The organism is Pseudomonas sp. NPDC089392, from assembly GCF_044749595.1.
GTDB lineage: Bacteria > Pseudomonadota > Gammaproteobacteria > Pseudomonadales > Pseudomonadaceae > Aquipseudomonas.
Map to the genome: position 1 here is coordinate 1 of NZ_JBIVIF010000024.1, position 54655 is coordinate 54655.

At 61.6% G+C, this 54655-nt stretch carries 58 protein-coding genes, 3 tRNA genes and 1 pseudogene (1 of these 62 cut by a window edge); 34 read left to right on the forward strand and 28 right to left on the reverse strand.

Annotation, left to right across the window (positions count from 1 at the left end; genetic code table 11):
- Window positions 1-830 precede the first annotated feature (830 nt).
- Window positions 831-1127: a hypothetical protein gene (locus tag ACIP1G_RS19495; protein ID WP_400740050.1), complete on the forward strand. Its 297-nt coding sequence runs from the start codon at window positions 831-833 to the stop codon at window positions 1125-1127.
- Between the two features lie 166 nt (window positions 1128-1293).
- Window positions 1294-1551, forward strand: coding sequence for a hypothetical protein (locus ACIP1G_RS19500; protein WP_400740052.1), 258 nt, complete (start codon window positions 1294-1296; stop codon window positions 1549-1551).
- 88 nt (window positions 1552-1639) lie between these two features.
- Here the strand turns inward: ACIP1G_RS19500 and ACIP1G_RS19505 are convergent, their stop codons facing one another.
- The 3 genes from ACIP1G_RS19505 to adhP form a co-directional block, all read right to left on the reverse strand.
- Window positions 1640-1876, reverse strand: coding sequence for a hypothetical protein (locus tag ACIP1G_RS19505; RefSeq protein WP_400740055.1), 237 nt, complete (start codon window positions 1874-1876; stop codon window positions 1640-1642).
- A 43-nt stretch (window positions 1877-1919) separates the two neighbouring features.
- Window positions 1920-2141 carry a DUF6434 domain-containing protein gene (locus ACIP1G_RS19510; protein ID WP_400740057.1) on the reverse strand — a complete coding sequence of 74 codons (222 nt, stop codon included), beginning with the start codon at window positions 2139-2141 and terminating at the stop codon, window positions 1920-1922.
- A gap of 91 nt (window positions 2142-2232) precedes the next feature.
- A complete protein-coding gene (gene adhP, locus ACIP1G_RS19515; RefSeq protein WP_400740059.1) occupies window positions 2233-3243 on the reverse strand; it encodes an alcohol dehydrogenase AdhP in 1011 nt (336 codons plus the stop codon).
- A gap of 1176 nt (window positions 3244-4419) precedes the next feature.
- Between adhP and ACIP1G_RS19520 the strand changes: the two genes are divergently transcribed.
- The gene (locus ACIP1G_RS19520) at window positions 4420-4617 is read left to right on the forward strand and encodes a hypothetical protein (RefSeq protein WP_400740060.1); all 198 of its coding nucleotides are present in this window, start codon (window positions 4420-4422) and stop codon (window positions 4615-4617) included.
- Window position 4618: 1 nt separating this feature from the next.
- Here the strand turns inward: ACIP1G_RS19520 and ACIP1G_RS19525 are convergent, their stop codons facing one another.
- Window positions 4619-5032, reverse strand: coding sequence for a DoxX family protein (locus ACIP1G_RS19525; RefSeq protein WP_400740062.1), 414 nt, complete (start codon window positions 5030-5032; stop codon window positions 4619-4621).
- 104 nt (window positions 5033-5136) lie between these two features.
- Window positions 5137-5221 (reverse strand) — tRNA-Leu (locus ACIP1G_RS19530).
- 105 nt (window positions 5222-5326) lie between these two features.
- Here ACIP1G_RS19530 and ACIP1G_RS19535 point away from each other — a divergent pair.
- The 4 genes from ACIP1G_RS19535 (at window position 5327) to ACIP1G_RS19550 (ending at window position 8553) form a co-directional block, all read left to right on the forward strand.
- Window positions 5327-5500, forward strand: a complete 174-nt coding sequence (locus ACIP1G_RS19535) for a hypothetical protein (protein ID WP_400740267.1) — start codon at window positions 5327-5329, stop codon at window positions 5498-5500.
- Between the two features lie 84 nt (window positions 5501-5584).
- Entirely contained in the window at window positions 5585-6745 is a 1161-nt protein-coding gene (locus tag ACIP1G_RS19540; protein ID WP_400740065.1) for a nitrogen regulation protein NR(II), read from the forward strand.
- Between the two features lie 5 nt (window positions 6746-6750).
- A complete protein-coding gene (locus tag ACIP1G_RS19545) occupies window positions 6751-8196 on the forward strand; it encodes an ATPase domain-containing protein (RefSeq protein ID WP_400740068.1) in 1446 nt (481 codons plus the stop codon).
- Between the two features lie 3 nt (window positions 8197-8199).
- Entirely contained in the window at window positions 8200-8553 is a 354-nt protein-coding gene (locus tag ACIP1G_RS19550) for a response regulator (protein ID WP_400740071.1), read from the forward strand.
- 47 nt (window positions 8554-8600) lie between these two features.
- Here ACIP1G_RS19550 and csrA read toward each other — a convergent pair whose 3' ends face one another.
- From csrA to ACIP1G_RS19590, 8 genes are all read right to left on the reverse strand, one after another.
- Window positions 8601-8798, reverse strand: coding sequence for a carbon storage regulator CsrA (gene csrA / locus ACIP1G_RS19555; RefSeq protein ID WP_004375914.1), 198 nt, complete (start codon window positions 8796-8798; stop codon window positions 8601-8603).
- 253 nt (window positions 8799-9051) lie between these two features.
- Window positions 9052-10074 carry a DNA topoisomerase IB gene (locus tag ACIP1G_RS19560; protein WP_400740074.1) on the reverse strand — a complete coding sequence of 341 codons (1023 nt, stop codon included), beginning with the start codon at window positions 10072-10074 and terminating at the stop codon, window positions 9052-9054.
- A 57-nt stretch (window positions 10075-10131) separates the two neighbouring features.
- The gene (modC, locus tag ACIP1G_RS19565) at window positions 10132-11223 is read right to left on the reverse strand and encodes a molybdenum ABC transporter ATP-binding protein (RefSeq protein WP_400740077.1); all 1092 of its coding nucleotides are present in this window, start codon (window positions 11221-11223) and stop codon (window positions 10132-10134) included.
- Window position 11224: 1 nt separating this feature from the next.
- Window positions 11225-11905: a molybdate ABC transporter permease subunit gene (gene modB, locus ACIP1G_RS19570; protein ID WP_400740079.1), complete on the reverse strand. Its 681-nt coding sequence runs from the start codon at window positions 11903-11905 to the stop codon at window positions 11225-11227.
- Window positions 11905-12663, reverse strand: a complete 759-nt coding sequence (gene modA / locus ACIP1G_RS19575; RefSeq protein ID WP_400740081.1) for a molybdate ABC transporter substrate-binding protein — start codon at window positions 12661-12663, stop codon at window positions 11905-11907. Before modA ends, modB begins: the two co-directional genes overlap by 1 nt.
- Window positions 12664-12907: 244 nt before the next feature.
- On the reverse strand, window positions 12908-13984 hold the full coding sequence (locus ACIP1G_RS19580) for an NAD(P)H-dependent flavin oxidoreductase (protein WP_400740084.1): 1077 nt from the start codon (window positions 13982-13984) through the stop codon (window positions 12908-12910).
- 38 nt (window positions 13985-14022) lie between these two features.
- On the reverse strand, window positions 14023-14193 hold the full coding sequence (locus tag ACIP1G_RS19585) for a hypothetical protein (protein WP_166674275.1): 171 nt from the start codon (window positions 14191-14193) through the stop codon (window positions 14023-14025).
- A gap of 7 nt (window positions 14194-14200) precedes the next feature.
- The gene (locus ACIP1G_RS19590; protein ID WP_264359894.1) at window positions 14201-14503 is read right to left on the reverse strand and encodes a DUF1883 domain-containing protein; all 303 of its coding nucleotides are present in this window, start codon (window positions 14501-14503) and stop codon (window positions 14201-14203) included.
- Window positions 14504-14662: 159 nt separating this feature from the next.
- Here ACIP1G_RS19590 and ACIP1G_RS19595 point away from each other — a divergent pair, with 159 nt between their 5' ends.
- The 8 genes from ACIP1G_RS19595 (at window position 14663) to ACIP1G_RS19630 (ending at window position 22184) form a co-directional block, all read left to right on the forward strand.
- Window positions 14663-15022, forward strand: a complete 360-nt coding sequence (locus ACIP1G_RS19595; RefSeq protein ID WP_400740086.1) for a hypothetical protein — start codon at window positions 14663-14665, stop codon at window positions 15020-15022.
- Between the two features lie 77 nt (window positions 15023-15099).
- Window positions 15100-15750, forward strand: a complete 651-nt coding sequence (locus ACIP1G_RS19600; protein ID WP_400740089.1) for a c-type cytochrome — start codon at window positions 15100-15102, stop codon at window positions 15748-15750.
- Window positions 15747-16661 carry a c-type cytochrome gene (locus tag ACIP1G_RS19605; RefSeq protein WP_400740092.1) on the forward strand — a complete coding sequence of 305 codons (915 nt, stop codon included), beginning with the start codon at window positions 15747-15749 and terminating at the stop codon, window positions 16659-16661. Before ACIP1G_RS19600 ends, ACIP1G_RS19605 begins: the two co-directional genes overlap by 4 nt.
- 275 nt (window positions 16662-16936) lie before the next feature.
- Window positions 16937-17776, forward strand: coding sequence for a UTP--glucose-1-phosphate uridylyltransferase GalU (galU, locus tag ACIP1G_RS19610; RefSeq protein WP_400740094.1), 840 nt, complete (start codon window positions 16937-16939; stop codon window positions 17774-17776).
- Between the two features lie 188 nt (window positions 17777-17964).
- Complete coding sequence (gene gorA / locus ACIP1G_RS19615; protein ID WP_400740096.1) at window positions 17965-19320, forward strand: glutathione-disulfide reductase; 1356 nt, start codon at window positions 17965-17967, stop codon at window positions 19318-19320.
- 254 nt (window positions 19321-19574) lie between these two features.
- Window positions 19575-20138, forward strand: a complete 564-nt coding sequence (ahpC, locus tag ACIP1G_RS19620; RefSeq protein ID WP_003250537.1) for an alkyl hydroperoxide reductase subunit C — start codon at window positions 19575-19577, stop codon at window positions 20136-20138.
- Between the two features lie 125 nt (window positions 20139-20263).
- The gene (ahpF, locus tag ACIP1G_RS19625) at window positions 20264-21826 is read left to right on the forward strand and encodes an alkyl hydroperoxide reductase subunit F (RefSeq protein ID WP_400740099.1); all 1563 of its coding nucleotides are present in this window, start codon (window positions 20264-20266) and stop codon (window positions 21824-21826) included.
- A gap of 169 nt (window positions 21827-21995) precedes the next feature.
- Window positions 21996-22184: a hypothetical protein gene (locus tag ACIP1G_RS19630; protein WP_346644076.1), complete on the forward strand. Its 189-nt coding sequence runs from the start codon at window positions 21996-21998 to the stop codon at window positions 22182-22184.
- Window positions 22185-22188: 4 nt separating this feature from the next.
- On the opposite strand, the gene ACIP1G_RS19635 is transcribed toward ACIP1G_RS19630, so the two are convergent.
- The 3 genes from ACIP1G_RS19635 to nhaR form a co-directional block, all read right to left on the reverse strand.
- Window positions 22189-22836, reverse strand: coding sequence for a YceH family protein (locus ACIP1G_RS19635; protein WP_400740102.1), 648 nt, complete (start codon window positions 22834-22836; stop codon window positions 22189-22191).
- Window positions 22837-22997: 161 nt separating this feature from the next.
- Entirely contained in the window at window positions 22998-24209 is a 1212-nt protein-coding gene (gene sstT, locus ACIP1G_RS19640) for a serine/threonine transporter SstT (RefSeq protein ID WP_400740105.1), read from the reverse strand.
- Window positions 24210-24358: 149 nt separating this feature from the next.
- Complete coding sequence (gene nhaR, locus ACIP1G_RS19645; protein ID WP_400740108.1) at window positions 24359-25252, reverse strand: transcriptional activator NhaR; 894 nt, start codon at window positions 25250-25252, stop codon at window positions 24359-24361.
- Window positions 25253-25388: 136 nt separating this feature from the next.
- Between nhaR and ACIP1G_RS19650 the strand changes: the two genes are divergently transcribed.
- Together ACIP1G_RS19650 and ACIP1G_RS19655 are read left to right on the forward strand one after the other, a co-directional pair.
- Window positions 25389-25628: a hypothetical protein gene (locus ACIP1G_RS19650; protein ID WP_400740110.1), complete on the forward strand. Its 240-nt coding sequence runs from the start codon at window positions 25389-25391 to the stop codon at window positions 25626-25628.
- Between the two features lie 28 nt (window positions 25629-25656).
- A complete protein-coding gene (locus ACIP1G_RS19655; RefSeq protein WP_400740113.1) occupies window positions 25657-26409 on the forward strand; it encodes a TerC family protein in 753 nt (250 codons plus the stop codon).
- 132 nt (window positions 26410-26541) lie between these two features.
- Here ACIP1G_RS19655 and ACIP1G_RS19660 read toward each other — a convergent pair whose 3' ends face one another.
- Entirely contained in the window at window positions 26542-26718 is a 177-nt protein-coding gene (locus ACIP1G_RS19660) for a hypothetical protein (RefSeq protein WP_400740115.1), read from the reverse strand.
- A gap of 223 nt (window positions 26719-26941) precedes the next feature.
- Here ACIP1G_RS19660 and ACIP1G_RS19665 point away from each other — a divergent pair, with 223 nt between their 5' ends.
- Window positions 26942-27619: a peptidase C39 family protein gene (locus ACIP1G_RS19665; protein WP_400740118.1), complete on the forward strand. Its 678-nt coding sequence runs from the start codon at window positions 26942-26944 to the stop codon at window positions 27617-27619.
- A 120-nt stretch (window positions 27620-27739) separates the two neighbouring features.
- Here ACIP1G_RS19665 and ACIP1G_RS19670 read toward each other — a convergent pair whose 3' ends face one another.
- Window positions 27740-29023: an NAD(P)/FAD-dependent oxidoreductase gene (locus ACIP1G_RS19670; protein WP_400740120.1), complete on the reverse strand. Its 1284-nt coding sequence runs from the start codon at window positions 29021-29023 to the stop codon at window positions 27740-27742.
- Window positions 29024-29224: 201 nt separating this feature from the next.
- Here ACIP1G_RS19670 and ACIP1G_RS19675 point away from each other — a divergent pair.
- The 8 genes from ACIP1G_RS19675 to ACIP1G_RS19710 all read left to right on the forward strand — a co-directional run bounded on the left by ACIP1G_RS19675 (window position 29225) and on the right by ACIP1G_RS19710 (window position 36718).
- Window positions 29225-29301, forward strand: a tRNA-Val gene (locus tag ACIP1G_RS19675).
- Window positions 29302-29836: 535 nt separating this feature from the next.
- Window positions 29837-29913 (forward strand) — tRNA-Val (locus ACIP1G_RS19680).
- A gap of 172 nt (window positions 29914-30085) precedes the next feature.
- On the forward strand, window positions 30086-31456 hold the full coding sequence (locus ACIP1G_RS19685; protein WP_400740123.1) for an oligosaccharide flippase family protein: 1371 nt from the start codon (window positions 30086-30088) through the stop codon (window positions 31454-31456).
- A gap of 75 nt (window positions 31457-31531) precedes the next feature.
- Window positions 31532-32512: a DUF535 family protein gene (locus ACIP1G_RS19690; protein ID WP_400740126.1), complete on the forward strand. Its 981-nt coding sequence runs from the start codon at window positions 31532-31534 to the stop codon at window positions 32510-32512.
- A gap of 227 nt (window positions 32513-32739) precedes the next feature.
- On the forward strand, window positions 32740-33882 hold the full coding sequence (locus tag ACIP1G_RS19695; protein WP_400740129.1) for a hypothetical protein: 1143 nt from the start codon (window positions 32740-32742) through the stop codon (window positions 33880-33882).
- Between the two features lie 33 nt (window positions 33883-33915).
- Window positions 33916-35031 (forward strand): glycosyltransferase 61 family protein, encoded by a 1116-nt coding sequence (locus ACIP1G_RS19700; RefSeq protein ID WP_400740132.1) that lies wholly within the window; start codon window positions 33916-33918, stop codon window positions 35029-35031.
- 125 nt (window positions 35032-35156) lie between these two features.
- On the forward strand, window positions 35157-35726 hold the full coding sequence (locus ACIP1G_RS19705; RefSeq protein WP_400740135.1) for an SPOR domain-containing protein: 570 nt from the start codon (window positions 35157-35159) through the stop codon (window positions 35724-35726).
- A gap of 566 nt (window positions 35727-36292) precedes the next feature.
- Window positions 36293-36718, forward strand: coding sequence for a GTP pyrophosphokinase (locus tag ACIP1G_RS19710; protein WP_400740138.1), 426 nt, complete (start codon window positions 36293-36295; stop codon window positions 36716-36718).
- 3 nt (window positions 36719-36721) lie between these two features.
- Here ACIP1G_RS19710 and ACIP1G_RS19715 read toward each other — a convergent pair whose 3' ends face one another.
- The 3 genes from ACIP1G_RS19715 to ACIP1G_RS19725 all read right to left on the reverse strand — a co-directional run bounded on the left by ACIP1G_RS19715 (window position 36722) and on the right by ACIP1G_RS19725 (window position 38664).
- On the reverse strand, window positions 36722-37414 hold the full coding sequence (locus ACIP1G_RS19715) for an endonuclease (protein ID WP_400740140.1): 693 nt from the start codon (window positions 37412-37414) through the stop codon (window positions 36722-36724).
- A 6-nt stretch (window positions 37415-37420) separates the two neighbouring features.
- Window positions 37421-37663: a DUF1654 domain-containing protein gene (locus ACIP1G_RS19720; protein WP_003260955.1), complete on the reverse strand. Its 243-nt coding sequence runs from the start codon at window positions 37661-37663 to the stop codon at window positions 37421-37423.
- 83 nt (window positions 37664-37746) lie between these two features.
- Complete coding sequence (locus ACIP1G_RS19725) at window positions 37747-38664, reverse strand: LysR substrate-binding domain-containing protein (RefSeq protein ID WP_400740143.1); 918 nt, start codon at window positions 38662-38664, stop codon at window positions 37747-37749.
- A 228-nt stretch (window positions 38665-38892) separates the two neighbouring features.
- On the opposite strand from ACIP1G_RS19725, the gene ACIP1G_RS19730 reads away from it, so the two are divergent.
- Both ACIP1G_RS19730 and ACIP1G_RS19735 read left to right on the forward strand, forming a co-directional pair.
- Window positions 38893-40191, forward strand: a complete 1299-nt coding sequence (locus ACIP1G_RS19730; protein ID WP_400740146.1) for a dicarboxylate/amino acid:cation symporter — start codon at window positions 38893-38895, stop codon at window positions 40189-40191.
- A gap of 11 nt (window positions 40192-40202) precedes the next feature.
- The gene (locus tag ACIP1G_RS19735; protein WP_400740148.1) at window positions 40203-41699 is read left to right on the forward strand and encodes an aspartate/glutamate racemase family protein; all 1497 of its coding nucleotides are present in this window, start codon (window positions 40203-40205) and stop codon (window positions 41697-41699) included.
- Between the two features lie 12 nt (window positions 41700-41711).
- On the opposite strand, the gene ACIP1G_RS19740 is transcribed toward ACIP1G_RS19735, so the two are convergent.
- Window positions 41712-42722, reverse strand: a complete 1011-nt coding sequence (locus ACIP1G_RS19740; RefSeq protein ID WP_400740150.1) for a LacI family DNA-binding transcriptional regulator — start codon at window positions 42720-42722, stop codon at window positions 41712-41714.
- A gap of 139 nt (window positions 42723-42861) precedes the next feature.
- Here ACIP1G_RS19740 and hisD point away from each other — a divergent pair, with 139 nt between their 5' ends.
- From hisD to ACIP1G_RS19760, 4 genes are all read left to right on the forward strand, one after another.
- On the forward strand, window positions 42862-44175 hold the full coding sequence (hisD, locus tag ACIP1G_RS19745; RefSeq protein ID WP_400740152.1) for a histidinol dehydrogenase: 1314 nt from the start codon (window positions 42862-42864) through the stop codon (window positions 44173-44175).
- 64 nt (window positions 44176-44239) lie between these two features.
- Window positions 44240-44995: an SDR family NAD(P)-dependent oxidoreductase gene (locus ACIP1G_RS19750; protein WP_400740154.1), complete on the forward strand. Its 756-nt coding sequence runs from the start codon at window positions 44240-44242 to the stop codon at window positions 44993-44995.
- A 53-nt stretch (window positions 44996-45048) separates the two neighbouring features.
- The gene (locus tag ACIP1G_RS19755) at window positions 45049-46386 is read left to right on the forward strand and encodes an MFS transporter (RefSeq protein WP_400740157.1); all 1338 of its coding nucleotides are present in this window, start codon (window positions 45049-45051) and stop codon (window positions 46384-46386) included.
- Window positions 46387-46421: 35 nt separating this feature from the next.
- Window positions 46422-47429 carry an alcohol dehydrogenase catalytic domain-containing protein gene (locus tag ACIP1G_RS19760; protein WP_400740158.1) on the forward strand — a complete coding sequence of 336 codons (1008 nt, stop codon included), beginning with the start codon at window positions 46422-46424 and terminating at the stop codon, window positions 47427-47429.
- An 89-nt stretch (window positions 47430-47518) separates the two neighbouring features.
- Here the strand turns inward: ACIP1G_RS19760 and ACIP1G_RS19765 are convergent, their stop codons facing one another.
- From ACIP1G_RS19765 to ACIP1G_RS19780, 4 genes are all read right to left on the reverse strand, one after another.
- Window positions 47519-48508 (reverse strand): Ldh family oxidoreductase, encoded by a 990-nt coding sequence (locus tag ACIP1G_RS19765; protein ID WP_400740160.1) that lies wholly within the window; start codon window positions 48506-48508, stop codon window positions 47519-47521.
- 23 nt (window positions 48509-48531) lie between these two features.
- Window positions 48532-49833 carry a C4-dicarboxylate transporter DctA gene (gene dctA / locus ACIP1G_RS19770; protein WP_400740162.1) on the reverse strand — a complete coding sequence of 434 codons (1302 nt, stop codon included), beginning with the start codon at window positions 49831-49833 and terminating at the stop codon, window positions 48532-48534.
- Between the two features lie 260 nt (window positions 49834-50093).
- Window positions 50094-51263: a UxaA family hydrolase gene (locus tag ACIP1G_RS19775; RefSeq protein WP_043199621.1), complete on the reverse strand. Its 1170-nt coding sequence runs from the start codon at window positions 51261-51263 to the stop codon at window positions 50094-50096.
- A 2-nt stretch (window positions 51264-51265) separates the two neighbouring features.
- The gene (locus tag ACIP1G_RS19780) at window positions 51266-51550 is read right to left on the reverse strand and encodes a UxaA family hydrolase (RefSeq protein ID WP_043199623.1); all 285 of its coding nucleotides are present in this window, start codon (window positions 51548-51550) and stop codon (window positions 51266-51268) included.
- A gap of 136 nt (window positions 51551-51686) precedes the next feature.
- Between ACIP1G_RS19780 and ACIP1G_RS19785 the strand changes: the two genes are divergently transcribed.
- Both ACIP1G_RS19785 and ACIP1G_RS19790 read left to right on the forward strand, forming a co-directional pair.
- A complete protein-coding gene (locus tag ACIP1G_RS19785) occupies window positions 51687-52427 on the forward strand; it encodes a GntR family transcriptional regulator (protein WP_400740166.1) in 741 nt (246 codons plus the stop codon).
- Window positions 52428-52660: 233 nt separating this feature from the next.
- Window positions 52661-53410: pseudogene (locus tag ACIP1G_RS19790) on the forward strand (TonB-dependent receptor domain-containing protein); the annotation flags it as partial.
- A gap of 150 nt (window positions 53411-53560) precedes the next feature.
- Here ACIP1G_RS19790 and ACIP1G_RS19795 read toward each other — a convergent pair.
- Together ACIP1G_RS19795 and ACIP1G_RS19800 are read right to left on the reverse strand one after the other, a co-directional pair.
- Entirely contained in the window at window positions 53561-54316 is a 756-nt protein-coding gene (locus tag ACIP1G_RS19795) for an SDR family NAD(P)-dependent oxidoreductase (RefSeq protein ID WP_400740168.1), read from the reverse strand.
- Between the two features lie 116 nt (window positions 54317-54432).
- Window positions 54433-54655, reverse strand: partial view of a GntR family transcriptional regulator gene (locus tag ACIP1G_RS19800; RefSeq protein WP_400740171.1) — the 3' end only. It continues 485 nt past the right edge of the window; the window shows 223 of its 708 coding nt (coding positions 486-708); the start codon falls outside the window, past its right edge — the gene reads right to left on this strand; the stop codon is at window positions 54433-54435.

Genomic DNA, 54655 nt, shown 5'->3' on the forward strand with positions numbered 1-54655 from the left:
TGCACCTAGCAAAATAGCAGGTTCGTACCGGATTGCAAATCCGTCTACGCCGGTTCGATTCCGACCTCGGCCTCCACCATTCGAAAGCCCCGCAGATTAACGTCTGCGGGGTTTTTCTTTGTGCGCGAGAAAATACCGAAGTCGAAGCCCGACCATTGTGTCGGGCTTTTTTGTGCCCGCCCGTCGAGCCTTTGGCACTTCATGCCAAGCCGAATTTCCCAATCATATGCGCAGATATCCTGCGCCTCAGGTGGGAGAACTGTTATGGCGATTGACCACAATGGTCCGGACGCTGCGTACCCTGGACCCGCTGAAGGAAGCGCTGATGCAGGGCAAGCTCACGGGTCTGGCCTGGAGAAAACGGCCTCTGAGCCTAAGCAGGGTATAGGTGAGGCATGGTCAGAAAAGCGGCCTGAGGATTGGAATCCTCCACCCGGCAACCCGGGGTCAGATCAAGACTCACAAGTTCCGCGTGATAATGGCACTGCTCGTACTGATGAGGCCAGGGCACCGGACCCCACAGGGACTGGTGGTGGGATCCCGCTGTCACCGGATGACGATGCTCCCATCGAAGAAGAGATGAAAGATGTGGATGCCAACAACTCTGTGTCCAGTGAGCATCCCGAGCCTCGATGAGTTCGTCATTTGCTTACTGAAAGACTTGCGACTTGGCTTCACCGGCAGGTTCGCAGCAATAGTTGAGGCTAGGTATGCAATCTACGACCCACGGCAAAGCGATTAGGGCGCCGCGCGTCGTGTCCCGATGCATACACCCATGAGCTGGGCTATCCATAAAGACTACCGGGGTCATTTGATCGGCAGGGGTCTGAATGAAGCGATTACTTTATGGCGCATTCCTCGTTTTCATGGGTGGTTACGCGTTTGCGGATATCCCACCTCTGAATGCCACTTGCCCAGGCAATGTCGAGGTGCGCGCTAATGAAGGCGGGCCAGTCTTCATCAATGGCAAGGAGGCCAAGCTCAGTGAGGTCAGCGAGAGTCACTTCAAGGCCAAAGGTAGCGGCGTAACCGTCTCGGTTTCAATTGAGCCTGACGGCTATTTGAGTGTTTCCTACACCGGAAAGGGCGGTGCAAACGGCGTCTGTGAGGTTGAGGAGCAGGACTGACTGTGTGCGGCCGGTAGCGTCGGTTCATCAAGATCGTCGGACAGCTCAGCATGGATGGAAAGCCCAGTAGCGACTTCTGTGGGGGCGTAGTACGGTCCGCCTTCAACAACCCCTGGTTCGTTGTCTCAATCCCACGGACCGGGACTCTCATGACCTGGGAGGTCGAATGGAAGTCGCTAGAAAGATCAGTCAACAAGAATTGGATAAAGCACTAGTAGCGTTTGCTCGCTACAAGATCGGAGAAATCAAAATCTTCGACTTGGAGCAGGCAATGAGTTTCGGAGTGGGCGAAGCTTTATCCCGAAGCGGGCTGGTCCGGTTCTCAATCACCAAGTTGGTGTCGGGGCGGTATCGCATTAGCGATGAAGGGGAGAACGCCATCACACGGGCTGGCCGGGAGCGCCTTGAGGTGATCCGCGCCTGACCTCAAGTCCCGCTCCGCGACGGCCGCAGTCTGCTCCTGCGGCCATCCTGGGCGATCCCGGGGGGGGCGGGTTCAGCCGCTTGAACAACTAACCTTCAGGCGGGTTTATACCGCAAATGAAATCATCCGACCCCAGCCGGTGAGACCCATACTCTACGACGTAGCCGGCACCGCGGCGCTCTGCTTCCACCTTGGCTGTCTTCTGATCGGCATAAACGTCGACAAAATGCCAAGGGTGCCGGTCTCGTAGCACGCCCCATCCGAGCACCCAGCCTGGATTGCCTGGGTCTGGCGGAAGGTTCTTGGCCAGGCTGCGTATCGTCATGCGCTACCCCTGGGTACAGGTGGTTATCCGCTATTAAACCCCTTCAGATGCCGATGATACACCGATGTATACGCAGCCATTCGTCCGCAATGTCGCCCATGGTGGACGGCGTGCCACTTTTAATCCACGCCATGAAGGCGCGGTCGAACTTGAATCCCTCCCCGCACTCACTGAGCAGAAACTGACGAACCCTCTGCGTGTTGCGATAGTGCTTGTCCAGCGGAGTTGAACGGGTGATCGGCCCGGCATGCCAGTCGAAGCTCATGGTCTGTTCCTTGACGAATGATGAGGAAAAAAGCCCGTAGATGATCATCTGCGGGCTTTGTGGTGGTTGGCAATGGCCGGTTTTCTAGCAATCAGCCTTCGAACTTGATCACCATCCGCCCTTTGATCTTGCCTTCCAGCATCTCCTCAAAGATCTGGTTGATGTCTTCAATTGGCCGCAATGTCACTTTGGGCACTACCTTGCCTTCAGCGGCAAACTGGAAGGCCTCCTGCAGATCCTGCCGTGTCCCGACCAGCGAGCCGATCACTTCGATGCCGTCCAGTACAAGGCGCGGAATGTTCAGGTTCATCGCTTCCGATGGCAGGCCGACTGCGACCAGTCGGCCGCCCGCGCGCAGGGCATCTACGGCGGAGTCGAACGCAGCTTTGGCCACGGCAGTTACAACGGCAGCATGCGCACCGCCGGTCTTTTCCTGAATGACCTTGGCTGCATCTTCAGTGCGCGGGTTGACGACCAGGTCGGCGCCCATCTCGCTGGCGAAGCGCAGCTGCTGTTCGTTGACGTCGATGGCGATCACTTTGGCGTTGAACACATTTTTGGCGTATTGCAGGGCCAGATTGCCGAGGCCGCCCAGGCCGTAGATGGCGATCCATTGGCCGGGGCGGATGTTGGAGATTTTCACCGCCTTGTAGGTTGTGACGCCAGCGCAGGTAATGCTGCTGGCGGCGGCGGAGTCGAGCCCGTCAGGTACTTTGACCGAGTAATCGGCCTTGACGATGCAGGCTTCGGCCATGCCGCCGTCCACTGTATAGCCGGAGTTTTTCACTTCGCGGCACAGGGTTTCGTTACCGCTGTTGCAATACTCGCAATGCCCGCAACCCTGGTAGAACCAGGCAACGCTGGCGCGGTCGCCCGGCTTGAGCGAGGTGACGCCGGGGCCAACTTGCTGGACCACGCCGATGCCTTCATGGCCCAGCACTACACCGGTCTTGTCACCGAAATCGCCATTTTTTACGTGCAGGTCGGTGTGGCACACCCCGCAGCATTGCATCTTCAGCAGCGCTTCGCCGTGTTCGAGGGGGCGCAGGGTTTTCTCCACCACGTCCACGCGACGGCCTGGTGCAACAACAGCAGCTTTCATAAGAGCCTCCGTGTCTATCCGAGTGAGCTTGGGTTATCGCTGGCTTAGCATAGACCTTGCCTGGGTAGGCAAAACTGCTTCAGGTCATGCTCCGGGGCGGAGGGCAGTGCTTTGCCCAAAGGTGCCTGCGTAGGCCTGACAGAGGCTCGCGGCAAAAAGAAAAGCCCGCGGCAATGATGCGGCGGGCCAGGCCGGTATAGGAGCGGGTTTACCCGCGAAGAGGCCGGGCCTGCCGGCCAATATCCCTGGCCATTTACCTTTGCAGCTGCCACCGCATTCGCGGGTGAACCCGCTCCTACATTGATCGGTGGTGCATATATATCGGTGGTTCGGCACAGTCCGTTGTAGGAGCGGGTTTACCCGCGAATGGGCCGGACCTGCAGGCCAATATCCCTGGTCGTTCACCGTTGCAGCCGCCACCGCATTCGCGGGTGAGCCCGCTCCTACATTGATCGGTGGTGCACACACCTCGGTGGCTCGGCACGGTCCGTTGTAGGAGCGGGTTGACCCGCGAATGGGCCGGACCTGCAGGCCAATATCCCTGGTCGTTCACCGTTGCAGCCGCCACCGCATTCGCGGGTAAACCCGCTCCTACACTGATCGGTGGTGCATATATATATTGGTGGTTCGGCACAGCCCGTTGTAGGAGCGGGTTTACCCGCGAAGAGGCCGGGCCTGCCGGCCAATGTCCCTGGCCATTCAGCGTCGCAGCCGCCACTGCATTCGCGGCGGTTCGACGCCTCGATAAACCCGCTACATTTTTTCGGGCCAGTTATTTCCTGCATCGGAGGCGCGCGCGACGTGGGTGCATAGCTGGAGATCGATGAAGAGCAACGGCGTTCCCTTCGATATCAAATGGAACGAACAAGGCGGACAGCGGTGACTTCACAGAAGTGACTGGCCCGAAACAGACAGTGGGAGCGGGCTTGTCCCGCGAAGCGCCGCGCGGGCGGCGATCGATCTCACAGGCGATGAAAATGTTGTGCCAACCACTTAGCGGCCCAGACGCTTATTCAGAGCACCCATAAAAAAGCCCGCCATAAAGACGGGCAAACAACGTTTGAAGGGAGAGCCTGCAGGCTAGACCCGGCCGGTTAACCCAGCATTAAGCGCCAACGCATTGACCTGCGAACGTGAACAGCCTATACAGGCCTGCCACGCACTCCTGGAGCCAGCATGCACGACGAAGAAGACCTGCACGAACCCGAGCACGATCACCTGCTTGACCACGAATTTCTCTACGAGGATATGGAGCCCGAGGCGGATGCCCAAGGCGCCGAGGATGAGGTGGAGGAAGACGAGGAAACGCTGGATGACCTCGATGACGAAGAGCGCGATCACCCAGCCTGGTTCGACGACTACGAAGGCGAATGACTCAGCGACCGTCTACCGAGAAACGCCCCGGGCCGCTCACCGCCAACAACAACAGGCCGCCCATGATGCTGAGGTTTTTCAGGAACTGGGTCATGTTGGCGCTGCGTTCAGGGTCGACCATGTTCCAGAACGGGTGGCCCAGCAGCGCCGTGCCCAGCACGAACAGCGCGAACAGGAATGCCAGCGGCCGCGTGTAGAAGCCCAGTATCAGCAGGATGCCCACCGCGAACTCCATGAGCACGGCAATCGCCGCCGCCAGCATGGGGGCAGGGGCGCCAAGTGAGGTCATGTAGCCGACCGTGCCTTCAAAACCGGTCAGCTTGGCCCAGCCAGACAAGACGAACAGGATCATCAGCAGGATGCGGGCAATCAGGATAATGATGTCGCGTTGACCATCGAACAGGGAGTAGCGCATGGCGGCATTCCAGTGGACGGGGACAAGCTCCACTTTAGCAGCTGGGCAAAACCTTGCAGCCGGATAGCAAAAAGGCGCCGTAAAGGCGCCTTTTCAAAGAAGTTTGGTGCGAGTGGCGGGACTCGAACCCGCAAGGCTCACGCCGACAGATTTTAAGTCTGCTGTGTATACCAATTCCACCACACTCGCACGCTTGAAAGGGTCGCAACGGACCAGCACGCTTCTAAGCAGAAGGGCTTCGCAATCAAGCGCGCTTTATAACCCATTGTTATAGTTGAGTCAACCGCAGCACCTATGATCAACAGAATGAAGGCGCAAGCGAACGGGCGATTGACACCTTGCTGTCATTACGCCACTGTTGCCCTTTTATTGGCCGGTGGTGGCTTCATCGTGTTGGTGGGCCTCTGGTTGCTGAAAGTGGCGATGCCGCGGCGGATCAGCCCGGTACTCGTTGAGCGTGAGCGCTGACCATCGGTTGCCGGGTGGCTGTATGCTGGCGGGTACGCTTGGCCACGCTCATTTCGTCCCTGCTGCGGTACCGGTGGAGTTTGCATGGTTTCAGCTGATTGCCTCGACCACCCCGTCATGCCCGCGCACCGCTATGAACAGCTGGTTCAGTCGGTGGTGGACTACGCCATCTACATGCTCGACCCCTCCGGCCATGTGGTGTCGTGGAATGCCGGTGCACAGCGCATCAAGGGGTACCGTGCTGATGAAGTGATCGGCCAGCATTTTTCGTTGTTCTTCACCCCTCAGGATTGTGCCGATGGTCGCCCAGAGCGCTTGCTGCACCAGGCCCTGGAGCAGGGTGTGGCGCAGGATGAAGGCTGGCGTGTACGCAAGGACGGCACCCAGTTCTGGGCTTTGGCAGCGCTGGATGTGATCCGCGACGACCACGGCCAGATCATCGGCTTGGCCAAGGTAACCCGCGACATTACCGACCGGCGCGAATCTGCCCTGCAACTGGATGCCATGCGCGCCCAGTTGTTCCAGGCGCAGAAGCTTGAGGCGCTCGGCCAGCTGACGGGGGGCCTTGCGCATGATTTCAACAATCTGCTGACCATCATCATGAGCTCGGCCAGGTTGGCGCAAGCCACCCACGACCCGGCGCGGGCCCAGCGCATGCTGCAGCACATCCTCGATGCCGGCAATCGCGGGACTGAACTGACCCAGCAGCTGCTCAGTTTTGCCCGCCACCGCAAACTGGATGTTGCCTGCGTCGCCCCGGCGAACCTTATAGCCGCGACCCGCGGTCTACTGGAGCATGCACTGCCCAGTTCGATTGAGCTGAAAGTGCTGCTGCAACCGGACCTGCCGCAGATCGAGGTGGATGCCGGGCAATTGCAGATGGTGCTGCTCAACCTGCTGTTCAACGCTCGCGATGCCATTGCCGGGCAAGGCCGCATCGGTTTGACGGTCGATATGGTCGAACTGGCCGGCGAAGTGGAAGGGCTGCGCGGCAGTTTTGTACGATTCGAAGTGGAAGACAGTGGCGAAGGCATTGCGCCAGATGTACTGCCGCGTATCTTCGAGCCGTTTTTCACCACCAAGCCCTTCGGCAAGGGTACCGGCCTTGGCCTTAGCCAGGTGTATGGCTTCGCCAAGCAGAGTGGCGGCGCTATTTGTGTCGAAAGCGAACCCGGCCGCGGAACTTGTATGCAGCTTTACTTGCCAACCTATCACGACCAGACGGACAGCCAACTCGACAGGTAGACACCATGGCACAGGCACTCAGGCGGCTGGTGACGGGGATCGAAGGGCTCGATGCGCTGCTCAAGGGTGGCCTGGTGGCTGGCGCGTCCTACATCATTCAGGGCCCGCCGGGGGCCGGCAAGACCATCCTGGCCAATCAGCTGGCCTGCGGGCACGTGCGCGGTGGTGGGCGGGTGCTGGTGGCCACCTTGCTGAGTGAGTCGCACGAGCGGCTGTTCCAGTACTTGGCCACCTTGGATTTCTTCGACCCGGCGCTGGTCGGCGATCCCATCCAGTTCGTCAGCGCTTTCGACACCCTGGAGCAGGAGGGTCTCGACGCCGTGGTGCGCTTGCTGCGCCAGGAAATCGCCCGGCAGCAGGCCAGCTTGCTGATCGTCGATGGTGTGCTTAATGCCCGGGTACGTGCGGAAACCGCGCTGGACACCAAGAAGTTCGTTTCCGAACTGCAGGGCCATGCGGCCTTTGCCGGTTGCACCGTACTGCTGTTGACCAGTGCACGGCTGGACGAGGGCAGCCCGGAGCACACCATGGTTGACGGGGTGATTGAACTGGGCGAGCAACTGCTGGGCAGCCGCGCGGTGCGCCATATCCAGTTGCGCAAGACCCGCGGCAGCGCGGCGTTGTCGGGGCGCCACGAGTGCCTGATCGATGGGGCCGGCCTGCATGTTTATCCGCGCCTGGAGGCATTGTTCAGTTACCCCAGCCAAATGGGCAGTGCAACCCTGGCACGCATCAGCAGCGGCGTGGCAAACCTGGATGAAATGCTTGACGGCGGCTTGGCCGCAGGTTCGGTCAGCTTGCTGATAGGGCCCTCGGGTATTGGCAAGACCTCGTTGGGCCTGGCTTTTCTCGGCGCCAGCACGGCGCAGGCGCCAGGGTTGCACTTCGGCTTTTACGAAACCCCCGAGCGCCTGCGTATCAAGGCTGCGTCGCTGGGTTACGATTTTGCCGCGATGGAGCAGAACGGCAGCCTGCAGCTATGTTGGCAGCCGACCACCGAAGGTTTGCTGGACCAGGTCGGTGCGCGCCTGCTCGAGCGCGTCGAAGCGCAGGGCAGCAAGCGGGTAATGATTGACAGCCTCGGCGCGTTCAGCCGCCTGGCCATCGACCCGGCACGGCTCAATGCGTTTTTCCGCGCCTTGACCAGCGAACTGCGCGCCCGCGATATCAGCGTGATGCTGACCTGGGAGATGCGCGACATCTTCGGCTCGGAAATCAGCGCCCCGGCGCCGGACTTGTCGAGCATCGTCGACAACCTGATGCTGATGCGCTTTGTCGAGTTGGACTCGCAGCTGCGGCGCATGCTGTCGATCCTCAAGGTGCGTGACAGCCACTATGACCCTGCCTTGCACGAGCTGCTGATCGGGCCGCAAGGCATTACCTTGCGCAAGGCGTTCGAAGGCGCCTGCGGTGTGCTCTCGGGAACGCCGGTGCCGCAAGGAAGCGGGTGACGGATGAATACCATCCTGATCGTCGATGACGAGTACCTGATCGCAGACATCCTCGGGTTTGCCCTGGAGGACGAAGGCTTTCTGGTGGAAAAGGCGAGCAACGGCTGCAAGGCGCTGGAAGCGCTGAAGGAAAAGCGCGTTCAGCTGGTAATCACCGACTACATGATGCCGCTGCTAAACGGTGAGGAGTTGGTGCGTGCCATGCGTGAAGACCCGGAGTTATGCGAGTTGCCGGTCATTCTCATGAGCGGCGCGCAGGCCAGCCAAGGATGCCCGGCCCTGTTCGCCGCAATATTCGACAAACCATTCGACATGGACGAGATGATCGCCAAGGTGCATCAGTTGATGAGCACCTGAGGCTGGCGGTCGAGCGCTTCCGTGCACCCCGGGGGGGGAGAGTCGGCTTAGTGCGAGTCGTCGTGCTTTTCCGGTGCCGGGCTGCCGGCCTGGATACGTTTGAAGATCTCTTCACGATGGACCTGTACATCTTTCGGTGCATCGATACCGATCCTCACCTGCATCCCTTTGACGCCCAGAATGGTGACTTTGATGTCATCGTTGATGACGATGCTTTCGCCAACCTTACGGGTGAGTATCAGCATGTAGTTCTCCTTGGTGATGTAAAAATCCGCAGGGCTAGTAGCCACGGCGGCGGGAGCTTGTCCCTCTTCCTTCTCATTAAAGACGCTTTCGGCGGATAGTAATTCCCCGACAGAAAAATTCTGTTGCGTACCTTCACTTGCAGGTGCCAAAGCAAACCGTCAGCGGTTTGTCGGCCAAGGTGCTCAGTGGCAAGAATAGGGCGCTTGGCGGCTAATGGGAAATTTCTTCGCATCATGGGTGAAATAGACAGGGTTAATGGTCGTCCTGTTCCTCAAGTGCCTGAAGAAATAGCAGCAAGGCCACTTCTTCCGGGTCGAGGCCTTTGCGTACCCGACTTTTTGGCAAGTCGGCCAGGCGGCCCAGTGCATAGTGTTCCAGTACTGCCGGGTGGATGTAGCAGCGCCTGCAGACGGCAGGTGTATTGCCCAGGCGGGTGGCCACCTGGCGAACGATGGTGGCGACTTGGCGTTTTGCCTCGGTCTCGGGCTCCCAGGCCAAAGGCCTGAGCAAGTCCAGTGCCAGGCTGCTGCCAGCCCAGGTGCGGTAGTCCTTGGCGGTGAAGTCGGCGCCGGTCAGTTGTTGCAGGAACTGGTTGACCTCGGCAGAGCCGACGCTGTGGCGCTGGCCGTCGTCATCCAGGTACTGGAACAGCGCCTGCCCCGGCAGTTCCATGCAGCGCTTGAGCAGGTTGGCCAGGCGCCGGTCGTTGAGGGTGACGTTGTGCTCGACGCCGCGCTTGCCACGGAACTGGAAGCGGATGCTGCTGCCTTTTACCTCGACGTGGCGGTTGCGCAGAGTGGTCAGGCCATAGGACTGGTTGTCACGCAGGTAGCGCTGGTTACCAATGCGGATCAGGGTGTGGTCGAGCAGGCTGACCACCAGCGCCATCACCTTTTCCCGGTCCAGGCCTGGTCGGGCGAGGTGGGCTTCCAGTTGTGCACGCAGCTTTGGCAGGGCCTGGGCAAAGGCCAGCATGCGTGCGTACTTGTGCTGGTCGCGCACTTCGCGCCATTGCGCGTGGTAGCGGTACTGCTTGCGGCCACGGGCATCGCGGCCGGTTGCCTGCAGGTGGCCCTGTGGGTCGGCGCAGATCCACACATCGGTATAGGCCGGGGGGATCACCAGTGCGGCGATGCGCGCGAGGGTGTCGCTGTCGCGTACCCGCTGGCCATCGGCATCCAGATAAATGAAGCGCCCACGCCAGCGCCGCCGGCTCAGGCCCGGCTGGCTGTCGTCAACATAGTGCAGGGTGCGCGGCAGGGGGCAGTCGAGCATTGGCGGTGGGCCTCGATCAGGTTACTGATCAATGGACAACGCCCGCGCCAATGATGCTCAGCCCAACAAGGCCACCGACTTGATCTGGGCGAACAGCACCTGGCCCGGGTGCAGGCCGAGTTGGTCTGCCGAGAAGCGGGTGATGCGCGCGAGCAAGGCATTGCCGCCGGCATCCAGGCTGACCAGCACATGCGCCGGGTTGGCCGCCGGGCGGCTTTCACGCACGCTTACCGGCAGGCGGTTGAGGATGCTTGAGGTGCTGTCGGCGGCCAGCGCCAGGCTGACGTCACGGGCCTGCACCTTGACCCGCAGGGTACTGCCCATCACATGGGCCGGGTGGGCTATGCGCAGCAAAGGTCCGCGGCTGCCGGGCAGGCGCAGGTCGAGCAGGTCGTAGTGCGGGTCGTGGCCCACCACCATGCCTTCGAACACCACACCGGCATCTTCGCCCTGGGCCAGCGACAGGTCGAGGCGGGCCAGGGTTTCGCCAATCGGGCCACTGGCAACCGCCTGGCCTTGTTCCAGCAATACCAGGTGGTCGGCCAGCCGCGCCACTTCGTCCTGGGCATGGCTGACATACACCAGCGGGATGTCCAGTTCGTCGTGCAGGCGCTCCAGGTAGGGCAGGATCTCGCGTTTGCGCGGCCCGTCGAGGGCCGCCAGCGGCTCGTCCATCAGCAACAACCGTGGGCTGCTGAGCAGGGCGCGGGCAATGCCCACGCGCTGCGCCTCGCCACCCGACAAGGTTGCCGGGCGGCGTTCCAGCAAGTGGCCGATACCCAGCAGCTGGCTGGCCTGGTAGAGGTTGACCTTGCGTTCAGCGGCCGCTACCCGGCGCCAGCCAAACTCCAGGTTGCCGCGCACCGACAGGTGCGGGAACAGGCTGGCCTCCTGGAACACGTAGCCCACCGGGCGCAGGTGTGGCGGCTGGAAGTAGCCACGGCTGCTGTCTTCCCAGACCTCGCCATTGACCTCGATGTAAGCGCTGGCGGCCCGCTCCAGCCCGGCCAGGCAGCGCAGGCAGCTGGTCTTGCCGGAGCCGGAGTGGCCGAACAGTGCGCTGATGCCGCGCCCGGGCAGGCGCAGGTCGACGTCCAGGGTGAAGTCGTCGCGCGCCAGGTTCAGGCGCGCCACTATCGATGCGGTCATTTCAGCTCCAGCCAGCTTTGCCGCGGCGTCCGGCGTACAGCAGGAGCAGCACCAGGAAAGAGAACACCAGCATGGCACCGGCCAGCCAGTGCGCTTGCGCGTACTCCATGGCCTCGACGTGATCGAAGATCTGCACCGAAACCACGCGGGTCTTGTCGGGGATGTTGCCACCGATCATCAGTACCACACCGAACTCGCCCACGGTGTGGGCGAAGCCGAGGATGCTGGCAGTGATGAAACCAGGCCGGGCCAGCGGCAGCACGACATGGACGAAGGTGTCCCAGGGGCTGGCGCGCAGCGTTGCCGCCACCTCCAGCGGGCGCTGGCCGATGGCGCCGAAGGCGTTCTGCAGCGGCTGGACCACGAATGGCATGGAATACACGGTCGAACCGATGACCAGGCCGGTGAAGCTGAATACCACGGTCCCCAGGCCCATGGCCTGGGTGGCCTGGCCGAGCCAGCCATGCGGGCCGAGGGCGATCAGCAGGTAAAAGCCGATCACCGTCGGCGGCAGTACTAGCGGCAAAGCCACCACCGCGCCCACCGGCCCGCGCAGCCATGAGCGCGTACGCGCCAGCCACCAGGCGATGGGCGTGCCGACGATCAGCAGGATCAGGGTGGTCAGGCTGGCCAGTTTGACGGTCAGCCAGATCGCACCCAGGTCACTGGCGTCCAGTGGCATCAGATTTCATAACCGTAGGACTTGATCACCGCGGCGGCTTTCGGGCCTTTGAGGTATTCGACCAGCGCTTTGGCGGCGGCATTGTCCTTGCCTTTGTTGAGGATCACGGCGTCCTGGCGGATCGGGTCGTGCAGGTTGGATGGCACGATCCAGGCCGAACCATTGGTCACCTTGCCGTCCTTGTAGATCTGCGACAGGGCGACGAAGCCCAGTTCGGCGTTGCCGGTGGAGACGAACTGGAAGGCCTGGGTGATGTTCTGGCCTTCGACGATCTTGCCCTTGGTGGCCTCGGTGAGCTTCAGCTTGTCCAGTACCTGAGTGGCGGCCAGGCCGTAAGGCGCGGCTTTCGGGTTGGCGATGGACAGGTGATTGAACGCGTTCTTCTTCAGTACATCACCCTTGGCATCTACGTAGCCTTCCTTCGCCGACCACAGGGCCAGGGTGCCAATGGCGTAGGTGAAGCGCGAACCGGGGACGATTTCCTTTTCTTCTTCAAGCTTTTTCGGGGTGCTGTCGTCGGCGGCGAGGAACACTTCGAACGGCGCGCCGTTCTTGATTTGTGCGTAGAACTGCCCAGTAGCGCCGTAGGCAGCGACCAGCTTGTGGCCGGTGTCTTTTTCGAAGTCCTTGGCAATGGCCTGGATGGGCGCTGTAAAGTTCGCTGCGACCGCGACCTGGACTTCATCGGCCCAGGCAGTGTTGAAGGCAAACAGGCTGGCCAGGGCAGCGACGGCCAGGTGGGACGGGCGGATACGCATGAAGACAGCTCCTTGGGGTTATCGTTATATCTTCAACTATATAGCGATAGGCCATTTGCCGGGAAGGGGGCTGGGAAATGCATAAGCAGGCCCGGCCTCTTCGCGGGTAAACCCGCTCCTACAGGCGTTGATGATCCTGTGGGAGCGGGTTTACCCGCGAAGAGGTAAACCCGCTCCTACAGGCGTGATGATTCTGTGGGAGCGGGTTTACCCGCGAAGAGGCCGAGCCTGCATATGAAGATCCCTAATGCCCGACCACGGCCAACGCCTTTTCGGCAATCTCCCGGGTCAACTCCCCAGCCGGCATATGCCGCCCCAAGCGCAATGCCTGCCCCGACCACAAGTTGCTGAAATCACTGTTCCCCTGCGGATCGGTAATCGCCCGCAACGGCATCAATGCCCCGCCCGCCAGCGGGAAGCGCGGTGCCAGCGCACTCATCGGCCCCAGCTCGCGCATGATGCGGTTGTTGATGCCGCGCGCCGGGCGGCCAGTGAACAGGTTGGTCAGCGCTGTGTCGCTGGCAGGTGCGCTGTCCAGCGCCTGGCGGTGGGCCGGTGAAACCTTGGCCTCGGGGCAGAACAGGTAAGCCGTGCCGATCTGCACTGCCGAAGCGCCCAGGGCCAGGGCCGCGACCAAACCGCGGTGGTCGCCGATGCCCCCTGCGGCAATCACCGGCACGCTGACCGCATCGGCCACCTGTGGCACCAGGGCGAAGGTGCCGATCTGGCTGGTGATGTCGTCGCTGAGGAACATGCCGCGATGGCCGCCGGCTTCGTAGCCCATGGCAATGATCGCGTCACAGCCATTGCGCTGCAGCCAAACCGCTTCTTCCACAGTGGTGGCACTGGACAGCACCTTGGCACCGCTGGCCTTGACCCGTTGCAGCAGGTCGGCCTGAGGCAGGCCGAAGTGAAAGCTCACCACCTCCGGGCGCAACGCCTCGACCAGTTGGCAGCTCTGCTCGTCGAAAGGCGCACGGTTGGAAACAGGCGTGGGGGCGGCGAAGTCGGCACCCATTTCGCTGTAATAAGGCTCAAGGGCCTGCTTCCAGCGTGCCTCGCGCTCGGCATCGGGCGATGGCGGCTGGTGGCAGAAGAAGTTCAGGTTCAGTGGGCGGCCAGGGCAGCCGGCGCGGAAGGCGGCAATTTCGGCGCGCACCTGGTCGCCGGTGAGCATGGCGCAGGGCAGGGCGCCCAGCCCGCCGGCAAGGCCCACGGCGATGGCCATGGGCGAACCGCTGGCCCCCGCCATTGGCGCCTGGAGAATGGGCACCTCGATGCCTAGCAGGTCGAGGATGCGGCGGTCGGGCCAGTGGCTCATGCGTTTCTCCTTGTGCGGGGCTAACGTTGCGGCGGGTTTTACAGGGCTTTGCTGACCTGGATGTCGCTGATTTTCTCGGCGTCTTCACCGTGGATCTTGCGCAGGGCTTCCAGGGCTTGCTCGTGGGAGGCATCTGGCATCAGCGCGAAGTCCCAGCGGCGCTGGCCGTCGAGCTTGTATTTGATGACGTACTTGGTGGTCTGGGTCATGGTGGCCTTATCTGAGTTTCGACGACGAACGACGGATGATCTTGATCTTGTGGGTCAGGGTTGGCTTGCGGGTGACCGAGATCGGGCGGGTGGTTACGGTGTCGATGGTGATGTTCCAGAAACCGGTGCTGGGCACGGTGATTTTCGCCGGGAACTGGTCGAAGGCGCCGCCGTGATAGGTATGACGGCCGCCGTTCTTGAAACTGCGGAAGTTGGCGTCGTTCATCAGGCGGATATTGCAGCGCTGGGAGCACTCGATGACGACGATGTCGTCCTCGTTGAGGTGCTCGCGCTGGTGTACGAATTTCATGTGATGCTCCGCAAGGGTTGGATCTGCAAAGGCAAACGATACCACGATGTCGCATTACACTGCCGCGCTGTTCGCCAGCGGCAGATAAATCTGCCAAAGCACGGAGCAAACCCGCCTGGCTGTGGTCGAAAAGGGTTCGTAAAGGCAGAGGTGCGACAGATGAAGTGGATGGTGGCCGCATTGACATTGACGCTGGGGGGCTGTGTCAGTGTTTCCGAGTTGGAGCAATCGCATGCAACCTTGGATGTAATCTCGGGCAAGACCCCGCGTGAGTATGCCGACTGCATCAAGGAGCAACTTGCTGACAGCCGCGATCCGCTGGTGGAAGAAAAGCGCGGCGATGGCCTGCGCCTGACCGTGCCGCAGAAGCTGACAGCTGGTGCCGGCCCGGCGGCACTGTTGGATATCGATGAACGTGGCAGCGGCAGCAGCATCAAGCTGTACGAACGGCTGAACAACTTCCCGCTGCGCCTGGGCGATGTGCGTACGGCTGCCACCCGGTGCATCTCCGGCCATTGATCCAGGGCAACTGATCACGCTCCATTTGCTTATATGTTTTAGGTCTAACCATATAACAATAGAAATGGAGATTCGTGATGACACCGTTGAGTCGCGTCGTGATCGGCAGCCTGCTGATCCTGGCCTGGCCCACGGCGCATGCCGCCGATGGCCAGAAAGTGTTCACCCAGGGCGGGGCGAACCCCGCCGCCATGGCTTGTTTGGGCTGCCATGGCCCGGATGGCAAGGGCATTGCCGCTGCCGGCTTCCCCCGCCTGGCCGGGCTACCGGCGGGTTACCTCAGCAAGCAATTGCAAGACTGGCGCAGCGGCAGCCGCAAGCAGCCAGTGATGGAACCCTTGGCCAAGGCCCTGACCGAGGATGAAATCAAGGCGGTCAGCGCTTACCTGGCCAGCCTGCCGGCAGACCCTGCAGGCGACCTGCGCCGCCAGCAAATTGCCGATGACCCCACCACCCGCATGGCCCTGTACGGCGACTGGAACCGGCAGATTCCCGGCTGTGTGCAGTGCCACGGCACAGGCGGTGGCGGGGTTGGCGAACATTTCCCGCCCTTGGCCGGCCAGCCCGCCAGTTACCTGGTGGCACAGCTCAATGCCTGGCGCGATGGCAGCCGCAGCAATGACCCCAACCAGCTGATGGTCGGCGTGGCCAAGGCCATGACCGATGACGAGATCAAGGCCATTGCCGAGTTCTTCGCCCGCCCCGTCAGCCAGGAGGTCACGCCATGAAACCGATGATTCCAGCTATGTTGCTGCTGGCCATGGGCAGCGCCCAGGCCGCCCCGATCGCCATGGAAGACCAGTCGCAGTTGAAGGTGCCCGGTGTGCAGGCCGCGCCGCAGTTTGTGCCGCCCGCTGAAAGCGAGCTGCCCGATAATGCCTTTGGCAAGATGGTGCGCGAGGGCCATGCCCTGTTCGTCGACACCCGCCGGCTGATGCCCGAGGCCGTAGGTAACGGCATGAACTGTAGTAACTGCCACCTGGACCAGGGGCGGATGGCGCATTCGGCGCCAATGTGGGGCGCGTATCCGATGTACCCCGCGTACCGCAAGAAGAACGACAAGGTGAATACCTATGCCGAGCGTATCCAGGGCTGTTTCCAGTTCAGCATGAACGGCAAGCCGCCTGCGGCAGATAGCCCGCAGATGACGGCGTTGGCGGTGTACTCATACTGGCTGTCGACCAAGGCGCCGATCGGCGTGGAGATTGCCGGGCGTGGCTACCCGGAGGTGGCGCAGCCCAAGGGCGGTTATGATTTCAAGCGCGGCCAGCAGGTTTACGCTGAGCAGTGTGCGATCTGCCACGGCAGCAACGGCGAAGGGCAGAAAGTTGCGGGCGAGTACGTGATGCCGCCGCTGTGGGGCAAGGACTCCTACAACTGGGGCGCCGGCATGCACCGTATCAATACTGCGGCGTCGTTCATCAAGTACAACATGCCGCTGGGCAAACCGGGCAGCCTCAGCGACCAGCAGGCCTGGGACGTGGCGGCGTGGGTCAACCGCCATGAACGGCCGCAGGACCCACGGCTGGTGGAGGGTTCCATCGAGAAGACGCGGGTGAAGTTCCATGCCAATGACGGGGTGAACCTGTATGGGCAGCAGGTCGAGGGGGTGCTGGTCGGGCAGGGGACCGGTAGCTGATGTGTTGCTTGTGCGGGCCTATTCGCGGGTAAACCCGCTCCTACACCGATCGTTGTAGGAGCGGGTTTACCCGCGAATAGGCCCGCACAGGCAACCTCATTTCCCTGTCATCCAACGGTCATGTATGACGGTAATATTTACGATCCCCCGGAACTATCTACACTGGGTTATCTCTATCATCCCAACGGTCGGCCAGGGGTGGGGCATTGTAAGGTGACTGCCGCCTGATTAGACTGCGCCGAATTCCACAGGTCTTGCCTTTTCTAAGGACGTTTATGATCAAAAAATGCTTGTTCCCGGCAGCCGGCTACGGCACTCGCTTCTTGCCTGCTACCAAAGCCATGCCCAAGGAAATGCTGCCGGTGGTCAACAAGCCACTGATCCAGTATGGCGTTGAAGAAGCATTGGATGCGGGTCTGAGCGAAATCTCCATCGTCACCGGTCGTGGCAAGCGCGCCCTGGAAGACCACTTCGACATCAGCTACGAGCTGGAAAACCAGATCAAGGGCACCGACAAGGAAAAATACCTGGTCGGTATCCGTCGCCTGCTCGACGAGTGCTCGTTCTCCTACACCCGCCAGACCGAAATGAAAGGCCTGGGCCACGCCATCCTCACCGGCCGCCCGCTGATTGGCGACGAGCCGTTTGCCGTTGTGCTGGCGGACGACCTGTGCGTCAACCCGGAAGGCGACGGCGTACTGACCCAGATGGTCAAGCTGTACAACCAGTTCCGCTGCTCGATCATCGCCATTCAGGAAGTAGACCCTCAGGAAACCAACAAGTACGGCGTCATCGCCGGCGACATGATCCGTGATGATATCTTCCGGGTTACCAACATGGTCGAGAAGCCAGCGCCGGAAGATGCACCGTCGAACTTGGCGATCATTGGTCGTTACATCCTGACGCCGGACATTTTCGACATCATCGAGAATACTCCTCCAGGCAAGGGTGGCGAGATCCAGATCACCGACGCGCTGATGCAGCAGGCGCAGAACGGCTGCGTGATCGCCTACAAGTTCAAGGGCAAGCGTTTCGACTGCGGTGGCGCCGAAGGTTACATTGACGCGACCAACTTCTGCTTCGAGAACTACTACAAGACTGGCAAGGCTTACTGATAAGCCGCTACTTGTATCAAAGCTGAGAACTGGGGCTGCTTTGCAGCCCTTCGCGGGCAAGCCCGCTCCTACAAGGGATTGCGCAGGCCTAGGGCTTGCGCCAAACCGGTGGGAGCGGGCAAGTCCGCGAAGGGCCGCAAAGCGGCCCCAGTGCGTTATGCTGGGCGCCTGCCTAGGAGAGTGAATACATGGCCTACGATTTTGATCTGTTCGTGATTGGCGCCGGGTCCGGCGGTGTGCGCGCGGCGCGCTTTGCCGCCGGCTTTGGCGCAAAAGTGGCAGTGGCTGAAAGCCGCTACCTGGGCGGTACCTGCGTCAACGTCGGCTGCGTGCCGAAAAAGCTGCTGGTGTACGGCGCGCACGTCGCTGACGAACTGGAGCAGGCCGCAGGTTTCGGCTGGACCCTGGAAGAGGGGCATTTCGACTGGGGTACCCTGATTGCCAACAAGAACCGGGAAATCGAGCGCCTCAATGGCATCTACCGCAACCTGCTGGTCAACAGCGGGGTGACCCTGCTGCAGGGCCATGCGCGCCTGACGGGTGCCAATGAAGTGGAAGTGGAAGGCCAGCGCTATAGTGCCGAACACATCCTCATCGCCACCGGTGGCTGGCCGCAGGTGCCGGACATCCCGGGCAAGGACCTGGCCATCACCTCCAACGAAGCCTTCTACCTCAAGGGCCTGCCACGCCGTGTGCTGGTGGTCGGCGGTGGCTATATCGCGGTGGAGTTTGCCGGCATCTTCCAGGGCCTGGGGGCCGACACCACCTTGTTGTACCGCGGCGACCTGTTCCTGCGCGGCTTTGACGGTTCGGTGCGCACCCACCTGAAGGAAGAGCTGGAGAAGCGTGGCCTGAACCTGCAGTTCAATGCCGACATCCAGCGCATCGACAAACTAGAGGACGGTAGCCTCAAGGCCACCCTCAAGGATGGCCGCGAGCTGGTCACCGACTGCGTGTTCTATGCCACCGGTCGGCGCCCGATGCTGGACAACCTGGGCCTGGAAAATACTGGCGTCGAGCTGGATGCGCGCGGCTACATTCGCGTCGACCAGCAGTACCAGACAACCGCACCCTCGATCCTTGCCATTGGCGATGTGATCGGCCGTGTGCAACTGACCCCGGTGGCCCTGGCCGAAGGCATGGCCGTGGCGCGGCGCTTGTTCAAGCCTGAGCAATACCGCCCGGTGGACTACCAGAACATCCCCACCGCAGTGTTCAGCCAGCCGCCCATCGGCACCGTGGGCCTGACCGAAGAGCAGGCGCTGGAGGCCGGGCACAAGGTGCAGGTGTTCGAAAGCCGCTTCCGCGCCATGAAGCTGACCCTGACCGACATCCAGGAAAAAACCCTGATGAAGCTGGTGGTCGATGCCGAGACCGACAAGGTGCTGGGTTGTCACATGGTTGGCCCTGACGCCGGCGAGATCATTCAGGGCCTGGGCGTTGCGCTTAAGGCTGGAGCCACCAAGCAGCAGTTCGACGAAACCATTGGCGTGCACCCGACGGCGGCCGAAGAGTTCGTGACCATGCGCACCGTTACCCGCTGATCAGTAGGAGCGGGTTTACCCGCGAAGGGCCGCAAAGCGGCCCCGGCAATTTCGGATCAAAACCCTGAAAGTGTGCTGCCTGTCCCGGCCTCTTCGCGGGTAAACCCGCTCCTACAACTGAGCCTTCTATTAAATAACCCCGGTTATAGCCAAAACCAATCGAAAGCATGAGCTTTGCCAATGAGCCTTCAGCAGAATGATTAGTTAGGATTCTATCCATCAACTGATTCCAACCCCATGAAGGAGCGTCTCTCATGCCAATCATCAACAGCCAAGTCAAACCGTTCAACGCCACCGCCTACCACAAGGGCGAGTTCGTCCAGGTCAGCGAAGCCGACCTGAAAGGCAAGTGGTCTGTCGTGTTCTTCTACCCAGCCGACTTCACCTTCGTCTGCCCGACCGAACTGGGTGACCTTGCTGACAACTACGCCGAGTTCCAGAAGCTGGGCGTGGAAATCTACGGTGTGTCCACCGACACCCACTTCACCCACAAAGCCTGGCACGACACTTCGGACACCATCGGCAAGATCGAATACCCGCTGATCGGTGACCCGACCCACGTCATCTCGCGCAACTTCGACGTGCTGATCGAAGAAGCCGGCCTGGCCGATCGCGGTACCTTCGTGATCAACCCGGAAGGCCAGATCAAGATCGTCGAACTGAACGACGGTGGTGTAGGCCGCGATGCTGCCGAACTGCTGCGTAAAGTGAAGGCTGCCCAGTACGTCGCCGCTCACCCAGGCGAAGTTTGCCCAGCCAAGTGGAAAGAAGGCGAAGCTACTCTCGCTCCGTCCCTGGACCTGGTCGGCAAGATCTAAGACTGTGAACCAGTCGCGGGCGGTAAGCAGCCGCCAAAGCTGAAGTACCTACCGCCCCGTAAAAGCGCCCGGGCGACCTCGCCTGGGCGTTTTTGTATCCGAGTTTTGAAAAAGGAATCGCCCGTATGTTGGACGCCACGCTTAAATCGCAACTGAAAACCTACCTGGAGCGGGTCACCCAGCCGATCGAGATCGTTGCCTCCCTCGACGACGGCGCGAAGTCCCGCGAATTGCACGACCTGCTGGTGGAAATTGCCGGCCTGTCGAACCTCATTACCTTCAGCGCGGACGGTACCGACGCCCGTCGCCCGTCGTTCTCGCTGAACCGCCCGGGCGCCGATATCAGCCTGCGCTTCGCCGGCATCCCCATGGGCCACGAATTCACCTCGCTGGTGCTGGCGCTGCTGCAAGTCGGCGGCCACCCGTCCAAGGCCAGCGCCGAAGTGATCGAGCAGATCCAGGCGCTGGAAGGCGAGTTCACCTTCGAAACCTACTTCTCGCTGTCGTGCCAGAACTGCCCGGACGTGGTCCAGGCGCTGAACCTGATGGCGGTGCTCAACCCTAGTGTGCGCCACGTGGCCATCGACGGTGCGCTGTTCCAGGCTGAAGTGGAATCGCGCAAGATCATGGCGGTGCCGAGCATCTACCTGAACGGCGAAGTGTTCGGCCAGGGCCGCATGGGCCTGGAAGAAATCCTCGGCAAGATCGACACCAACGCTGGTGCCCGCCAGGCCGAGAAGATCAACGCCAAGGACGCTTTCGACGTATTGGTGGTTGGTGGTGGCCCCGCTGGCGCCGCAGCTGCCATCTACGCCGCGCGTAAAGGCATCCGCACCGGCGTTGCTGCCGAGCGTTTCGGCGGCCAGGTGCTCGATACCCTGGCCATCGAGAACTTCATCTCGGTGCAGGAAACCGAAGGGCCGAAACTGGCCACGGCGCTGGAAGAACACGTCAAGCAGTACGACGTCGACATCATGAACCTGCAGCGCGGCGAAGCGCTGATTCCGGCCAGCGATGGTGGTTTGCACGAAGTTCGCCTGGCTGGCGGCGCCTCGCTCAAGGCCAAGACTGTGATTCTGGCTACCGGTGCCCGCTGGCGCGAAATGAACGTGCCGGGCGAGCAGGAATACCGCGGCCGTGGCGTGGCCTACTGCCCGCACTGCGACGGCCCGCTGTTCAAGGGCAAGCGCGTGGCGGTGATCGGCGGCGGTAACTCCGGCGTGGAAGCGGCTATCGACCTGGCTGGTATCGTCGCCCAGGTGACGCTGATCGAGTTCGACAGCCAGCTGCGAGCCGATGCGGTATTGCAACGCAAGCTGCACAGCTTGCCGAACGTGAAAGTGATCACCAGCGCGCTGACCACCGAAGTGCTGGGCAATGGTGAGAAAGTGACTGGCCTGCGTTACAAGGACCGCACAACGGAAGCGCAACACGAAGTGGCACTGGAAGGCATCTTCGTGCAGATCGGCCTGTTGCCGAACACCGACTGGCTGAAAGGTACCGTCGAGCTGTCACCGCGTGGCGAGATCATTGTCGACGCCAAGGGCCAGACCAGCATTCCGGGTGTGTTTGCGGCGGGTGACGTGACGACCGTGCCGTACAAGCAGATCGTGATTGCAGTGGGTGAGGGGGCCAAGGCTTCGCTGGCCGCCTTTGATCACCTGATACGCACTTCGGCGCCGGCGTAAGCCTGTACCGGCCTCTTCGCGGCTAAAGCCGCTCCTACAAGGTACTGCACAGGTCTTGAATACTGTGCATGCCGTTGTAGGAGCGGCTTTAGCCGCGAAAGGGCCGGTACAAGCAAAGCATCACCTGAAGGTGTCTATGATTAGTGCAGACCCCTCAGGAGCCACCCTCATGACCCTGATCAGCCGCGAACCCTGGTGGCTACTCCCCCCCAAACCCGGGCAGAAAGAGCAGGACCTGCACTGGGGCTACCTGGAAATCTACGCCGACGGCCACACCGTGTTCGTCGACCAGCGCCCCAGTGACCGGGAGCTGGCCGAGCGCAAGAGTTGCCGCAACTTCCCCGACCCCGAGCCGTGATGGCTCAGCCTTCCAGCTCGGCCAGGCGTGCCTCCAGTGCCGCGATGCGGGCTTCGAGGGCTTCAATGCGTTCTTCCGACACAGTACCGCCACTGCTGCGCGCGCCACCTTCCTGTTGGCGTGCAGCCAGGATTGCCTCGATTTCCGCCGGGTCGCCCAGGGCGTGGGTGTAGCGGTCTTCACGCTGGCCAGCCTGGCGCGGCAGGTGCAAGGCCAGGTCACGCGAGATCAGGCGCTCCAGTTGGTGCTGAATCTGTTCGGTATCGTCGAAGTCGTGCAAGCGGTTGCTGCGGGTCAGCAGTTCGTTGAGGGTTTGTGGCCCGCGCAAGAACATCAGGCCCATCAGTATCAACTGCGCCGGCACCAGCTCCAGCGCCTTGTCCACCCGTTGCTCCCAACGGTCGGCACGGCTGCCCATTTGCAGGCGGGTCATGTCCTGCCCCTCAAGCGCGCGCAACGCCTGGCCGACCTGGCCTTGGGTAAGGTTCATCACCGGCTCGCGGCTGGTCTTCTGGTTGCAGGCCAGGACCAGGGCATTGAGGGTCAGCGGGTAGCTTTCCGGGCTGGTGGCCTGCTTTTCGATCAGCGAGCCGAGCACGCGAATTTCGATGCTGCTGAAGCGGCCTTCACCTGCGGTTTCGTGTTCTGACATGGCCCTGTCTCATTGCTGGGGAAAGGCCACTAGGGTAGGTAATGCGCCTGGCTTAAGCAATCATCTGCCTTTTCGCGGGCAAGCCCGCTCCCACAGAGGAATGCGATCTCCTGTAGGAGCGGCCTTGTGTCGCGATGGGCCGCAAAGCGGCCCCAACAATCTCAGCTGTTCCGCCGCTCTTCAGCCAGGCACGCCGCCGCGGTAAACAGCACATCGGTCGAAGAATTCAGCGCCGTCTCGGCCGAATCCTGCAGCACGCCGATGATGAAGCCCACCGCCACCACCTGCATGGCAATTTCGCTAGGAATGCCAAACAGGCTGCACGCCAGCGGAATCAGCAGCAGCGAACCACCCGCCACACCCGACGCGCCGCACGCGCACACCGCCGCCACAACGCTGAGCAGCACGGCAGTGGGCAGGTCCACCGGGATACCCAGGGTATGCACCGCCGCCAGGGTCAGTACGGTAATGGTGATCGCCGCACCGGCCATGTTGATGGTGGCGCCCAGCGGGATCGACACCGAGTAGGTGTCTTCATGCAGGCCAAGGCGCTCCGACAGTGCCAGGTTGACCGGGATGTTGGCTGCCGAGCTGCGGGTAAAGAACGCGGTAATACCGCTTTCACGCAGGCACAGCAGGGTCAGCGGGTAAGGGTTGCGGCGGATCTTCCAGAACACGATCAGCGGGTTCATTACCAGCGCCACAAACAGCATGCAGCCGATCAGCACGGCCAGCAGGTGCAGGTAGCCGAGCAGGGCGTTCAGGCCCGACTGGGCCAGGGTGGAGCTGACCAGGCCAAAGATGCCCAGCGGGGCAAAGCGAATGACCACACGTACGATCAGCGTCACGCCATTGGACAGGTCATCGACCACGGTGCGGGTGGTTTCGCCAGCATGGCGCAGGGCCACACCCAGGCCAATGGCCCAGGTCAGCACACCGATGAAGTTGGCGTTGAGCAGGGCGTTGACCGGGTTGTCGACCGCGCTCAGCAGCAGGTTCTGCATCACTTCGGTGATGCCGCCCGGTGCGCTTAGCGTGGCCTCACCGGTGCTCAGCACCAGGCTCGACGGGAACAGCATGCTGGCCACCACCGCCACCACCGCCGCAGCGAAGGTGCCCAGCAGGTACAGCCAGAGGATCGGGCGGATATGGGTTTCCTGGCCGTGGCGGTGGTTGGCGATCGAGGCCATGACCAGGATGAACACCAGTACGGGCGCCACTGCCTTGAGGGCGCTGACGAACACCTTGCCGAGGAAGGCCAGGTCGCGAGCGACGGCGGGCGCCAGCAGGGCCAGGGCGATGCCGGCGAGCAGGCCGATGACGATCTGCGTCACCAGGCTGGTGCGGTTGAGGAGGCGGAAGACAGGGGTCATGTGTAGCGGTATCTCGGAATCTGGAAAGGGCGGGACTTTACCATAGAGCCTTGTAGGGCTGTTCCGGCCTCTTCGCGGGTAAACCCGCTCCTACAACTGCATGCGTGGTCAATGTAGGAGCGGGTTCACCCGCGAAGAGGCCCTCAAGGTCACCAATGAAACAACTCCCGCCGCGCCCCCTCGGTAATTGCCAGGATCCCCGGGTGCTTGACCTTGCGCTCCACAGAAATGGCATAGAACGACTCATGCACGGCCTCGGTCTGCCCGATCAACTGCACGCCATACTGGCGGCACACTTCCTCGGCAATCACGCTGGGCGCAACGAATATGCCGCTGCCCGACTGCCCGAACGCCTGCATCAAGGCGCTGTCATCGAACTCGCCGACGATCCGTGGCTGCACCTGTTGCTCGCCCAGCCAGCGCAGCAGGCGGCTGCGCACCACGGTTTCCTGGCCAGGAATCAGCAGGGGGGCGTCCTGCAAACAGGCAGGGAAAGGGCCTTGGTGACGCTGTGCCAGCGCCGGTGTGGCGAAGAAGCTCAGCCCGCACTCGCCCAGCTTCTGGCTGTAGCCCTTGATGTCCAGGTGGCTGGGCATGGGGCTGTCGGAAATGACCAGGTCCAGGCGCTGGATCGCCAGGTCACCCAGTAGCCGTTCGAGCTTGTCTTCGCGGCAGTTTATGCGCAGCACTTCGTCAAGCTCCATGGTCGGCGCCAACAGGCGGTAGACGATGGACTTGGGCACCACGTCGGCCACCCCCACGCGGAACAGGATCTGCTCCTGCGGGCCGGCCCTCAGCATGGCTTCCAGTTCACCACCCAGCTGGAACATCTGCTCGGCGTAGATCAGCGTCTGGCGCCCGGTTTCGGTCAGCTCCAGCTGCCGGCCTACGCGCTGGAACAACTCCAGGCCATAGGTCTGTTCGAACAGGCTGATCTGCCCGCTGATGGTTTGCGGGGTCAGGTTCAATTGCTCGCTGGCACGGGCGATGCTGCCGGTCTTGGCCACGGCCCAGAAATAGTGCAACTGCCGATAGTTAAGCATCCGGTGCTTGTCTCGATTCGTAAAAACCGAAGTATAACCGCTGAAAAAACGAATTTTCCTGATGTATTAGGCTCTTTAGAATGCGAACCCATCAGGCGCCCTGTGCGCCGCCGGAATAACGACAAGCGAGGAACCCATGTTGCAACTCAAATCCATCGGCACGCCGCTGGTGCTGGCCTTGGCCCTGTTCACCCTGGCTGGTTGCGATCAGGCCGAGAAATCCGCCCAGCAGATGCTCGACCAGGCAGCGCAGTCGGCCAAGCAGGCCATCGACGACACCAACAAGGCTGCCCAGCAGGCGTTGAGCGAGGCCATCGGTAGCGAGGGGCAGAAGCCCAAGGCCGCCGAAAAGAAAGACGAAACCCAGGAAATCTGACCCCAACCGCCGCTGCAGGATTTGAACAATGGAATACTTGCTGGAACTCGCCGCTAGCCCCACCGCCTGGGTTGCCCTGGCTACGCTGGTGGCCATGGAAATTGTACTGGGCATCGACAACCTGATCTTCATCTCCATCCTGACCAACAAACTGCCGGTGGAGTACCGCTCCAAGGCTCGCCGTATCGGTATCAGCATGGCCTTGGTCATGCGCCTGGCCTTGCTCAGCACGGTGGCCTGGATTGTCCAGCTGACCGACCCGGTGTTCGAAGTGTTCGGCAACGCCTTCTCGTGGAAGGATGTGATCCTGATTGCCGGTGGCCTGTTCCTGTTGTGGAAGGCGACCAAGGAGATCCACGAAAACGTCGACCCGCACGGTGCCAAGGAAGAAGCCAAGGTTTCTTCGACGGTTACTCTGGGCTTTGCCGCGGCGATCTTCCAGATCCTGCTGCTGGACATCGTCTTCTCGGTCGACAGCATCATCACCGCCGTGGGCATGACCGAGCACCTGCCGATCATGATCATCGCCGTGATCTCTGCGGTAATCGTGATGATGGTGGCCGCCGACCCGTTGGCCAACTTCATCAATGACAACCCGACCGTGGTGATGCTGGCCCTGGGCTTCCTGATCATGATCGGCATGACGCTGATCGCCGAGGGCTTTGGCGCCCATGTACCGAAGGGGTATGTGTATGCGGCGATGGCGTTCTCGACGGTGATCGAGATGCTCAACATCTTTGCTCGCCGCGCGCGGTTGAAGCGTGAGGCGGCTGAAGGTTGATGTAAAAGCGGGGCGCTTTGCGCCCCATTCGCGGGTAAACCCGCTCCTACAGGGACCGCGTCAGGCTGATGACAACGCGGTCCTTGTAGGAGCGGGTTTACCCGCGAATGGGCGAATGCAGGTTCTGAACTTCTAATGCACCCCGGCATGCCGCCGCGTACGGCGCACAGGCTGCACCGTGGCCGGGGCCTGCGGTGGCAGGTGGTGTTGGGAATGACGCCGCAGGATACGCAGTACACCCCACAGCATGGCGGCTGCGACGCTCAGCCACATGCCTACCAGCATGAGGATTGCCATGGTCAGGCTCATCTGTGCCTCCATCTCCAAGTGCAGCGCTCGGTCAGCCAGCGCTTGCCTTCCAGACACTGCTTTAGTCTAGCCCTTCGCCGGTGACGTTCCATTGACCAAAGGTCTATTGCTTGGTCCGATTCGCTCCAAGCCGCTGTCGGACTATACCCGCGCCGCTGTCGGACCTATGATCGGTGGCCAGAGCCGGGCGCTGCCTGCCTGGCGTTGGAACTAGCGAGTGTCCATGCAGCAACATTCCCTCAAGACCGTACCTAGTCGGTTACTGGCCGCCTGTATGCTGGCTGCCACCTTGGCCGGCTGTGCCAGTGCACCTCCGGCCAACCTCAAGGGCCTGCCGCAACGGGTCGAGATCAGTAGCGTGCCGTTCTACCGTGGCAACGCCAACCACAGCGGGGCCATGGCCCTGGCGGCGGTGTTGTCGCAACAGGGGGCGCCGATCACGCCAGGGTTGCTGGACAAACCGTTGAACCTGCCCCAGGGCGCCGAGGCGCTGGACACCGCTATTCCTCGGGTAGCACGGGACTACGGCATGGTGGTGTATCCGCTGGACAAGCAACTGGACGCGCTGCTGGCCCAGGTGGCGGCCGGCAACCCGGTGCTGCTGCGTTACGAGGACGGTTCGGCCTGGTGGGGCGAGCCACGCTATGCCGTGTTGATTGGTTATGACCGCTACAAGCAGCGGGTGCTGTTGCGCTCGGGCATGCACCGGCGGCAAATGATGGCATTCGATGAGTTTGCCTCGGCGTGGGCGAAACAGGGGAGTTGGGCGGTGCTGGTGCAGCCACCGCGGCAACTGCCGGCCCAGGTGGATCGTCAGCGTTGGTTGCAGGCGGCGGATGAACTGGCGCGGGCGGGGCAGGAGATTGCGGCGAAGCAGGCGGTGAATAGCCTGAACAAATGATTTTGCCTGTGCTGGCCTCTTCGCGGGCAAACCCGCTCCCACAGGATTTGCACCAGACTTGAAACTGGTGCGGTCTCTGTGGGAGCGGGTTCACCCGCGAAGAGGCCGAGCCTGCTTACATCAGAAGCCCAGGCGGTCGCGCAGGCTGTAATACCAGGCACCGAGGGCGCTGAACGGTACGCGCAGCATCTGGCCACCCGGGAACGGATAGTGCGGCAAGCCGGCGAAGGCGTCGAAACGCTCGGCCTGGCCACGCAGGGCCTCGGCCAGCACCTTGCCCGCCAGGTGGGTGTAGGTCACGCCGTGGCCCGAGCAACCCTGGGAGTAGTAGATGTTGTCGCCGATACGGCCAACCTGCGGCAAGCGCGACAGGGTCAGCAGGAAGTTGCCGGTCCAGGCGAAGTCGATCTTCACGTTCTTCAGTTGCGGGAAGGCCTTGAGCATTTTCGGGCGGATGATCGCCTCGATGTTGGCCGGGTCACGCGCGCCGTACACCACGCCACCGCCGAAGATCAGGCGCTTGTCGCTGGTCAGGCGGTAGTAGTCGAGCAGGTAGTTGCAGTCCTCGACGCAGTAGTCCTGCGGCAGCAGGGTACGGGCCAGTTCTTCGCCCAGCGGTTCGGTGGTGATCACCTGGGTGCCGCATGGCATGGACTTGGCGGCCAGCTCCGGTACCAGGTTGCCCAGGTAGGCGTTGCCGGCAACGATGATGAACTTGGCGCGAATCTTACCCTGCGGGGTGTGCACCACCGGGTTGGCGCCACGCTCGATGCGGATGGCCGGGGTTTGCTCATAAATGATGCCGCCCAGCGACTCGACCGCGGCAGCTTCGCCCAGAGCCAGGTTCAACGGGTGGATGTGGCCGCCGCTCATGTCGAGCATGCCGCCAATGTAGCTGTCGCAGGCAACCACTTCGCGGATGCGCTTTTGGTCCATCAGCTCCAGCTGATTATGGCCAAAGCGTTCCCACAGGCGCTTTTGCGACTCCAGGTGGCCCATTTGCTTGCTTGTGAGGGCCGCGAACACGCCGCCGTCTTTCAGGTCGCACTGAATGTTGTACTTGGCCACGCGCTCACGAATGATGCGCCCGCCTTCGAAGGCCATGTGGCCCAGCAGTTGAGCTTCTTTAGGGCCAACGGTGCGCTCGATGACGTCGATGTCGCGGCTGTAGCTGTTGACGATCTGGCCACCGTTGCGGCCCGACGCGCCGAAGCCGACCTTGGCCGCTTCGACGATGCTCACCTTGAAGCCGTTCTCCAGCAGGAACAGGGCGCTGGAAAGGCCGGTGTAGCCGGCACCGATGATGCACACATCGGTTTCCACCTCACCCTGCAGCGCCGGACGTGGCGGCACCGGGTTAGCCGAGGCGGCGTAGTAGGACTGGGGGTAGGGGGTGTTAGCCATGCTGCAGGAACCTCGTGTTTTATATTTTTAACGAATGTACCGATGCTATCAATAATAATAAACACCCGCTAGTCGTCCGTTGAAAATCCTTTACTGAGTCCTGCCGCGCCTCCCTCTATAAAGAGTTTAAGATTCAGTGGGTTAGCGCGAAAAAAAGTGTTGACAGGGGTTTTGGAATGCGTAGAATGCGCACCACACGACAGGCACATAGCTCAGTTGGTTAGAGCACCACCTTGACATGGTGGGGGTCGTTGGTTCGAGTCCAATTGTGCCTACCAAATCGAAAAAGGGGTGATCCGTAAGGGTCACCCCTTTTTTCATTGCCAGTTTTTTGGCCGCTGTGATAATGCATTTTGGCTGCTGGGTGCTTGTCACAGCATCTTTTTCGCCTTTGAGACCGAGCGCCGCCCGCGCGGCGCTTCGCAGCACAAGGCTGCTCCTACATTTGTTTCGGGCCAGTCACGCCTGTGAGGTCACCGCTGTCCACCTTGTTCGTTCCATTTGATATCGAAGGGGGCGCAGTTGCTCTTCATCGATATCCAGCCATGCACCAAGGCTGCAACCCACCTGGCACAGGAATAACTGGCCCGAAACAGATGTAGGAGCAGCCTTGTGCTGCGAAGCGCCGCGCGGGCGGCGCTCGATCTGTGCACCACCTCAAATCCCAAGACATGCTCGGTCTTGCCGACCCTTTCGCAGCACAAGGCTGCTCCTACAAGAAGCGTGAAGCGCTAAGATCCCAAAGTTTTTGATTTTTCTGAAAAAAACGCTTTACAGGTACGCATTCGATCACTAATATGCGCACCACACGACAGGCACATAGCTCAGTTGGTTAGAGCACCACCTTGACATGGTGGGGGTCGTTGGTTCGAGTCCAATTGTGCCTACCAAACAAAGTCCCGGTTTCCGGGCATGAAAAGGGCGATCCGAAAGGGTCGCCCTTTTTGCTTTGCGCGCACGGTCACCGCAGAAGGCGATTTCACCCGTTGCAGGCTATCCCGATAGCCGCATGGCGAATTGCGACTATAGTGAGTCTCTAGCGATGGGTTCAGAGATGCGGCTATGCCTTCTATTGATGTGTCGCCTCCCTTGAGCCTGCGCAAACGGGCCATGTGGGCCAGCGCGTTAAACCTTCTTGCCGTCTTCGCTTCCCAGGCCATTCGGCTGGGCGGCAACCTGGTGATCACCCGCCTGCTCGTGCCGGAAATGTTCGGCGTAATGGCCATTGCCACCACTGTTGCAGTGCTGCTGCAAATGCTTTCCGATGTCGGGTTGCGGCCAAACGTGATTCAGAGTTCGCGAGGCGACGAACCGCTGTTTCTCGATACTGTGTGGACCTTGCAAATCGTCCGTGGGTTTGTGCTGTTCCTGCTGACGTTGCTATTGGCCCTGGGGGCTGAGTTCACGCAGTACATCCAGCTGTGGCCAGCCCATTCCACCTACGCCTCCCCAGAACTGCCGATGGTACTGGCTTTGTCCGGGCTCACCGCGGTCATCTATGGCTTCCAGTCGCCCAAGGTCGACGTGGCCATTCGTATCTTCCAGCAGAAGAAGGTGGTGATCGCCGAACTGATTTCGCAGGTTGTCGGCTTGATCGTGATGCTCGTGGCAGGCTACCTCACCCGGTCCATCTGGTCATTGGTGGCGGCGGGCCTGGTGGGCACACTGGTATTCACCGTGCTCAGCCACTTGATTTTCCAGGGGCCGCGCAACCGCCTGCAATGGGACCCGGCCACGCTGCGCGAGGTGTTCGACTACGGCCGCTGGATCTTGCTGTCGTCCTCCGTCGGGGTCCTGGCGATGCAGGGCGACCGGATCTGGTTCGGCGGCAGCATGTCGGCCACGGAGCTGGGGGTCTATTCCATCGCCGTCTCCATCCTGGGGGTCATTCAGTCGGTCCTGCAGCGGTTGGCAGGCGCGGTTGCCTTGCCTGCCTTCAGTGAGGCGACCAGAAGTGGCGACATGGAGCGGGTGCGCAGCCTCTACTACCGCTCCAGGACACTGTTCGACCTGTCCTCGCTGTTTGCTTGCGGCTTTCTGCTAACTGCCAGCCCGCTGATGATCAGTTGGCTCTATGACGCCCGTTATGCCGGCGCTGGCAATACCATCGCCATTCTCTCGCTGTCACTATTCACGTTGCGTTTCACCCTGGCGCACCAGCTCTGGCTGGCCATGGGGCTGACCAAATACGTGGCGATGGACAACGTCATCCGGGTTGTTGCGCTGTTCGTCCTGCTGCCGGTGCTTATGGCCATCGGTGGCGTGACCTATGCCATTTGGGGGGTGGCGCTGCATTCCTACTTCACGCTTTTCCTGATCTTCCAGGTCAACCGCCAACTGGGCCTGCTGGACCTGAAGCGCGAGATTGTCGTACTGCCTGCCCTGGTGGTCGGCTACTTGTTCGGCGAAATGGTCACCAGGCTGTTCGCCTGAGCGAGGGGAAGGCGTGGGCAGGAGAGTCCGTGGCCGGGTGGAGACACTGTGCTGTGAATGAGGGCAAGAGACGGCATGATCTATAAAGCGATAGTGAAAAGCGTATTTGTCCTGCATCCGGGCTATTCGCTGCGGGCCTTGCGCAACAAGCTCCGGCTGACGCTGCTCATCGCGCGTAACTGGCGTGAGCTCAAAGGTTACCTGGACCGTCTGGGCAATACGCTTGGCCGGGAGAGGTTCCAGCACCTGGGTGAGGACTGCATCGGCCTCGTCCAGTGGCCCTACATCAGCAAGTCGTGGGAAGCACAGACCCGTTTCGATGCGCTGGCTTCGCACTACGAGGTGGTCACGCAATGTTGCCAGCCGCTGTTGCTGCTGAGCCGGGACGATACCCGGTTGCTGGCCGACCTGACCCCGTATTCCCCCAACTGCACCCTGGTGCTGGACCGGGCATTCTGGTTTATGCGCGAGGGGGAGCTGGTATTGAACCTGTTTCAGGGTGATTTACGTGTCGCCTCGCTGGCTTTCACCCTGTCTCGCTCGGAGCACGGGCTGTGCATGTTCATCGGTGCGGTACAGGGCATTCACAAGGGCGTGGACAGCGAAACGTCACTGGATATCTACCGGGTATTGACCAAGGACTTCGAAGGGCTACGCCCCAGGAGCCTGCTGATCGAGGCCGCCAGGCATATCGCCCAAAGGCTTGGGGTGACCAGGCTCTATGCCGTTGGTGACGGCTACCGTCACCATCGCCACCCCTATTTTGGTAGGGACAAAGCCGAGGAGTTGCTGGGCAATTATGATGTCATCTGGCAAGAACACGGGGCGATACCGTCTGAGCGTGAAGACTTCTTCAACATTCCCCTGTTCGGTTCCCGGACGCCCCTTGAGCAGATAGCCGCCAAGAAGCGTGCGATGTATCGCCGCCGCTATGAACTGCTGGATGGAATATTCGCGCAAGTGGACAGCGCCGTGCGGCAACCGGTGGGGGGCCGTGGTGCGGTTGAACTGGAGTTGCTGGCGGATACACACACTGAAAACACGCTGGCCAGGTAAGTCGTTGTAACGTTTCGCTATATGAACAATGAAAAAATTGGCGCCATAAAACATGCAGTAATCAATGAGTAATCACTGAATAATCAATGGTTAAGGGTGTTTGACAGATCATTTTTGCGCATCTTTAATCGTTTTATATCGGTCAGCCTAAGGCGTTTAAGTACTATAGGCGGCGGGGTGTTGGCAGTGCTCACGCCGGTTACCGGAGCAAACTCCAAGGACTTGAAATGAGAGAACATCTACGCAAGCTCATAACACCGTCAATGCGCTTCGAAATAAGAAAGTTCCTCATTTGGGCCCAGGATTTAAGTGGGCGTGCGTGTTTATGGCGCTGGGAAATCGCCAGGTTCCGCCTGCAGGCCAGCAACGATTACGAAGTCCTTTATGTCGGCAGAAAAAGCCGCAAGGACATGGCCAAGCTGCTCATCGGCGGCAAACCCGAGGCCGACGCCAAGCCCGGCGAAGGCACGCAACAGCCTAACGGCGCATCGCATGTGGTGATGATCAGCGAGATGCCCAGCGCAGGTGCCCTGTATGTGCCCCATTACCTGAGTGCAATCGTCCCGCTGGGGCGGCCGTTGGAGGAGATCACCGCACGCTACGACGGTGAGCTGCGCCGCAACATCCGCAAGTGCCGGCCGCTGTACCGCATGCAGCAGGTGCTGACGGACGAGGACATCGCCAAGGCCGACCGGGAGATGCTACAGCCTTATGCCCAGGCGCGGCATGGCCTGTATGCCAAGCAATTCGACTCGCAGGAAGTGTTGCGCATCGCCAAGACCGTTGGTCGGCTCGACCTGATCATGCAGGGCGACGAGGTCGTCGCCTGTCATTTTGGCTGCGTGATTACCCGGGCCGGGAAGCGCTACTGGAGCACACTGCGCTTTGGCTACCCGGAGGCCGTGTTCAACGACCCCAAACGGCTGCGCGAGGTCAACTCGATCACCACTTTCATGGCCCTCGAGTGGGCTATCGAGCAAGGTTTTGATTATTACGATATCGGCCAATGCCTGGCCCGCCCGGACGATGGGCTGTTGAAATGGAAACGCCGGCGCGGCGGTGATGTGGATACCCTGGGTAACCAGGCCTATATGTTCGTCCGGCTGCCAAAGACCGGCATCGCCAAGTTCCTCTGGGAGTACCCGTTGTTTGCCGTCGAAGGCAACAAACTTACACTTCACCTGGGCCTGCCGGATGGGCCAAGTGAAGAGGAAATTGTCGATCGCTACCGGGAAATGGTCTTCGGCGGCTTGTTCAAGATATATATTCATTGCGCCAAAGCGCCTGGCGAACTGCTGCTGGAAAACCTGCGCGAGCGCTATGCCCACTTCCAGACTCCGCCCATTCTGGAAAAAGTTTCGGCCAATTGAGCGTGAAAGACAGCCTTTCAATGGGGGCTCTGTATGAAGAACGATTTTTCGGGTGTAGGCGCCCCAGGGGCCGGGCGAAAAGGCTGGAGCCTGGCCGCCTACAAGTACCTCGCAAGAAAGCGGCTAGGCCGCAAGTTATCTGAAAACTTGAAGAGCTTGGCTGTCAAAACCTGGGAGATCGCGCCGACTGAGGTCACCCCGGCGCCCCCTGCTATTTTCCTGCCGAATCAGTTGGACCGGGTCACCAGCTGGGAAGCAGCACGTTTCTTTCCCTTCGAGCATCCGCGCAGGACCATGGAGGGGCTGGGCAGCGTGGCACAGGGGCCTACCAGGGGCTATCTGATCAAGGATGTGATGTTGATCGATGGGGCTCTGTATAAAGACGGTGCCAGCTTCTGGTTGTCTGACCGGCCCAGTCGCTTGCCACGGATTGTCGTGGAACAAGAGATCGAGCGTGGGGCGGCTTATTGCTCACGGTACGGCAACCGATGGTTTGGTACATGGCTGGCCGAGGACTGCCTCACGTATGCATTGGCCTGTAACGAAGGTATACCGGTGACCACGGCGCCTTCAGGCAGGTTTCCGCTGTTCTCCCAGGCGCCGGCGTATGAAGATTGGCTTGGCATGCAACCGCTGCGGTTGCGCAGTGCATACTTTCGCGAGTTGGTGCTGTTCGACGACTCCAGCCACAACACCAGCCAGTCCCTGCGCTACCGCGCCATGGGCCAGAAGCTGCTGTCGCGGGTGAACTACCAGTCTCACCCGGGGGTTTTCATCTTGCGCGGCTGCGCCGGGGATTTACGCCTGCTGGACAATGAACTGGAGATTGCCGACCACCTGCAAAAATATCGCGGCTTTCGCATCCTTGACCCTTTGAAGAGCGACCTGCAGACCATCGTGGCAACCTGCGCCGGGGCAAGGGTGGTGGTGGGCGTCGAGGGCAGCCAGCTCATCCATGGTGTCAATGTACTGGCCCCGGGCGCTTCGGTGCTGACGTTGCAACCCCCGAACCGCTTTGTCTGCTTCTACAAGTACCTGACCGATCGTGACCAGCAGCATTTCGGCTTCGTGGTCGGCATACCCAATGGAAGCAACTTCCGCATCGACCTCAATGAACTCGAACGGACCTTGGACCTGATGCCGTCATGACGAGGCGCCGCCAGCCATGGCTGCCTGAACGCGGGGCCGATGGTCGCATGGTGTAACGTATGGTCGCGGTCCTTGCCCGCGACCGGCATGCTAGAATCCGCGCCTTCGAATCTGGAGGTACACGCGTGCGCAAACTGGCTGTGGTAATGGCAGTGCTCGCCCTGGCGGGCTGTGAGAACGAGGTCGAAGGCGTGCACAAACAGGTGGCCGAGCACCTGCACAACCCCAAGACCGCCAAGTTCGGCAACGTGCGGATCGACACCCAGGGCACCATCTGCGGCCAGGTCCGCGGCAAGGATGATGCAGGGCAGTACGAAGCCTACCGCAGCTACGTGGCGATCAAGCGTGACGGCCAGTACGACATCATCGTCGACGACAGCGGCAACAACCTGCGTATCCGCGAGATGTGCGGCGGTGCTGACCTTCAGCGCCGCGCCGATGCCCTGGCTGACCAGCCGGCACCGCAAGGCTGGGATGTTGAAGTGATCCAGGGCGCCAATATGGGCGCACTCAGCGACATGACCGCGCGCTTGATCGAAAAGGGCATCCCGTCTTCGGTGGAGTACCGCGACGGCAAGCCGGTGGTGCTGATGGGGCCGTTCCCAACCCGTGAAGAAGCGCAAGCGCGCAAGGACGAGGTGATGGCCAAGCTGGGCACCGATTCGGTGGTGATCCAGCATGGCGTGACCCGCTAAGCAGGTTCCGGCTGCATGCTGTTCGTGTGTAGGAGCGGCTTTAGCCGCGAACACCGGCAAAGCCGGTGCCATGCTCCGCGCTGGATTCTTCGCGGGTAAACCCGCTCCTACAGGGATCGCGCTGGCTTCGGGCTCACGCTGTACCTGTGTAGGAGCGGCTTTAGCCGCGAACACCGGCGTAGCCGGTGCCATGCTCCGCGTTGGGCTCTTCGCGGGCACGCCCGCTCCCACAGGTACTGCGCTGGCTTCGGGCTCACGCTGTACCCTTGTAGGAGCGGCTTTAGCCGCGAACACCGGCAAAGCCGGTGCCATGCACCGCGTTGGATTCTTCGCGGGTAAACCCGCTCCTACATAGGTACTGCGTTGGCTTCGGGCTCACGCTGTACCTGTGTAGGAGCGGCTTTAGCCGCGAACACCGGCAAAGCCGGTGCCATGCACCGCGTTGGATTCTTCGCGGGTGAACCCGCTCCTACATAGATCGCGCCAGGCAGTTGCGTCTGCGCTGAACATTGTTCACACAAGTTTGGCTATGCTTGAGTTGGGAGATGCTGAATGGGGAGGGCCTCATGTCTACACTGGAACGGGCCATTGCTGTGGCCGCCAGGGCACATGAAGGGCAGTACGACAAGGGTGGGGCGGCTTATATCCTTCACCCGTTACGCGTGATGATGCGGGTTTCCACGCCTGAGCAACGGATTGTCGCGGTGCTTCACGATGTGATCGAGGACACCTCGACGACCCTGTCCGACCTGGCGCGCGAGGGCTTTGCACTGAAAATCCTTGCCGCCTTGCTGGCGCTAAGCCGCCGTGAGGGCGAGACCTACCAGGATTTTGTGGTGCGCCTGGGTGGTGACCCGCTGGCGCGCACGGTCAAGCTGGCCGACCTGGCCGATAACAGCGACCTTTCGCGTATCCCTTGCCCGGGGCCCGCCGACCTGGCGCGGTTGGCCCGTTACCGGGAAGCCAGCGCCTATTTGCAGGCGCTGCCCTGACGCCTAGCCACATGCCTTGAGGTTGACCGGCCCGACAAATTCGTTACCGCGCCCCATCACACAGGCCACCCGCTGGTTACGTTGCTGCTCCCAGGCTTGCGGCGGGTAGGTCTTGTTCCAGGCTTCGAACAACTGGCGGTCCTGTTTGGACAGGCGCAGGTTGTACTGCTTGCTCATGTAGAAATAGGTGCGCGCGATCATGCCGCGTATCGACGGGCGCGGCATGACCTTCTTGGCCTTGAAGTCGACCTGGGTCAGGCAGCTGCCGTACTGGCCGCGTTGCTCAGGCAGCCAGCCGAAACTGAAGTTGCTGCGGTCGCCGTTGACCTCGCCAATGCTCGGCACCAGGTTGTGCAAGTCGGCCTCGGCGCGTTTGTATACTTCGTCATGCTGCGAGCACTGTTTGCGCCCGCCGCTCTGCCAGCACTGGCGCTGATGGCCGATCTGCCAGGCCGGTACGATGTGCTCCCATTCGATGCGCGACGCACGCTGGGCATTCTTGCGCGGTGCATAGCCACAGGACGCCAGGTCGACCTTGTTGCCTTTGTACTTGCAGCCGCAATAGAACTCGGTCGATTGCGGTGCATACAACTTCCAGGCGACCTTCTTGGCCTCCTGGAAGGTGCGCGGGGCGTCGGCTTGCACGAAGGGGGTGGTCAGTAACAGGCAAACAGCCGCGAAAAGCGAAACTCTCATGCGCGGTCAGTCTTCCTTCGGTACGGTCCAGAAAATCTGCACGCCGCCATCATCGCGATGGGCGAGGGTGACGTTGTCGTTTTCGGCGATTTCCTCAAGCAGGGTTTCCCAGTCTTCCGGGGTTTCCTGTTCCAGGCGGAAAATCAGCGCCGCGCGGCTGCGCTGGGCGGTAGGGCTGTTTATGATCTTCTGGATACGCATACCCAGTTGTTCATAGCTGCTCGGCGTGGCGGAGGCGGTGCTGGACACAGGCATTTCCTTGTTTTGCTGTATGCACATACAGTATTTCACTGTAAGTAATTTCGCAACAGCTTGTCAGGAGAAAACTGCACTCAGGCCTGAGCAGAGTTATGCGCAGTTTTATCCAGCGTGTGCCACAGGCTTTTCATCGTCGGGTTCTGATTCAATAACGAGCAGTACGAGCGGATCTCCAGGCGCGTGCTCCATTCGGCACCACCGGCTTGCACCAGCAGCCCTCTTTCCAGTTCATCGTGCACGGCGCTGTAGGGCAGCCAGGCTACCCCATAGCCTTCCACGGCCATGCGCACCAGCAGCATCGCCATGTCTGCTTCATAGCAACGCTCCAGCGGGGCGCTTTCAGACGCGTTGCGGATGACCACGTCTGCCACTTTGCCAAGGAATGTCGTTGCCGTGTAGGCCAGATGCGGTATGGGCCTGGTGCTTGCTGAAAGCTGAAACAGCGGCTGGCCGCGCGCGTCGGGGGCACACACAGGGATGAATGCGTCATGCCCCAGCGCCAGGCTGGCGAAACGCTCGGGGTCCAGCGAGATAGGCGTGAGCGGGTGGTGGTAGACAATCATTAAGTCGCAATTGCCTTCTTCAAGGGCGATGACGGCATCATTGATATTGGCTGCCACCACCCGGGCATTGAAACGTTCATTGTGCTGCTGGAACTGGCTGAGCCACTTCGGCAGGAAGGTCATCGAAAGGCTATGGGCCGCGGTGATCTGGATCGAGCGCCCGGGCATGCGCTTGACGTCCCTCAGGTTGGCCCGCAGTGCCAGCAGCGCAGCCAACGCCTGGCGCGATTCATCACAGAATGCCTGGCCGGCGGGGGTGAGTTGCACCGGGTAGGTGGCACGATCAACCAGCTCGACACCCACCCATTCTTCCAGCGAGCGGATTCTGCGGGAGAGTGCGGACTGGGTAACGCAACGTACTTCGGCGGCGCGCGAGAAATTCTTGCATTCGGCAAGCGCCAACAGGTCGTCCAGCCACTTGATTTGCATCGCTTGTCTCCTCCATCAGGCCCTCAGTGTAAGCGGCTTCGGGTGAGTGCCGACAGCAATGCCTGAAAACTATTCTGAAAACGCATAGGGTCAGCCCTATTACTCATCAAGTTGCACTTGGGGTGGCGATAAACTTGCCCCCTGTACCGGCTCGATAAGCCGGTGTGCCTTGTCTTTATTCAAGTCCTGCCAAGTAGAAAAAAGAGAAAATCACTTGAGGAAACCGTCGTGAAAAACAATAAGCTTCCGCGCCGCATTGCCATGGGTATTGCCTTGGGCATCATCGTTGGTTGGGCATGTCATCATTTCGCAGGAAGCGAACAGGCGGCGAAGGATATTGCCGCTTACTTCAGCATGGTGACCGACATCTTCCTGCGTTTGATCAAGATGATCATTGCGCCGCTGGTGTTCGCCACGCTGGTGGGCGGCATCGCCAGCCTGGGCAATTCGGGCGCGGTCGGGCGCATCGGCTTGCGCGCCATGGCCTGGTTTGTCTGTGCTTCAGCCATTTCGTTGGCGATTGGCATGGCATTGGTCAACCTGTTCGAGCCAGGGGCTGGCTTGAACTTGCAGGTGGCGCAGCACGCCGATGCCGCCGCCGTTGTAGTGAACACCGGTGACTTCAGCCTCAAGGTATTTATCAGCCATGTATTCCCGCGCAGTATTGCCGAGGCAATGGCTAATAATGAAATACTGCAAATCGTGGTGTTCTCGTTGTTCTTCGGCTTTGCCTTGGCTGGCGTCAGTCGCGCAGGTAATACCAAAGTTGTCGATTGTATTGATGAACTGGCCAAGGTGATGTTCCGTATTACGGACTATGTCATGGCGTTTGCGCCGGTCGGGGTGTTTGCCGCTATCGCTTCGGCTATTACCACTCAAGGCCTGGGTTTGTTGCTCGACTATGGCAAGCTGATCGCCGAGTTCTACCTTGGCATACTGTTGCTGTGGGCGGTGTTGTTCGCGGTGGGTTACCTGTTCCTGGGCAAGCCAGTGTTTACCCTGGGCAAGCTGATTCGCGAGCCGGTGCTGTTGGCTTTTTCTACCGCCAGCAGCGAGGCGGCCTACCCGAAAACCATGGAGGCGCTGGAAAAGTTCGGCGCACCGAAGCGCGTATCCAGTTTCGTCCTGCCGCTCGGCTACTCGTTCAACCTTGATGGCTCGATGATGTACCAGGCATTCGCCATCATGTTCATCGCCCAGGCCTACAACATCGACCTCAGTTTCACCCAGCAGGTGCTGATCCTGCTGACGCTGATGATTACCAGCAAGGGCATGGCCGGGGTCGCGCGTGCCTCGGTGGTAGTCGTGGCGGCGACATTGCCGATGTTCAACCTGCCAGAAGCCGGCCTGCTGCTGATCATCGGTATCGATCAGTTCCTCGACATGGCGCGTACCGCTACCAACGTAGTGGGCAACAGTATTGCCACGGCAGTGATCGCCAAGTCAGAGCCGCAGTTGGCGCCGGAACAGGCAAGCGAGGCTGCAGTTCCGCCGTCCACCCTTGACCGCCCAGTGCCGGTCGCCTGAGGTACTTACCCATGAAGCCGAACAAGGCAACAGCTGCGCTAACCCTTTCGCACAAAATCGGGATTGTCGGCGGGCTTGGCTCGCTTGCCGGTGGCGACCTGTTCTACAAGCTTGTGAGGTCGCGGGCAGTACTGGAGGACCAGGGGCGTTTTCATTTCCTGCTGGAGCAGCATCCGTTCAAGGACCTGCTGCTGCCGCTGGACGCTAACGCGAGCATGAGTTCGCGCAAGTTCTACGTGTTCGAAGTGTGCCGTTCGTTCGAGGCAAGCGGTGTGGATGCAATCATGCTGCCGTGCTTTGCCAGCCAGACGTTTCGCGCAGAGATCCAGGATGAGCTGGGCATACCCGTGCTGGACATGATGCAAGCCCTGGTGCAGTACATTCGCCAGATTGCTGAACCGGGCAGCACACTCGGCGTGCTCGCTTCGGACTACGTGCAACATTCCGGGCTCTTCGAGCGGGCGTTAGGCGCCCACTATCATCTGGTGTACCCCGATGAACACGCCCAGGCTGCACTGATGCAGGCCATGTACGGGCGCAGCGGTATCAAGGACGGGCATCTGGATGGGGTGCCCCTGGAGTCGGTGTACCAGGCCTGCCTGTCACTGCAGGCGCAGGGCGCAAGCCATGTCGTTCCCGGAATGACTGAGATATCCCTGGTATGTGCCGTCTTGCAACGCCGTGGGATTGCTGCACTTGATATCAACGACCTGTACGCCACGTTTGCCACGCAGGGCTCCAGCGCCCCGCCCGAGTTGCCGTTCAAGCTGGGTATCGTCGGTGGCGTCGGCCCGGCAGCCACGGTTGATTTCATGGGCAAGGTCGTTGCCAGCACCCCTGCAGGCCGTGACCAGGACCACATCAAGATGGTGGTCGAGCAGAACCCGCAAATTCCCGATCGCACGGCCAATCTGCTGAACGATGAAGCCGACCCGACCATGGCCATGTATGCCACTTGCAAGCGCCTGGAGAGTGCGGGCGCCAATGCAATTGCCATCCCGTGCAATACCGCCCATGCGTTCGTTGATCGTATCCAGGAGCATCTGCGCGTGCCGATCGTCAACATGCTCAGCGAAACAATCAACTGGATAAAGCAACGCTATGGCGCTGACAGGACGGTAGGCCTTCTGGCCACATCGGGTACCGTCGCCAGCCAGGTCTACCATCAGGCCGCTAACCGCGCAGGCATGGACGTCATGGTGCCGGCTGCGGACTACCAGAGCCTGGTCATGGAGGCCATCTACGGTGAGCGCGGCATCAAGGCGGGCTTCACTGAAGGGCTGTGCCGAGACCAGCTACTGATTGCCGTAGAGCATCTTGCGCAGGCGGGTGCCGAGGTGGTGGTGCTGGGCTGCACCGAGTTGCCGCTGGTCCTCAGCCATTGCGATGCCTATGAACTGCGGGGCAGGACGGTCGCCCTGGTGGACCCTACCCTGATCCTGGCGCGCAGCTGTGTAGCGCTGGCGCACAAGGTGCCAGCCGTGAAGGACGTACAGGGCAGGGCATAGGGTATGCAGGCTTCACCCCGGCTGTGGCGGCGCAGTGGTCCCGCGTACGATCAGCTCGACCGGCAGGCATTCGCTTTGTGGTGGCTGCCCACTGCGGATCCACTGTAACAGGGTGTTGGCCGCACGTTGGCCAAGCTCGTAGGTCGGCAACAGCACGGTAGTGACTCCGGGCGTGACCTGGGCGGTGAGGGGCAGGTTGTCGCAGCCGACGATGGACAGTTCGGCCGGCACGTTCAAGCCCAGCGCCTGGGCTTCGAACAGGCAGCCCACGCTGAGCACATCATTACCGCAGAACACTGCTGTCGGCCGTTCGTTCAACCGCAGCAACTGGTTGAGCCCGGCCCGGCCACCCTCGAAGCCGAACGGTTGCTCGACGATGTTGCCGTCCGGCAGCGTGCAACCGGCGCTGGCCAGGGTTTCGCGAAAGCCGGCCAGGCGCGCCCGAGCCCGGTCATTATGGCGGAAGAAGCCAGAGATCACGCCCATGCGCCGATGCCCCAGGCGCAGCAGGTGTTCGGCGGCCAACTGGCCGATGCGGTAGTTGTCGAACCCCAGTGACGGTTGGCCAGGGTGGCTGGCCCAGGTCACCAGCAGCCGCACATCATGTGACCGTACCATCTCCCAGACTTGCGGCGAATGATCGGCGCCCACCAGCACCAGGCCATCGATGGCCTGGCCAAGCAGCGCGCGCACCAGTTCCAGTTCGGCGCTGGGGTTGTACTCGTGGGTGGCCAGTAGCAGCTGGTAGCCCTGGTTGGCCAGCGTGGTCTGCAGGCCTTGCACGGCGCGGGCGAAAATTGCGTTGTCGAGTGTTGGCATGATTGCACCGATGGTGCGCGCACGCCCCGAGGCCAGTGCCCGGGCCGAGCCGTCGGGCAGGTAGCCGAGGCGTTCGATGGCGTGCTGGATTTTCTCCCGGGTGTCGGCGCGCACCAACTGCGGGTTGGACAACGCACGGGATACCGTGGCGGGGGAAACCCCGGCCAGGGCGGCTACATCGTGCAGGCGTGGGCGTGAAGTCATGGCGGTCTGGCATCGGAGCGGTACCTGACAATATAACCATTCGGCACTTTTTTCCCAGCTTTCTTGACCTGCTTCCGACGGCGGCTACTTTGAATGAAAGCGCTTTCATTTCTTTGCATGAAACCTTGCCGGAGACGCCATGACCATCACTTACCTCAAGCAGGCCAGCAAAACCGCCGATGACAACACCGCCGAAGCACAGCGCGTGGTAACCGACATGCTCGACGATATCCAGCGCCGCGGCGAAGACGCCGTGCGCGACTATGCACGCACGCTGGACAAGTGGCAGGGCGATATCGTGCTCAGCGACGCCGAGATCGATCGGCGTACCGCGCAGGTGCCCAAGCGGGTGCGTGACGACATCGATTTTGCCGCGCGCCAGGTGTATGAATTTGCCTGCGCCCAGCGCCGCTCGATCGAAGACCTGGAGGTGACGCTGCCGTCAGGCGTGATTGCCGGCCAGCGGGTGGTGCCGGTAAATGTGGTTGGCTGTTACGCACCGGCCGGGCGTTATGCGCATATTGCGTCGGCGTACATGGGCGTGGCCACAGCCAAGGCGGCCGGGGTCAAGACCATCCTGGCGTGCTCCAGCCCGTTTCTCGGCGAGAGCATCCACCCGTATGTGTTGTATGCCTTCAAGTCGGCTGGTGCCGACGTGATCATGACCCTTGGCGGGGTGCAGGCCATCGCCACCATGGCCTACGGCCTGTTCAGCGGCAAACCGGCCGATGTAGTGGTCGGGCCGGGCAACAAGTTCGTTGCCGAGGCCAAGCGCAGCTTGTTCGGCAAGGTGGGCATCGATGTGTTCGCCGGGCCGTCGGAGGTGGCGGTCATCGCCGATGACAGCGCCGATGCCGCCATTGTCGCCAGTGACCTGGTGGGCCAGGCCGAGCACGGCCACGAGTCGCCGGCCTGGCTGTTTACCACCTCGCGCAGCCTGGCCCAGGCGGTGATGGCCAAAATTCCGCAACTGATCGATGCACTGCCGCCGGTAGCCCGCGATGCCGCCTTCTGCGCCTGGCGCGACTATGGCGAAGTGATTGTATGTGACAGCCGCGAGGAAGTGGTGGAAGTGTCCGATCGCTATGCCAGCGAGCACCTGGAAGTGCATGCGCACGACCTCGGTTGGTGGCTGGACAACCTGACCTGCTACGGCTCGCTGTTCCTCGGTGAAGAAACCACCGTGGCCTTCGGCGACAAATGCAGCGGGCCGAACCACGTGCTGCCGACCAAGGGCGCGGCCCGCTACTCTGGAGGGCTGTCAGTGCACAAGTTCCTCAAGACCCTGACCTGGCAACGCATGCCACGCGAGGCGGTGCGCCAGATCGGCCAGGTGACCGCGCGCATCTCGCGCCTGGAGGGCATGGAGGCGCACGCCCGCACGGCAGATGACCGCCTGGCCAAGTACTTCCCCGACGAGCGTTTCGATCGCGGTGAGCCTGTGACCCGCTGACGTCATCGGGCTTGCCCTTCACCCATACCCGCCCCGGCGTTGGCCCGGGCGACAGGAGTGTTTCATGAACCCGGCAACACTGTTTGACTTGCACGGCCGCACCGCGCTGGTGACGGGGGGTGGCAGCGGTATTGGCGCACTGATGGCCGAAGCGCTAGGCGCCGCAGGCGCACGCGTGGTGTTGATGGCGCGGGGCGAAGCGGCCTTGCAGCAACAGGTCACGCACCTGCAACAGCGGGACATCGAGGCGAGCTACCGCTGCTGTGACCTGACCTGCGTTGACAGCTTGCAGGCGGCGGCGCGGGCGCTCGGTACGGTGGACATCCTGGTCAATGCCGCGGGCGTCAACCGCCGCGAGCCGTTCGAGCAGGTCAGCCCGCAAACCTGGGATGAGCAACTGGCGCTGCATTTGAAAGCGCCATTCTTCCTGGTACAGGCGTTGGCCCCGGGCATGGCCGAGGCCGGTTGGGGGCGCATCATCAACATCGCCTCGTTGCAGTCCAGCCGGGCCTTTGCCGACAGCGCGCCGTATGGTGCCGGCAAGGGCGGCATCGTCCAGCTGACCCGGGCGATTGCCCAGCGCTGGTCGCGCCACGGCATCACCTGCAATGCCATCGGCCCTGGCTTCTTTCCCACTGCGCTAACCGCCCAGGTGTTTGCCGACCAGGGGTTGGCCAAGCGTCATGCCGAGCGCACCTGCATAGGGCGCAACGGCCAGCTTGAAGACCTGACGGGTGCCACGTTGTTCTTTGCCAGCAATGCCAGCAGCTATGTCACCGGCCAGACGTTGATGGTCGATGGCGGCTACACCGCCAACTAACCCGGCCCGTCCAGTGGGCGGCCACAACCGGTTCGACCGTGGAGATAACAACAATGACTTCCACTGCGCCTGCCTCATCCAACCTGCGTCGCGCCACGATTTCCAGCGTGCTTGGCTCGGTAATCGAATGGTATGACTTCTTCCTCTACGGCGTCGTTGCCGGCCTGGTGTTGAACAAACTGTACTTTCCCGCCGACGATCCGTTGATCTCGGTGTTGCTGTCCTATGGCGTGTTCGCCGTCGGTTTTATCGCGAGACCGGTTGGCGGCATCGTCTTCGGCCATTTCGGCGACACCCTGGGCCGCAAGAAGATGTTGATCATCACCCTGGCCCTGATGGGCGGGGCGACAGTGGTCATCGGCCTGATCCCGACCTACGAACAGATCGGCGTGATGGCGCCGATCCTGCTGCTGGCCTGCCGTATCTTCCAAGGCATTGGCCTGGGTGGTGAGTGGGGCGGTTCGGTGCTGATAACTTACGAATCGGCACCGCCTGCACGCCGTGGCTTCTACGCCAGCCTGCCGCAGATTGGCATGTCGCTGGGCCTGGTGAGTGCCTCGGGGGTGATCGGCCTGCTGTCCTGGTTGCTGACCGACGAGCAGTTCATGAGCTGGGGCTGGCGCTGCGCTTTCCTGCTAAGTGGCGTGTTCGTGCTGCTGGGCAGCTACATCCGCACCCACGTCAGCGAAACCCAGGACTTCAAGCAGGCGCAGCCCAAGGCCGCTGGGCAGGCACGCCAGGCGCTGCCGATCGTGCTCATGCTGCGCCGCTACCCGCGGATGATCTTCGCCTGCATGGGCGCGCGGATGATCGATGGGGTGTTCTTCAACGTGTTCGGTGTCTATTCGCTGAATTACCTCACGCAATCGCTGAACCTGCCGCGCACCAGTGCACTGGTCGGGATCATGCTCAGCGCCTTGCTGATGAGTTGCTTCATTCCGTTCTGGGGCCATGTGGCTGACCGTGTCGGCAAGGCCCGCGTGTATGGCTGCGGGGCGCTGCTGTCGGCGCTGTCGGTGTTCCCGGCGTTCTGGGTGATGCACAGCTTCCCGGGGCAGCTGGCGCTGGTCTGGCTGGCGATCATCATTCCCTTCGGGATTTTCCATGCCGCCGTGTTCGGCACCATGTCGTCGCTGTTTTCCGAATGCTTCGACGCCTCGGTGCGCTACACCGGCATCTCGTTCGTGTACCAGGTGGCGGGGGTGTTCGCTGGGGGCATGACGCCGATCATCGCTGCGCTGCTGACCGGTCTGAACGCCGGCAACCCTTGGTTGCTGTGCAGCTATGTGCTGGGTATCGGCCTGCTCAGTGCCTGGTGCGCCCGCTGGATTGGCCGGCACCAGGCCGTGGGCATGGCCGAGCCCGCTTTTGCACCCGCCACGGCGCGTTGAGGCGCTGCTGCGAGCACAACAACAAAGGAGATGCCATGAAAGCGCTTGTCTATACGCAACCCCTGCAGATGCAGTTGCAGGAGCGGCCTTACCCCGAGCTACAGAGCGGGGAGGTGATCATCAAGGTGGCAGCTGCCGGTATCTGTGGTTCGGACCTGCATGCTTTCCACGGTCACGACCCGCGCCGCCAGCCGGGCCTGGTACTGGGCCACGAACTGGCGGGCGTGGTGGTGGAGAGTGCCGCCCCGCGGCTGCAGGCAGGCCAGCGGGTAACGGTAAACCCGTTGATAACCTGCGGCGATTGTGAGTATTGCCGCAGCGGGCGCGATAACCTTTGCGCCAACCGCAGCATGATCGGCATGAGCCGACCGGGAGCGTTTGCCGAGTATCTGGCGATACCTGCCGCGTCGGTTATCCCCATTCCTGAAAGCCTGTCGATGGTCGAGGCGGCGATTACCGAGCCTGCGGCTACCGCGCTGCATGCCATCAACTTGTCCATGCGTGTGTTGGCTCGGCCCTTGCCGGAGTTGCGCACCCTGGTGATTGGCGGCGGCGCGGTAGGGCTGTTGGCGGCCTTGCTGCTGCGCAGCTATGGCTGCCGGCGGGTGAGCATGGCCGAGGTCAACCCGCTGCGCCGGGAGTCGGCCCGCCTGCATGCAGGCTGTGAAGCATTCAACCCGCTGGAAACCTGTGCTGCGGCCAATGCCTTCGACTACGTCATCGATGCGGTGGGGGCGAAGGCCACCCGTGATGCTGCGCTGGAAGCGGTCAAGCCGGGCGGGGTGATCATGCACATTGGCTTGCAGGACTGGGCCAGCGAGATCGACATGCGCAAGCTGACCCTGGCGGAGGTTTCGTTGCTGGGGACCTACACCTACAGCATGGCCGACATGCATGCCACGGTGCGGGCGCTGGAGGAGGGGGCGTTTGGTGAGCTGGGTTGGGTCGAGACGCGGGGGATGAGCGAGGGCGCGCGGGCGTTCAGTGATCTGCATGAACAGCGCACGGCGGCTGGCAAGCTGGTGTTGTTGCCGGATGCCTGATGTTTGCTTTTTTTGCCTGAGCGATCCTGGGGCTGCTGTGCATCCCTTTCGCGGCACAAGGGGCGCAAAGCGCCCCCAGGATGTTCAGCTCAAACGCAGCTCTGCAGCTTGTCCAGCAACCCCTGCGGTACTTCGATGAGCGCACTGCGCACCTGCCGTTCACGTATCCGCCGTTGCCCCGGCAAACGCACGCCCGGTTGCTCCAGCATCGCCGCGAACAACGCCTCGACATGCGCCAGATACCCCGTCGCGAAACGCTGTGGGTCGATCAGCAACAGCAAGTGCGCCACCCCCGGTGCATCCCCCTGGGCATCGAAGAACGAACTGGCCTGGAAACCGAAATGGCTACCGGTGAGGCCCGCTGTCAGCAACTCGACCATCAACGCCAGCGCGGCACCCTTGGCATCGCCCATCGGTACCATGCTGCCCGCCAATGCCGCTGTTGGGTCGGTGGTGTCATTACCGGTCCGATCGATCGCCCAGCCAGGCGGGATCGTCGAGCCGGCCTGTTTGGCCAGCATCACCTTGCCGCGGGCGACCTTGGACAGCGACAGGTCGATGACCACTGGGTCGCCATTCAGCCGTGGTGAGGCGAAGGCGATGGGGTTGGTGCCGAACAGCGGGGTGTGCCCACCCCAGGGCGCCATCGCCGCTGGCGCATTGCTCAGGGCCAATGCCAGCAAGCCCTCGCGTGCCGCCCGCTCAACCGGTTGCCCGGCAACGCCGAAATGGTGCGAGTGGCCGATCGCCAGCGCCGCGATGCCCAGCCGGCGTGCCGTGGCCATGGCCGGGCCGAGGCCGGCATCGATCGCCGCGAACGCCAGGCCATGGTGAGCGTCGACCCGCACCAGCGCGCCGTCGACCTGCACATCGGGCACCGCCGTGGCGTTGACTTTGCCGGTGCTCATCTGCTCGAGGTAGAACGGCAAGCGCGACAGGCCATGGGAGGGCAGGCCTTCGCACTCGGCCTGCACCAGGGCCTGCGCGCAACTGAGTGCGGTGGTTTGCGGCATGCCGGCAGTACGCAGCGCCTGCATGGCCAGCTCATGTGCATGACGCACGCTGATTTGCACAGTCATCGGGTGGCTCCTTGCAAAAGGCTTCAGGATTTTTTCTGCGACAGGTTCAGCGGCGCCTGCTCAAGCGTCGGCAAGCGGCCAGGGGCGGCCAGCTCGGCGCGGGCCTGGGCCAGGTCAAGCTTGCCCTCCCAGCGGGCAATGGCCAGGGTGCCGACCACGTTGCCCATCATGTTGGTCAGTGCGCGCACCTCGTTGAGAATACGGTCGATGCCAAGGATCAGGGTGATCGCCGCCACCGGGATGATGTCATGGCTGGCCAGCGTTGCAGTCAGCACAATCAGCGCCGCACCGGCAACCCCGGCGCCACCCTTGGAGGTGATCAGCAGAATCACCAGCAGGCTCAGTTGCTGGCCCCACGACAAGTCGATGTTCAATGCCTGGGCGAGAAACAGCGAGGACATGGTCAGGTAGATGGCCGCGCCGTCGAGGTTGAACGAGTAGCCGGTTGGCAACACCAGGCCGATCACCGACTTGTCGCAACCCAATCGCTCCATTTTCTGCATCAACCGCGGCAGCACCGACTCGGTGGTGGACGTGCCCAGCACAATCAGCAACTCCTCGCGGAAATACTTGATCAACGACCAGATGTTCACCCCGCAGGCAAAACTGATCGAGCCGAGGACAATGCCGATGAACAGCAGGCTGGTGACGTACAGGCAGACGATCAGCAAGCCCATCTGCTGCAGGGCACCAATGCCGTACTTGCCGATGGTAAAGGCCATGGCGCCGAAGGCGCCGATCGGTGCCAGCCACATGATCATGCCGACGATGCGCATCAGCGTTTCACCAAACTGCTCGATCACCCGCGCGGCCAGGCGGCTGCGCCTGGACATGCCGGACAGCGCCACACCAAACAGCACCGAGAACAACAGCACCTGCAGCAGGTTACCGCTGGCAAAGGCGCCGACCACCGAGTTGGGAATCAACTGGGTCAGCAGGCTGGACGATTCCTGGGCATGCACCTGGTCCAGGTACTGCGACATGGCGCCGCCGTCGAGGCTGGCCGGGTCGATGTTCATGCCGGCACCGGGCTGTACCAGGTTGGCGATGACCATGCCCAGCAGCAGTGCCAGGGTGGTCACGATCTCGAAGTACATGAAGGTCTTGAAGCCGACCTTGCCCAGTTCCTTGAGGCTTTCCATGCGGGCGATACCGATGGCAACGGTGCAGAAGATCACCAGGGTGATGAGCATCTTGATCAGGCGGATGAAGGTATCGCCCAAGGGCTTCATCTCCACCCCGAGGGCGGGCCAGCAGTAGCCGAGGGCAATGCCGGCGATCAGGCCGATGACCACCTGGACATACAGGTTCTTGAGGATTTTCACGGCTGTTTCTCCATAAGCGGATACCCCACGCCAATCACGCTGATCAGGGTAGGGGAGCAGGTTCGGTTCGTAGGCGTGACACGGGGGCGGTCAGGACGGTCGTCGTGGCTGCAGGGGCTTGGGGAGAAACACCGGATGGGGTGCGGGAGCAGGGCAGAGCGGTTTCATGAAGGTCTCCATTTATGGTTGTTGTGAGACGTACTTCTTGAACGCAGGCAGGAAAAAGCGCCGTTGCCCAGGGTGAGCAACGGCGCGGCAGGTCAGGCGCTTTCGAACAGTCGGGTCAGCACGAATTCGCGATGCCCCAGCGCTTCGGCGGCAGTGTAGCGGCCGTTGGCGGTGCGCATCAGCATGTCGAGCAAGCGGTCGCCAGCATCATCCATGTTGATTTCGCGCCGCAGCAGGCCGGACACGTCCACGTCGATGTGTTCACCCATGGTGCGGAACGTGCGCGGGTTGGCGCAGATCTTGATCACCGGCAGGATCGGGTTGCCGATGACGTTGCCCTGGCCAGTGGGGAAGAAGTGCGCCACATACCCGGACGCTGCACACAGGGTGACCATTTCAGCGGCAGCGGATGACGAGTCCATGAACCACAAGCCCGGCCCGGTGGGCGCCTCGGCCTTGTCCAGCACCCCATCTACCCGGCATTTGCGACCGATCTTCTGGATGTTGCCCAGGGCCTTTTCCTCGATGGTGGTCAGCCCGCCTTCGATGTTGCCCTTGGTTGGCTGCGACTCGGACAGGTCACTGGTTTTCCAGCGGTCGATCATGGCGCTGTAGCGGTCGAACATGAACTGGAACCGCTCGCGCACTGCCGGGGTGCTGCAGCGCTCGGCCACCAGGTGCTCGCCGCCGGTCAGCTCTGAGGTTTCACCGAACACCAGCGTGCAGCCTTGCGCATACAGCTTGTCGAAGGCGTTGCCCACGGTCGGGTTGGCGCCGCAGCCGGACGTGGTGTCGGACTCGCCGCACTTGGTCGACACCCACAGCTCGCTGATGTCGCATTCTTCGCGGCGCAACTCGGTGGCGTACTGTACGAATTCGCGCGCCTTGCGCGAGGCAGCGCAGATGGTGTTGTGGTCGCCGTTCTGTTCAATCCAGAAGCCTTCGGCCGGCTTGCCGCTGGCGCGGATGCCTTCGACCACGCGGCGGGTCCAGCCCGGTTCGATGCCGATTACCACCACCGCCGCCACGTTGGGGTTGCAGCCAGTGCCGATCAGGGTGCGGAAGTGCAGTTCAAGGTCCTCGCCGAACTGCAGCCGGCCATACGGGTGCGGCAGCCCGAGGGTGCCCTTGATGTTGTTGGCCACCGCTTCGGCGGCCGCATTGGAGATGTCGTCCACCGGCAGGATGATCACGTGGTTGCGAATGCCCACACGGCCATTGTCGCGGCGGTAGCCCAGGAAAGTGCGCCCATTGAGTTGCATGCTTACCACCTCTTGGTTTTGACATTGTGGACGTGCAGGTGCTCGCCTTCACGGATGGGTTTGATTACCCGGCCGATGTCGACGCCGTACTTGATCACCGTGTCCCCTTCCTGCAGGTCACGGATGGCCAGCTTGTGGCCGATCGGGATGGCGTCACGCACCACGAATTCCAGGGTCTGGTCCTGGTCCATGACCCAGCCTGTCAACTTCTGGCCCGCCTGCACGCCTTCGACTACTACGACGCCGACGGCGTCGTCGGCATCGTGGACGACAAAATCAATGCTCATTGTTGTTCTCCTGTGACGGTCATTCATATGCCGTAAGTCATGTATAGGACATGAGTTATAGGATAGTCAAGGTGCGATGTTTTTTTTCGCGTCCGGGTTATACTTGGGCAACACGAATCCGCGGTGACCGACAACCATGAACGAAGCCCTGCAAAACCCGCAGAAGGCCCCGACCTTCCAGCCGCTGTACATGCAGATCAAAGACTTGCTGATGGAACGCATCAACTCGGGGGAGTGGTCGCCTGGCACGTTCATTCCCAGCGAGGCGGCACTGGCGAGCACTTATCAGGTCAGCGTCGGCACCCTGCGCAAGGCGCTTAATGAGCTGGTGGCCGAGAACGTGGTGGTGCGCCAGCAGGGCAAGGGCACCTCGGTCGCCACCCACGACGGCGACCATGCCTTGTTCCGCTTCTTCAACATTTGCCGCCCGGACGGCGAGCGCTGCCTGCCGGTGTCGATAGTGCTGGGGCGCAAGGTGCGCAAGGCCACGGCGCAGGAAGTGCAGGAGCTGGGGTTGGCGCCAGGCGGCAAGGTGATCCACATTTCGCGTACCCGCGAGCTGGACGGCAAGCCGGTCATCTACGAGGACATCATCCTGTGTGCCGACCGCTTCATCGGGCTGGAGCGGCAGCCCGAGGTGTTGCCCAACACCCTGTACCGGCTGTATCAGCAGCGCTTTGGTGCGACGGTGGCGCATGCCGATGAGCGGATTTTTGCCATCAGCGCCGATGCCAGCCAGGCCCAGGCGCTGGGTATCGCAACCGGTGCGCCGCTGTTGCAGATCGTGCGCACCGCCCTGGATTACCAGGGCCGGGCGATTGAAAAACGCCTGTCGGTGGTCAGTACCCAGGGGCACTGCTACATCAACAGGATCTGATGCAGTGTCGCCACTGGCGATTTGAATTCATTTTTTGCGTTGAACCGTGCCTTTGCACGGTGGCGTTACCCCCGGACGGGCTCGTGAGGTCGCGGCCGGGTTTGAGGAAGCTTCGAATGCCCCCACTCACTGGTCGGCGCATAGGCGCCGGTGACCACCAACGGCTCGATGAGCACGGTAGCAGGCGTATCGGTGGCTGCAAGGCCGGAGGTGCTGACGCTGCCCGCCAGTAGGTGATGTACGCCTTCACCCCGAACCTGCGTGGCTATGTGAGCGTTGGCAAAGGCTTCGAAACCCCCACCCAGGCAGAAATGGCCTACGCAGCGGGCGAAGTCGAAAGCTTCAACTTCGGGCTCAAGCCTGCCACCAGCATGCAGTATGAAATGGGTGTGAAGTATCGGCTGAACGAGCGCACGCGGTTGAATGCGGCGGTGTACGAGATTCAGACAGATGATGAAATTGTCGTTGCCAGCGCCAGCGGTGGCCGCACCAGCTATCGCAATGCCGGACGCACGGTACGGCGTGGCTTCGAGGCGAGCCTGCAGAGTGACTTGAGCGAGCAGTGGCAGACCACCGTGGTATACACCCGCACCGATGCGCGTTACGCCGAAGATGTCAGCCAGGCCATCGAAAGTGGCAACCGGTTGCCAGGTGTTCCACTGGACAACCTGTATGGCGAGCTGGTGTGGAAGCCTGTTGCGTCGGTCAGCATGGGGGTTGAAGGGCAGTACCGCAGCAAGGTGTATGTAGACGACAGCAACGACGCCAAGGCGGCACCGGCGTATGCCGTGTTCAACTGGCGTACGCGCTTTGAACAGCATGTCGGGGCGTGGACGTTCCACCAGCTGGTGCGCCTGGACAACCTGCTTGACCGGCAGTATGTGGGCTCGGTGATTGTCGGGGATAGCAACGGGCGATACTACGAGGCGGCGCCTGGGCGTTCGTGGTATGCGGGGGCGGGGTTGGAGTATCAGTTCAGGTAGGGTGGTTGCGGGGAGAGTTTGGGGCTGCTTTGCAGCCCATCGCGACACAAGGCCGCTCCTACAAGGGACCGCATAACGGCAGGAATACGCGGTCCCCTTGTAGGAGCGGCCTTGCGTCGCGATAGGGGCGCACAGCGCCCCCAACATGTGTCAGGCCACCGCCTGCGCCCCGGTAATCTCCACCAGCGACCCACACATGAACGCCGCTTCATCCGACGCCAGGAACGCCACCAGCGCCGCCACCTCTTCCGGTTTGCCAATACGCCCGAACGGCACCATGCGGTCCAGGTCGGCAATGGTGCGGCCGGAGCGCAACACGCCCGCCTCGAGCATCGGCGTGTGGATCTCGCCCGGGCACACCGCATTCACGCGAATCTTCTGCGGCGCATAGTCACGCGCCAGGTTCTGCGTAAACGAGGCCACCGCTGCCTTGGTCACGTTATAGGCAATGTGCCCAGGCGCCGGGTACAGGCCCCACTGCGAGGCAGTGTTGACGATAGCGCCACCACCGGCTTCGATCATGCCCGGCAACACGGCCCGGCACAGGTGGAACATGGCGTCCAGGTTGACCGCAAAGCTGCTGTGCCAGTCCTCTTCGCTAAGCGCCAGCAGGTTGCCGCGGCGGTTGATGCCGGCATTGTTGACCAGCACGTCGATGCGCCCGAATTCGCTGGCAACTGCCTGCACCAGGCTGCGGCAGGCCTCGCCCGAAGCAATGTCGGCAGCCATGGCCAATGCCTGGCCACCGGCCTCGGCAATGGCCAGCGCAACGGCCTGCGCCGCGTCCAGGTTGACGTCACTCACCACCACTGTTGCGCCTTCGCTGGCCAGCCGGCTGGCAATGGCTGCGCCAATGCCTCCCGCACCACCGGTCACGATTGCCACTTTGTTCTCGAACCTGTTCATCGATGACTCCTTTTTTATTGTGTGCAGGGTTGCATGCAACATAGTGAGTAGGTGTGCGAGTGTCAACAGGACTGAAGTGATCAGTCCCGGCAACGTGGGTCAGGGCGCTTTGCGGGTCAGGCGATGGACATGCGCGCTGTCAGGTTCTGCTGCATGTAGTCGAGGAAGCGGCGCTGGAACAGCATGGTGTGTTCGTGTGCGGCGGCTTCGGCGGCGTCGGCGTCGCGGGCGGCAATGGCTTCAATGATTTCATCGTGGTCGCGGCCCAGGCGGGTGGCGCTGGCCGAGCTGACCACGTGGTCGAAGTGCAGGTGCAGCAAGCGCTGGCCTTCGCCTAGC

Bases quoted from the DNA above. Each gene is read 5' to 3' on its own strand.
- ACIP1G_RS19495 (WP_400740050.1), top strand. From the start codon at position 831: ATGAAGCGATTACTTTATGGCGCATTCCTCGTTTTCATGGGTGGTTAC.
- ACIP1G_RS19500 (WP_400740052.1), top strand. From the start codon at position 1,294: ATGGAAGTCGCTAGAAAGATCAGTCAACAAGAATTGGATAAAGCACTA.
- ACIP1G_RS19505 (WP_400740055.1), bottom strand. From the start codon at position 1,876: ATGACGATACGCAGCCTGGCCAAGAACCTTCCGCCAGACCCAGGCAAT.
- ACIP1G_RS19510 (WP_400740057.1), bottom strand. From the start codon at position 2,141: ATGAGCTTCGACTGGCATGCCGGGCCGATCACCCGTTCAACTCCGCTG.
- adhP (WP_400740059.1), bottom strand. From the start codon at position 3,243: ATGAAAGCTGCTGTTGTTGCACCAGGCCGTCGCGTGGACGTGGTGGAG.
- ACIP1G_RS19520 (WP_400740060.1), top strand. From the start codon at position 4,420: ATGCACGACGAAGAAGACCTGCACGAACCCGAGCACGATCACCTGCTT.
- ACIP1G_RS19525 (WP_400740062.1), bottom strand. From the start codon at position 5,032: ATGCGCTACTCCCTGTTCGATGGTCAACGCGACATCATTATCCTGATT.
- ACIP1G_RS19535 (WP_400740267.1), top strand. From the start codon at position 5,327: ATGATCAACAGAATGAAGGCGCAAGCGAACGGGCGATTGACACCTTGC.
- ACIP1G_RS19540 (WP_400740065.1), top strand. From the start codon at position 5,585: ATGGTTTCAGCTGATTGCCTCGACCACCCCGTCATGCCCGCGCACCGC.
- ACIP1G_RS19545 (WP_400740068.1), top strand. From the start codon at position 6,751: ATGGCACAGGCACTCAGGCGGCTGGTGACGGGGATCGAAGGGCTCGAT.
- ACIP1G_RS19550 (WP_400740071.1), top strand. From the start codon at position 8,200: ATGAATACCATCCTGATCGTCGATGACGAGTACCTGATCGCAGACATC.
- csrA (WP_004375914.1), bottom strand. From the start codon at position 8,798: ATGCTGATACTCACCCGTAAGGTTGGCGAAAGCATCGTCATCAACGAT.
- ACIP1G_RS19560 (WP_400740074.1), bottom strand. From the start codon at position 10,074: ATGCTCGACTGCCCCCTGCCGCGCACCCTGCACTATGTTGACGACAGC.
- modC (WP_400740077.1), bottom strand. From the start codon at position 11,223: ATGACCGCATCGATAGTGGCGCGCCTGAACCTGGCGCGCGACGACTTC.
- modB (WP_400740079.1), bottom strand. From the start codon at position 11,905: ATGCCACTGGACGCCAGTGACCTGGGTGCGATCTGGCTGACCGTCAAA.
- modA (WP_400740081.1), bottom strand. From the start codon at position 12,663: ATGCGTATCCGCCCGTCCCACCTGGCCGTCGCTGCCCTGGCCAGCCTG.
- ACIP1G_RS19580 (WP_400740084.1), bottom strand. From the start codon at position 13,984: ATGAGCCACTGGCCCGACCGCCGCATCCTCGACCTGCTAGGCATCGAG.
- ACIP1G_RS19585 (WP_166674275.1), bottom strand. From the start codon at position 14,193: ATGACCCAGACCACCAAGTACGTCATCAAATACAAGCTCGACGGCCAG.
- ACIP1G_RS19590 (WP_264359894.1), bottom strand. From the start codon at position 14,503: ATGAAATTCGTACACCAGCGCGAGCACCTCAACGAGGACGACATCGTC.
- ACIP1G_RS19595 (WP_400740086.1), top strand. From the start codon at position 14,663: ATGAAGTGGATGGTGGCCGCATTGACATTGACGCTGGGGGGCTGTGTC.
- ACIP1G_RS19600 (WP_400740089.1), top strand. From the start codon at position 15,100: ATGACACCGTTGAGTCGCGTCGTGATCGGCAGCCTGCTGATCCTGGCC.
- ACIP1G_RS19605 (WP_400740092.1), top strand. From the start codon at position 15,747: ATGAAACCGATGATTCCAGCTATGTTGCTGCTGGCCATGGGCAGCGCC.
- galU (WP_400740094.1), top strand. From the start codon at position 16,937: ATGATCAAAAAATGCTTGTTCCCGGCAGCCGGCTACGGCACTCGCTTC.
- gorA (WP_400740096.1), top strand. From the start codon at position 17,965: ATGGCCTACGATTTTGATCTGTTCGTGATTGGCGCCGGGTCCGGCGGT.
- ahpC (WP_003250537.1), top strand. From the start codon at position 19,575: ATGCCAATCATCAACAGCCAAGTCAAACCGTTCAACGCCACCGCCTAC.
- ahpF (WP_400740099.1), top strand. From the start codon at position 20,264: ATGTTGGACGCCACGCTTAAATCGCAACTGAAAACCTACCTGGAGCGG.
- ACIP1G_RS19630 (WP_346644076.1), top strand. From the start codon at position 21,996: ATGACCCTGATCAGCCGCGAACCCTGGTGGCTACTCCCCCCCAAACCC.
- ACIP1G_RS19635 (WP_400740102.1), bottom strand. From the start codon at position 22,836: ATGTCAGAACACGAAACCGCAGGTGAAGGCCGCTTCAGCAGCATCGAA.
- sstT (WP_400740105.1), bottom strand. From the start codon at position 24,209: ATGACCCCTGTCTTCCGCCTCCTCAACCGCACCAGCCTGGTGACGCAG.
- nhaR (WP_400740108.1), bottom strand. From the start codon at position 25,252: ATGCTTAACTATCGGCAGTTGCACTATTTCTGGGCCGTGGCCAAGACC.
- ACIP1G_RS19650 (WP_400740110.1), top strand. From the start codon at position 25,389: ATGTTGCAACTCAAATCCATCGGCACGCCGCTGGTGCTGGCCTTGGCC.
- ACIP1G_RS19655 (WP_400740113.1), top strand. From the start codon at position 25,657: ATGGAATACTTGCTGGAACTCGCCGCTAGCCCCACCGCCTGGGTTGCC.
- ACIP1G_RS19660 (WP_400740115.1), bottom strand. From the start codon at position 26,718: ATGAGCCTGACCATGGCAATCCTCATGCTGGTAGGCATGTGGCTGAGC.
- ACIP1G_RS19665 (WP_400740118.1), top strand. From the start codon at position 26,942: ATGCAGCAACATTCCCTCAAGACCGTACCTAGTCGGTTACTGGCCGCC.
- ACIP1G_RS19670 (WP_400740120.1), bottom strand. From the start codon at position 29,023: ATGGCTAACACCCCCTACCCCCAGTCCTACTACGCCGCCTCGGCTAAC.
- ACIP1G_RS19685 (WP_400740123.1), top strand. From the start codon at position 30,086: ATGCCTTCTATTGATGTGTCGCCTCCCTTGAGCCTGCGCAAACGGGCC.
- ACIP1G_RS19690 (WP_400740126.1), top strand. From the start codon at position 31,532: ATGATCTATAAAGCGATAGTGAAAAGCGTATTTGTCCTGCATCCGGGC.
- ACIP1G_RS19695 (WP_400740129.1), top strand. From the start codon at position 32,740: ATGAGAGAACATCTACGCAAGCTCATAACACCGTCAATGCGCTTCGAA.
- ACIP1G_RS19700 (WP_400740132.1), top strand. From the start codon at position 33,916: ATGAAGAACGATTTTTCGGGTGTAGGCGCCCCAGGGGCCGGGCGAAAA.
- ACIP1G_RS19710 (WP_400740138.1), top strand. From the start codon at position 36,293: ATGTCTACACTGGAACGGGCCATTGCTGTGGCCGCCAGGGCACATGAA.
- ACIP1G_RS19715 (WP_400740140.1), bottom strand. From the start codon at position 37,414: ATGAGAGTTTCGCTTTTCGCGGCTGTTTGCCTGTTACTGACCACCCCC.
- ACIP1G_RS19725 (WP_400740143.1), bottom strand. From the start codon at position 38,664: ATGCAAATCAAGTGGCTGGACGACCTGTTGGCGCTTGCCGAATGCAAG.
- ACIP1G_RS19735 (WP_400740148.1), top strand. From the start codon at position 40,203: ATGAAGCCGAACAAGGCAACAGCTGCGCTAACCCTTTCGCACAAAATC.
- ACIP1G_RS19740 (WP_400740150.1), bottom strand. From the start codon at position 42,722: ATGACTTCACGCCCACGCCTGCACGATGTAGCCGCCCTGGCCGGGGTT.
- hisD (WP_400740152.1), top strand. From the start codon at position 42,862: ATGACCATCACTTACCTCAAGCAGGCCAGCAAAACCGCCGATGACAAC.
- ACIP1G_RS19750 (WP_400740154.1), top strand. From the start codon at position 44,240: ATGAACCCGGCAACACTGTTTGACTTGCACGGCCGCACCGCGCTGGTG.
- ACIP1G_RS19755 (WP_400740157.1), top strand. From the start codon at position 45,049: ATGACTTCCACTGCGCCTGCCTCATCCAACCTGCGTCGCGCCACGATT.
- ACIP1G_RS19760 (WP_400740158.1), top strand. From the start codon at position 46,422: ATGAAAGCGCTTGTCTATACGCAACCCCTGCAGATGCAGTTGCAGGAG.
- ACIP1G_RS19765 (WP_400740160.1), bottom strand. From the start codon at position 48,508: ATGACTGTGCAAATCAGCGTGCGTCATGCACATGAGCTGGCCATGCAG.
- ACIP1G_RS19775 (WP_043199621.1), bottom strand. From the start codon at position 51,263: ATGCAACTCAATGGGCGCACTTTCCTGGGCTACCGCCGCGACAATGGC.
- ACIP1G_RS19780 (WP_043199623.1), bottom strand. From the start codon at position 51,550: ATGAGCATTGATTTTGTCGTCCACGATGCCGACGACGCCGTCGGCGTC.
- ACIP1G_RS19785 (WP_400740166.1), top strand. From the start codon at position 51,687: ATGAACGAAGCCCTGCAAAACCCGCAGAAGGCCCCGACCTTCCAGCCG.
- ACIP1G_RS19795 (WP_400740168.1), bottom strand. From the start codon at position 54,316: ATGAACAGGTTCGAGAACAAAGTGGCAATCGTGACCGGTGGTGCGGGA.